The organism is Chryseobacterium shigense, assembly GCF_900156575.1.
Lineage (GTDB): Bacteria > Bacteroidota > Bacteroidia > Flavobacteriales > Weeksellaceae > Chryseobacterium > Chryseobacterium shigense.
This window is the reverse complement of sequence record NZ_FTNY01000004.1, coordinates 115343-173013: the sequence shown is the minus strand read 5'-3', so window position 1 is coordinate 173013 and position 57671 is coordinate 115343. Positions and strand designations below refer to the sequence as shown.

The window sequence follows — 57671 nt, the reverse complement described above, 5'->3', positions numbered from 1 at the left end:
GCAGATGCCAATGCAAATGTTCCAAATAATGCAATTCCTGCAATTAATTTTTTCATATTCTTGAATGTTAATATGTTTGTTAGATAAATTTTGAGAAACAAAGTTAAAAATTATTTTAATTCATACTTAAAATTTTTTTTCTTTAGACTATTTTTGCAAATTGTAAGCAAAAGAAATAGAATTTTATGCAGATTTCAGAAAAGTACAATCCACAGGAAACTGAACAGAAATGGTACAACTTCTGGATGGAAAACAAATATTTCCATTCAGAGCCTAATGAGAAACCACCATATACTGTGGTAATTCCTCCGCCTAATGTAACGGGGATATTACACATGGGACATATGCTGAACAATACCATTCAAGATGTTCTCGTCCGCCGTGCAAGAATGCAGGGCTTTAATGCCTGCTGGATTCCGGGCACAGATCACGCTTCAATTGCCACTGAAGCCAAAGTTGTTGCTAAACTGAAGTCAGAAGGGATCAGTAAATCTGATATTACCCGTGAAGAATTCTTAAAACATGCCTGGGACTGGACCGATAAATATGGAGGAACCATCCTTGAGCAGTTAAAAAAGTTGGGCTGCTCTTGTGATTGGGACAGAACCCGTTTTACGCTGGAAGATAAAATGTCTCAGCAGGTAATCAAAAGCTTTGTAGATTTATACAATAAAGGATTGATCTACAGAGGCTACAGAATGGTTAACTGGGATCCTGAAGCAAAAACCAATATCTCCGATGAAGAGGTAATATTTAAAGAGCAAAACGGAAAATTATACTTCCTGAAATATAAAATAGAAGGAACAGAAGAGTTCTTATCCGTTGCAACTACCCGTCCCGAGACCATTTTCGGGGATACTGCGGTATGTATCAATCCCAATGACGAAAGATATGCTCACCTGAAAGGGAAGAATGTAATCGTACCGATCGTTGGCAGAGTAATTCCTATCATCGAAGACGAATATGTAGATATTGAATTCGGAACCGGAGCATTGAAAATTACCCCTGCTCATGACACTAATGACTACGAGATCGGGCAGAAACATCAGTTGAAAATGATTGATGCTTTGGATGACGACGGAAATCTTAACGAGCACGGTTTGCATTATGCAGGTAAGAATAGATTTGACGTAAGAAAGCAGATTGCAAAAGAATTAGAGGAAAATGATCTTTTGTTAAAAGCAGAAGATTACGTAAATAAAGTAGGGACATCAGAAAGAACAGGCGCGGTTATTGAGCCTAAAGTTTCAGTTCAGTGGTTTCTGAAAATGTCTGAAATTGCTAAACCCGCTTTGGATGTAGTAATGGATGATGAGGTTAAATTTTATCCTGAGAAGTTTAAAAATACCTACAAACACTGGATGGAAAACATCCGTGACTGGAATATTTCCCGTCAGCTTTGGTGGGGACAGCAGATTCCTGCATTCTACTATGGAGAGGGAGAAAATGATTTTGTAGTTGCAGAAAATATAGAGGATGCTCTAGCTTTAGCCACAGAAAAAACAGGAAACCCGGATCTCGGAACATCTGATCTAAAACAAGACGGAGATGCTCTTGACACCTGGTTCTCATCATGGTTGTGGCCTATGTCTGTTTTCGATGGATTGATTGATCCTGAAAATAAAGATATCAACTATTATTATCCTACATCAGACTTGGTCACAGGTCCGGATATTATTTTCTTCTGGGTAGCCAGAATGATCATGGCCGGATTGGAATACAGAAAAGAAGTTCCCTTTAAAAATGTTTATTTTACAGGTATTGTAAGAGATAAGCAAAGAAGAAAGATGTCTAAGCAATTAGGCAACTCACCTGATCCTTTAGATCTGATTTCTAAATATGGGGCAGATGGTGTTCGTGTAGGAAGTCTTTTAAGTGCCCCTGCAGGAAATGATTTATTATTTGATGAAGACCTGATGGTTCAGGGAAGAAATTTCATGACGAAAATCTGGAGTGCTTTCCGTTTGATCAACATGTGGAATCATGAAGACAAACCATTGAATGATGCAGACCAACAAGCTATTGAATGGTTTGATCATAAACTAAATAAGACGATTGCGGAAATTGACCAGCAGTTTGAGAAATTCAGAATCTCTGATGCCCTTCATTTAATTTATAAACTGATTTGGGATGATTTTTGTGGTTGGTACCTTGAAGCCATCAAGCCTAACTATGGAGAAGGAATTTCTAAACAAGTTTATAACAGAACCGTTATTTTCTTTGAAGATCTGATGAAACTTCTGCATCCGTTTATGCCTTTCCAATCCGAAGAAATCTGGCAATTGATTTCTGAAAGAAGTACTGATGAAGCTTTGGTCATTGCTCAGCAGAAAAAAGCCGGAGAATTTAATGAAGAGATTATTAAAAACTTCGAAACCGCTGAAGAGATTATTTCAGGAATAAGAAATTACCGCCAGACGAAAGGAATTTCTCCTAGAGAAGCAGTAGAGGTTTATACTGGTGCTTCAAATTTTGAAAACGAAGCGGTAATCAGAAAATTAGCCAATGTGGCAGACATTCATTTTGGTGAAAAAACAGACAAGCCAAGCTTTACGTTTCTGGTAGGGGCGACTGAAGTTTCTATTCCTCTGAGCGAGAATTTAGATTTAGGAGAAGAGAAAAAGAAAACGGAAGAAGAATTAACTTATTTAAAAGGATTCCTGATTTCTGTTGACAAGAAACTCTCCAATGAAAAATTTGTAGCCAATGCCAAACCTGAAATTGTAGAGGTTGAGCGCCAGAAGCAAAAAGATGCTCAGGATAAAATTATTATTTTAGAAGAGAAACTGAAAAGTTTGTAGTGAACTTTAAAGATAAAGTTGGGACTTTTAGGGTCATTCGTAGTTTTACAATCAGGAAAAAGAAAGAGTTTTACCTGATTGGAGAACTTCTGGAAGGAAGTTTAATAGAAAACAATTATATAAATATTGTTTTAAATTCAAGTTTGGCAATTTCTGCCAGGATTTCCTCCACGGAAGATATTGAAATGGCTAATGACCCTAAAATCTATCAACTTATAATAATCGAAAGCTCTGAAGAAGAAATGAATGATATTTTGTTTTGTCAGAATGTGGCCGACGAGAACGTATACATCACACTGAGTGGTGAAGATTAATTAAGAATAAATGACACACCTAGAAAACATAAAAAAACTATTCTCAAAAAACTTCGTAGAGAATCCTTTGCTGGAAAGCTTTGAAGTTGGGAAAATCTACCTTTCAAGTGGAAAGCTGGTAGCCTGTGATCCGGTGATCACCAATGATATGCAGCCTTTCACTACAGAATTTCCAAAAGGAGATTTTTCTGTTTTACTCCATAAAGAAAGAGAAAGTAACTGTGTAGCGTATGCAGAAATCATTTTCAGCAATACAGACATCACAGCATGGGAAATGGCGGTAACCGCAGGACAGAATGTGAAGGATCTTGCTGAAGAGGAAATTTTTGGATATCCTGTAGAAAGCGGAATGGGCTGTCTTATGGATGCAGATACCCAAAATAGTCTCAATGAACTTGAAAATAGACTCTATCACAGCAAGGGGGCAGATTTCATGGGAATCTATGAAGAGTTTTTCCATGAATATTTCTTTGATGAGAAAGGAGCGATCGATCAGTATGCATTCCTGAAGCCGGCAGATGAGCATCCGGGAACTATTTTCGCTTTTGAAACCGGATATGGCGAAGGTTTTTATGCCAGCTATATTGGCTATGATAAAGATCACAATCCTGTGAAGATAATTACTGAATTTATTGAGATAAGTTAATTAATTTAGTTATTTTTGAAACTTAGTTTTCTGAATTGATTATATTAAACTAACATAAAAACACCAATGAACTTCTCATCAGAACAACCCAAAATTATTGTTGTAGGCAGCTCTTCTATAGATCTGGTTTTAGAAACCGAAAAAATACCTCAGCCCAATGAAACGGTTTTAGCCGTGAATTCAGATAGCTACTTTGGCGGTAAAGGGGCCAATCAGGCGGTAGGAACGGCAAGATTGGGAGCTAGCGTTTATTTTATTGGCTGTGTAGGGATGGATCCTCTCGGACAGCAGATCATGCGAAATCTTGTCGGTGAAAATGTAAATGTGGGCTTTGTTCACGAGACCGATATGGAATCCACAGGAACAGCCTATGTTACCACCAGTCATGGCAGTGCAGCTATTGTCGTGGTTCCTGCAGCTAATAAATGTTTGAGTATACAGCACATCGAAGAAGCAGACCGGTATTTCCATACGGTAGATCTTATTTTAGTTCAGCTTGAAGTGGCCATGGAAGTGGTAGAATATACCATCAGAAAGGCAAAAAAATACGGTAAAAAAGTAGGACTTTATGCTTCACCAGCCATGAAAATAAGTGAAGGAATTATTGAAAACGTAGATTTTATTGTTGCAAAAAGCAGCGAACTTCATACTGTTTTCGGAGAAGAAAAGAGAGAAGAAATTCTTAAAAAATATGTCAATAAAGTTTTTGTAAGAGACGATACCAATTCGACGATCTATTTTGATGGAGCAGAAATGAAGTATTACAGAAATGACAAGGATGAAACCGTTTACAAAATGGGAATGGGTGATGCATTTATTTCAGGATTTGCCGTAGCACTCTGCCATGGAAATACCATCGAAAACTGTGTGAAATTCGGGAATGAGGTTTCTTCAAGGGTTTCCGGAGGGAAAGGTTCACAGACCGGGCTTCCCAGAATGTCGGATTTCTTCTCCTAAAGCTATTTGTCACATATCGAAACTTAGAGACTTAACATAAAAATATAAGTAAAATCTCCACTTTTATAGTGGATTTTTTCTTTTTACCTATGGAAAAACTGGAACTTATTACAAAAGACCATGTACCACTGGCGGTTCATCTTTTCAGGCCTGAACAAAGCAATGGAAAACTGCTTCTGATCAATTCGGCAACGGGGGTGAAGCAGCAGGTGTATTTCTCATTTGCCCGTTTTTTTTCTGAACATGGATTTACAGTGATTGCTTATGATTACAGGGGAATCGGGTTATCAAAACCGCGTAATATGAAAGGTTTTGAAGCTTCCATGAGGATTTGGGGGAGCGAAGATTATAAAACCCTTACCCAATATATTACAACAGAATTTTCAGGATATAGAAAATATTGTCTGGGACATTCGGTAGGAGCATTGATCCTGGGAATGAATGAAGACTCTGCCATGTTTGACGAATTTATTTTTGTAGGCACCCAAAATGCATTTGTGGGAAACCTTAAATTCAAGACAAAAATCGAAGCTTATCTTGGGTTTGGAATTGTTCAGCCTTTAACTACCGGATTATTAGGCTATTTTCCGGCCAATTGGTTTGGGCTGGGAGAAAGTCTTCCAAAAAATTGCGCATATGACTGGAGAACCTTAATTTTAAACAGGAAATCCACCAACAGATTGTTGGAAAAAATGATGGACTATTCTAAAAATTTGACTCAAAAAGTCTTTGTGATCCGGGCGGAAGATGATGCATGGCTAACTGAAAAAGGAGTATTAAGCCTTTTAAACAATACCTATCCCAACCTAAAACCTTCCTACAGACTGGTGAAAACTGCCGAATCTGATAAAAAAGAAATCGGACACATCAATTTTTTTAGAAGCTATAATAAAAAACTCTGGAATATTATTTTAAACGAATTGACAGATCAATGAAAAGTACGATTGAAAACACCGTAGAATTTGTAAAAGAAAAACTGGAAGGCGCTGAAGCAGGACATGACTGGTACCATATTGAAAGAGTATGGAAGCTTTCAAAAAAAATTGCCGTAACCGAAAATTGTAATCTGCAGGTTGTGGAACTATCTGCGCTGTTGCACGATATTGCAGATCCAAAATTTCATAATGGCGATGAAACAATAGCCCCCAAAATAGCAAGAGAATTTCTCGAGGGACAGCAGGTTCAGGAAGATGTAATAGAGCAGATTTTATTTATCATTAAAAATATTTCATTTAAGAACAGGGGAGAAGTTCCGGCTGAACTTCCTATCGAGCTTAAAATCGTACAGGATGCCGACCGTATCGATGCGATCGGTGCTATTGGAATAGGAAGAACGTTTAATTTCGGAGGCTTTAAAAACAATCCGATGTATGACCCGGAAATTCAGCCAAGCCTGAATATGTCTAAAGATCAGTATAAAAAATCGAACGGAACCACTATAAATCATTTCTATGAAAAACTTCTTCTTTTGAAAGATCTTATGAATACTGCAAAAGGAAAGGAGCTGGCTCAGGAAAGACATGATTATATGCTTGGATTCCTTGATCAGTTTTTCAAAGAGTGGAATGTTGATTAACACGCCCTCCGAAAAATCTTAAATCAGTATCTTTGCAGTATGGTATTTATCATTTTTGTTATCTTCTGGGCTTGTGTGCTTTCTCTGGTTTTGTCTAAAGTAAAATCAGGAAGAGTAGCAAAATGGGCAAAACTGTTTCGTATACTCACACTGGTTTTTTCAATCTCTACTTTTACGTACTGGTTTATCAAAAGAAGTGCAGTAAGTTTTGTGGATAATTCTGTAGGTCTTCAGGTCGTTAATAAACTTCCCCAGACGCTGGATTTTTATCTCATTAAAGTAGATAGTGCCAAAAACGGAAATCTTGAGCCCAAGCATATGGGAAAAATACGTCCGGAATATTACAGGGTAGAATATCTTAAAATGGACAAGTCTGATGAATACTGGATTATAGGATATCTGGGTAAGAAGAATATGGTGTATTTTTCTCAGCATGCGGTACCTAATAAGAATATCGATCAGATTGTAGAAGTTCAGAACTACATCAATCAAAGTGTAAAACTTTCTGAGGCTGCCAAAAAGGAGGTGGATGCTTATAATTACGAAAATGCAAAGCTTGGAATTTGGGTATCTCTGGACTTTTTATTGCTTTTCCTGAACCTTGTACTTCTTTTAAGGAAAAATAAACAATAGGTAATGAGCAGTAAGTAATACGGTTTAAGGAATTGCTTACTGCTCATTGCCCATCCTGTTAAGGATAATCCAGAATCTGCATTACCAGCTCTTTAAATTCTTCAGGACAGCTTTTAATCAACTTGTCTTTGTTTTGTTTACTGATCTGATGAGGTTCAAGCCATTCCGTACGGTTGGCACTGAGACTGTGGTTATCGTAGACTCTTTTTATTTTGTGGTCTTCGTAAAATGTATATTCGTCGCCGAGCCAGTTGCTCGCAATGCTGATCGTGCAAATTTCTTTTTCCATGACATTTTGTATTTTAGAAAGTAGGCGTCCATTAATATAGCAATGGCGTCCATTCTAAGTTACTACAATTTTTCCATTAAAACAGCTTTTAAGGCAGCTTTTTGGAAGTCAGGCTGAAAGATGCATTATTGTACATCCGTTAGAATAAAGTTCCATTATTATCAGAAGCCATTTGCGGAATATGAATATCTGTTTTCCACGCCTCATTCATCTTTTTTATAAAATAGGCAGACAAGAGCGGAGATGCTTTTTCCAGATTCTGATGCACAAAGAAATAGATATTCTGAATCCCTTCTTTTTTCCATTGCGTCAGATGTTTCAACCAGTCGTCCAGTCTTTCATAGTCACTTTCTGCATTGGCACCTACATACCGGATAAATGCATGGGGAGTTGTAAGACGCATATGAAGCATATCTCTTCTGCCAGCGGTATCTACAATGATGTTGGTGATGTCATGAGCTTCAAAAAGATCGCAGGTGGTATTGAAAATTTCTTCGTCAGTAAACCATTCCGTATTTCGGAGTTCAATGGCCAGAGGAACTTCTTTGGGCCAGTCTTTCACAAATTTCTCCAGCCTGTCATAATCTTTCGGTTTAAAATTATCATGGAGCTGCAGAAAAGCCATGCCCAGCTTTTCATCAAAATTCATAACGGCTGATGCAAATTGAGTCACGGGTTCTGTAACGTCAATCAGTCTTCTGAAATGGGAAACTGTATTGGTGATTTTAGGGAAAAATTTAAAATTTTCAGGAGTTTTATCTTTCCATACTGCTACCTGTTCAGGGGTAGGCATTCCATAGAAAGTGGCGTTCAGTTCAATAGAATTAAACTGGGTACCATAATAGGTCAGTTCATCTTTAGTTCCTTTGGGATAAAATCCTTTAAGATCAGTTTTATTCCATTTGGCACATCCTATTGAAATATTTTCCAGTCCTTTTTTATTCTGATTTAAAATTTCCTTAGTTCTGGAATGATCTTTAGGAAGTGTAAAATCTATTTTTGAAGGGTCTTCTACTTGTCCGAATTTCATATCTGATATTTTTAGGATTAAACTAGGATAACAAAGATAAAACAAAAACCATAGATGATTCTATGGTTTTTTGTTCAAAGTGGTATTTTAGAACAGGCTATTCTTTGATGATTTTCTTGGAAATTTCTGTCGTATCAGTTTTAATTTTCACCGTGTAAGTTCCGGTAGGATGAGCAGAGAGATTGATTCTGGTCATTTCATTATTCAAATTCTGATTGAAAATGATTCTTCCCTGTGCATCAAAAATAGTGACATTTTTAATATTTTCTTCTGAGCTTAACGTAACAAAATCTTTTACAGGATTCGGTGCTATTGTCATTGCATTCTTTTGGATTTTTGAGCTGGAAGTTGCTAAAAAGCTTCCACAGCTGGTCGTAAAAGTGATATCTGGATATAGATTTTGAAGATCATTGAGTTGGGCGTTATCTACACACATCGAGAGGCTACTGTTATAATTCATAAAATCAGGTCCTTCTTCAATAGAGCCGTTTCTGATATTGGCAGAAGTAAGGTTAGGCATATTCCACAGCGATATCAATTGAAGAGCTGAAGCGTTTGAAAAATTCAGTTCGGTAATTTGTGGGCAGTTATTAAAATTGACATTTTTTAAATTGATATTAGCCAAAGTGTTTAAGCTTGATAGCAAAGGTAAATTGCTCATCGACAGATCTTCCAGATTGATATGATTTGAAATATTGACCGTCGGAAGTAAATCATCTTGATTTAGTTCCAGTGACTTTAAAGCAATACAATCTGTAGTATTTAAAGCATTTATTTTCGTATTGTTTATAACCAGTTCCTTAAGCCCGGTACATTGATTTAAATTAATCGTGTGCAGTTCAGTGAATATTCCATTGCTGTCAGCTACATAGAAACCCATTGCCAACCTTTCGAGACTTACACAGTTTTGGAGGTCTAATTCTTGTAAATGGTTATTATTTCTAAAAATAAAGTTGGTTAAAGCAGTACAGTTTTTAGCCGTAATTTTTTGAAGGTCATCATTCCCCTGGGTAGCCAAAGTTTCAGATCGATCTGTTTTTAAAGTATGTAAATGAGAAAGATCATTCACATTCACCCAATTCATATAACCTGCAGAGCCTGTAATATCTATGTTTTCCAGATTCTGTGCGACATTGAATTTGACCGTATTGGTGATTTTTTGATTAAAAGCTTTTAAAATTTTAAGTTTTGGCAAGCCTGCAAGGTTCAGAGATGATACATTTCCAAAGTAAATTCCGGAGGTTGTATGATATCCATATCTGTTATAATAAGCACAATCCAGTTCCTCGAGGTTTACTAATCCTGCTGCTGAAAAATCAATGGTTGCCGTATTCAGCCCTTTAATTTTTTTAAGATTGCTTGATCCATTAAGATTAACAGAAGAAAAATAAGCCCCGTTGGTATCATAATGGTCTGTGTCGGCAATAATCTCCTGCAAACTGGTACAGTGATCAGCAATCAGTTCAATATTTTGGTTAATAGAGGCTGCTGCAGAATAAGGCGCTCCTACAACCGCTATTTTGGTTAAAGCAGTTGAATTTGGAACAGAAATTTTGCCCAGAAACTGACAAGAATCGAATGTCAGGCTCGTGATATTTGAATTCTCAAGATACAGTTCTTTAATGTTTTTAGAGTTGATGACTGTATTTCCGGCAAGTTGCGGACAGTTTTTAAACCTAAGGATTGTACTGATGCCTGTATTCAGGTTGATATCACTAACCAACTGATTGATATCCTGCACCGATACACAACTGTCAAAAGAAAAATCGATGGGAACGACGTGAGAGGTTCCGGAACCATCCGTAAAACTACCCGTGCCCGTGTAAAGTACTTTTTTAATTTGATCATGACCCGTAAAACTAATGACTGCCGACCTGGTATGATAAATATACAGTTCTTCCATGTTGGAGAACAATTTTGCATCATCAATGGAATTGGGAAGGTCGCTGTAAGTGACGGTCCCGCTTTTCTGAAGATTTAAAATTTTAACCTGCTGGGCTTCCGAAACCTGAATTTCACCATCACCATTCGTATCTACCGCAATAGAACTTCCGCTGATGTTTTTAGCAATGTCGTTGCTTGTACTGGAGCTAAGGATTAAAGCTTTAAACTGTGAATCGGTAAAGTTTAAATTTTGAGAGTAAGCCATAGGGAAACAGCCTACCAAGAAGGTAAAAATAATTTTTTTCATTGTTTTTGTGTGTATTATGTTTTGCAATTCTAATTGCTGTGAATTAAAATTATCCTTACAAAAATAACTTTTTTTTTGAATCTACACTCAAATTTTTATTTGTTGTGAATGTTTTTAAGGACAATCCTGATGTATAGAGAGCTTAAAACATAATACATATTGTCTGACAAGTCTTCTTTTGTGATCATTGTTGTTTTCCTGATAAAAAAACTGTCCGGAAAAATGGGGCTCAGAAAAAAGGCGGGGGTTTAGGATGCCTGTTCATATTTGGTTCATGTAAGCTGAAAATGCCGGATATAGATAGTATGCCTGTTTTCAAATAGATGATGTATGATTAAAAACAGATGATGTGGTGATCTCATTAAGTTTTTTTTAAGGAAATAGTAAACTTTGTGTTACATAATGTTAATTCTATGTTACCATCCTTCATGTTCAGGGAATCTAATTTTGTCCTGTCAACTAAGAAGAAAAAAATATGAAAAAAAAACTGATCTGTGCTTTTGCTTTATTGTCCTTTGGGTTTGCATTTTCACAGGAAACAACCTCTAAAATTTTTGGAAGGCTAAAAGGAGTCAATTCTGAACTCACGGTAAAAGTGGTTCATGTCCCTACCAATACCAGCTTTGAGACCAAAAGTAATACTAAGGGGCAGTTTAGTTTAGATAATCTTCAGCCCGGGGGGCCGTACCGTATAGAGATCTCCAATGGATCGCAAATCGTCTATACAAATACCAACCTTCAGCTGTCTCTGGGAAATAATGACCTTCCCATTGTAGAGATTGGAAATGGTGAAAAGACCCTTGATGAAGTAAAAATAACCTCCAGGCGAACCAGTGTGAAAAATGGGGTAGGCATCAGTCAGGCTCAGATTTCAGGACTTCCCAATATCAACAGAGGGATTCAGGATGTAACGAAATTGGTGCCGCAAAGTGCGAATAATTCTTTTAACGGAACAAACTTCAGATACAATAACGTTACCATAGACGGATCTATTAATAATGATGCGATAGGCTTCAGCCCTTCTCTGGGTGGCCAGACCGGAACCTCAGGAATGCCGGGAAGCAGTACCCGTTCCAATTCTATAAGTCTGGATGCTATCCAGGATGTACAGGTCTATATCGCTCCGTATGATGTGAAGCTTGGAAACTTTCTGGGAGGAAGTATTAATGCAGTGACCAGAAGTGGAAGCAATGATGTCACAGGGTCGATCTACGCTTACGGAAGAAATGCTGCCATTACCGGAAACAACAGAATCGGAGATAATTCAAAAATGCCGAAAGCTTTTGAAGATGTTATCTACGGCGGAAGGGTAGGTTTACCCGTTGTAAGAGACAAAGTGTTTTTATTTTCAAATCTTGAATATACGAAAAGAAGAGATCCTGTATTCTACAATGCGAATGATCCAAATGCATTGGTGAATGATGCCGTAGCTCAGCAGATTTCAGATTTTGTACGGAATAAATATGGCTTCAATGCAGGAAGCTTCGATGGCTATAATAATTTTTCAGAAAGTGCCAAGCTTTTTAATAAACTGGACTGGAAAATCAATGACAAACATACATTATCCATTAAAAACAATACCGTATTCTCACAGGCATCAAATCTTGAAAGAGATGGAGCGAATTTCAGGTTTGCCAGTATGGATTTTATTCAGAAAAATACGTCTTCCTCAACGACTTTGGAATTGAAGAGCCGTTTTAATGATCGATGGAATAATAATTTAGTATTAGGATATTCTTCGATTCATGATTACCGAGATCCTACCTCCAGCAATGCCATGTTCCCACAGGTGGAAATAGCTTACAACGGAGGAACCATCTTATTGGGAAATGACAGAGAAGCTACTGTTTTTAACATGAAACAGAAAACTTTTGAGATCACGGATAACCTGACCTATAAAACAGGAAATCATACATTCTTATTAGGAACTCACAATGAATTATACAATATTGACTATGGTTTTGTCAATGCGCTTAATGGAAGGATTTCCTATAAAAGTTTAGCCGATTTTTATAATTCTAACCCTTCGAGGATAAGAGGGACCTATCCGTTTAATGGTGAAAACAGGCAAACGATTTTTGATAATCCGTATGCTCAATATAAAGTGAATCTTCTCTCACTGTATTTTCAGGACGAGATCAATTTAGGAAGATTAAGACTATCTCCGGGTGTGAGAGTAGATTATACGGATCTTCCCAATAAACCCGTTTTAAGTCCGCAGGTACAAAGTTCTCCTATGGATCCTAATTATGGAAACACCTATACTTATACGCCCCTGAGCCAACTAAACAACGATTATCTTACCAAGCCTACACTTTCTCCAAGACTAGGATTTACCTGGGATCTCACAGAAGACCGATCTGTCGTAGTAAGAGGAGGTTCAGGAATATTTGTGGGCAGAATTCCTTTTGCATGGCTGGGATATGCTTATTATAACGATGGAGTAGGTTTCGGAAGCTATGACTATAATGCTCCTACCGCTGCACAGCTTGCAGCCAATGGAGATCCTCTGGTAAGCGGTAATTTTCCGAAATGGCAGAACTCTTCCAAAGTACAGGTAGATCTTATCGATAACAATTTTAAAATGCCTAGGGTGTGGAGAAGCTCATTGGCTTTCGATTATACATTCGCAGGATATAAACTTACCCTGGAAGGAATCTATACGAAAGTACTTTATGATCTGAAATTCCAGCAGGTGAACAAAACAGATAATGTAACGTATTACAGCTATGATGTGAATCACGAAATGCCGGTTTATACGACCAATATCAACAGTAATTTTTCCAATGCCTATCTTTTATCCAATACCAAGGAAGGGTACCGCTATAATCTGACGGCACAGATTTCGAAATCTTATAATTTCGGGTTCAATTTCTTCGTAGCGTATACTTACGGTGACGCAAAAGATATTACCAACGGAATCCGAAACTCAATGGAAAGTAACTGGCAGATGAACCAGTCTCTGACACCGAATGATCCTAAGCTTACGACTTCCAATTTTGCAATTAAAAACCGAGTGGTCGCCAATCTTGGATATGGTTTTGATATTTCCAAATCGAACAGACTATCCGCGAATGTGTATTTTAATGCTCAGTCTGGAAATCCTTTCTCATGGGGATTTGTCAATAGTACGATTGCCAATACAGGCCAGGCTGCAGGACTTTCTTATATTTTTAAAGATGCAGCAGAAGCCGCAAAATATATTGTTCCGATAAAAGATGCTTCCGGAAATATACTGGTGACTGCCCAACAGCAGATCGCAGATTATGAAAGCTTTGTGAGCGGTAATAAATATTTAAACACCAGAAGAGGTAAGTTTACGGAAAGAAACGGAGATTTTACACCATGGAATATTCAGGCTGATTTCAAAATAATGGATGAGATCAGGCTGAGCGAAAAGTCTAAGAATAACATCCAGATCTCATTAAGCATCATCAACCTTACCAATATGCTGAATAAAAACTGGGGTAAAGTTTATTTTGTTCCTAATACTTTTAATTCCACAGCAAGCGTTGGACTTACAAAGGTTGGAAATGTAGCGGCTGGTCAGCCATCTGCCGGAGATCCTACCTATAACTTTAAAACACCCGGGCTGCCTTATACGGTCGATCAGTTTGCATCCAGATTCCAGGCACAGCTCGGAGTGCGGTATAATTTTTAATCATTAGTCTTTCATTTTATTACTTATAATTTTTTCAGCAGCCCGGATTTTTTGTCCGGGCTGTTTTTAGGATGAGGTTCATTTAAATTAAATATGCCATTGAGCTCATTTTTTCTTTTATACAATAAAAACAAAAACCATAGAAAGCTCTATGGTTTTTTATAATTGAATTGGTTTCGTTATTTTACTTTACCCCTTGCGTTACCATTCTGTTGGAAATAACTGAATAGATACAGCCTGAAGTTTTTAAATTCACCGTGATTGTGGCAGGAACGGATCGGTAAGCGGTGTCGCCATACGGTTCAATGATTTTTCCGTTGGAGTCCTTTACCGTTCTTCCCTTTACCGTATATGTCATGGTTGCTATTCCTGTGAATCCACTTGAAGGATTAAACGTTACAATGCCTGTCGATTTATTGTAGGACCATGTCCCTTGTGGAGTCACTTTTTTACGATAGAGTGTAAGGTCTGTGTCACTGGTCTTTGTAAAACTGAAAGTTGAATAATCAATATTGGCACTGCTTGCGGTAGGGGGAGTGGTAATACTGATTGCCCCTTTGTACGCTGTATCATTAGTAAAAACAGGAATGCTAACCGGCTGGAATTTACAGGTAGAAGTCACATCATCCCTGGTAACTGCAGCATAAGGAAGGGTTAGTGTCACATTTCTGATGATATGTTGCTGATAGGCAGCTCCTGTTCCTGCTGCAAAGCCCAGTTTTAAAACAGATGGAACCGTAGCATTCAGTGTTTGGGAGGTAGCAGGACCTTCAACATCAGAGGCATCAAAGTCAGTAGTCTGTGGGTTGGCATTTTCTGAATAAGGCACTGAGGTCTTATAATGATAGTAATTGATAATATTAATCGGTGTACCGCCCTGTGTCGTCTGAATATCCACTTTGATATCAAATCCGTCCGTTACCGTGGGACTTGTAAAATGGGGAATCAGATCAAGATATACCTTTCTGAATTCTCCGGCATTATTCCTGAGATCAAATACTGAGGAAAGGGTGTTGGTGGTTGCCAGATAGCTTCTGTCTGTCTGAAGAATTTGCCCTACCGTTCCCGAATTCCCTAAAGTAGATCGGGTCGCTAAAACGGGATATCCCGTAAACCCCAATCCTAAACCATTGGAGTTAAGCGCAGCCCCTCTTGCCCCTCTTAGTGTGACATGGCTTGTCGCCTGGCTCCACGTTACTCCTGCAATACCGTTGACTCTCGCATCGCCCTGAAAACGCTTGGATTTGAAATTCCCAAATTCATCCAGAGCAATACCCAGGTATGCGCCTGACAGGCCAGCTTTTCTTTGGCTGGCATAGGTATCCCTTGTTCTGTTGTAGGCATATCCGATTCCCGCACCGGGTGATCCTATGGTAGGGTTTGTTACCGATCCGTCATAAAGAAAGAAAGATAATCCGTCTCCATATACTCCGGCTAATGTAGCTCCATTTTTCATATCATATTCAAATTCGACATGAAGCCCGTTGACTGATGTGAAAGTTCTTCCGTTGATAAACAATCCTCCAAATTGCCCTGAACTTGCGGGAGTAAGCTGCACCCCGGTAGGTGTATGTGATGCACTTCCCTGTATCGTAAGCTCTGGTGCTGAAGACGCATTCATCAGCGAACTTGAGTAGGCATAAAACCCGTAAATACTTGCCACTTCAGTACTGTCTGTCTGTGCATACATGAAATTAGTAAGCAGTGCGAAAACCAGGCTCATCAAAGACAGCCCTTTAAAATTCTTTTTCATGGCTGCTTATTTTACGACAAATACGATGTTGATGAAAGATGCTGAAGTAGCATTCGATAAAACATCATAGTTTAATACCCCCGTGGTACTGATGCTGTTTATTTTGAAAACAGAGGCATCATAGCCGGTTACGTAATAATAAAGATCTGTTGCATTGGGGAAAAACGGAATCGAAGCCGGTGCAGATGTACTTCTGGCATTTGCCGGGACATTCGAAAACTGATTTTTATACAAAGTATACAGATCTTTTGTCTGTCCTGTAGCTGTCGTGGTCGTATCAAAGACTACACTTGGCATGTAGAAGAATTTAGCGACATACGGAGAAAGGCATACCCAGTCCGGAGTGGCGGGAGTTCCTACGTTTTGGCTGATACATTTTTTATTGGTATCAAAAATAACAAGTCCTGTTGCAGGATTGGTAATCGATGAAAGATTGCTGATTCTTGGCAGTAAGACTCCTTTAGTAGTACTTGTAACGTCCAGTACAGAGCTCTGATCAGGTGAAGAGGTATTTATTCCCACCTGTGCAGTAATGGTACAGAAAGCCATTACCAAAATTAAGATAATAATTTTGTTCATTTCGAAATAATTTTTTTTGTGTTTGTAGTATTAACAAAAGTTTTGCTAATAGAAAAATGATTGTTTAATAAATGTGTTTTATGTATTTTGTATTAGAAATTATTTTTATTGAATTAAATTTTAATTTCTGAATACGGTATTGTGTTTAAATTCATCATGTAGTGGTTTTTACTTTGCTCTTTTTGTGTTTCTTAATTGATCATTGTGTTTTTCTGCCTATTCTTTTTTCTTAGATATGCTTTATTAAAAATGACAAATGTTTTTTTCTCTTAAATAAAAATTTAAACTTTATTTCTAATGTATTAATTTAATGTCACAGATATTCTGAGTGTTAATTAATATTTTCATTAAAAACTGATTTAAATAGTAAATTTTAAACAAATGTATATAAAATTCCTCAATAGTAATCGTCAAAAGCCTGTAGGAGAGCGACTTGATTCACTGTTTGGGGAGTGAATGGCTGATAGGTTCAATAGTAATGAACGATTAACGGAAAATAATTTTTTAAAACCTAAGTGTTAAATTTTTGTTAAAATTTAAATTTCTGGTTTTTGAGCCCTCATTTTAGTGCGGTAAGGCTATTTTTTTATTGAAAATTTGTGTTTTAATAAACAGAAACTATGGAAATTTCCATAGTTTCTGTATGAGTTTATAGGCTTAAAATGCTTACAATATCTCAGGTCAGATTACTGACCAAGATAAACAAACATATAGGCGGAAAGATATTTTGGCTGAAGGTTCAGAGCAGTATTTGTACCTCCCGTAGCAACGGAGAAAGTATGATTATGAGCTCCAGCGTTTGAAGTGGTAGAAGTGGTGGAGTCGTTATCAACTACCGTTTTGGTGCTTCCCGCTTCTATACTGTTCGTGGTGCCGCTAGCACGGTCGTTATAAGCATGAGTATGGGCTCCGTTTGTGGTAGTGGTGGCATTGTAGGTGATATTCGGAAGATTGGCCTGAGTTAGGGCTACCGAAGTGTTTCCACTTATTGCTCCCAATGTTTCCGACGCAGATTTAGACTTCAGGTATCGGTCGGCACTATTGGGTAGTACTGTAGCGAATCCCAGAGAAACAGCTCTGCTCTGTACAGTTGAAGGCAGACCAGAAATAGCTCTTCCGTCCAAAAGATACCACCCATCCTGATCGCCGGGGGTGCTGCTGTATTTTATGTCTCCCACGGTTGGAAGCTGTACTTCAAGTCTGTTCCACGAAGTTCCGTCATTATAATAAAACCCGGGAGTTACCCCTGTCAGTGCGGCTGCCGTTGTATTGGTATTGTAAACAGTCATTCCGGCCATGTGACTGGGGAATGGATTTGGGGCGTTTGTAGCCGCAAGGGATACCTTAGGCATCAGTAATCCTTTGTCTTTATTTTGAGCATACAATTCCAGAACTGCCTGACTATTTGCAGTAGGAGATAATGCATTTCCTGCTGTGATAAGTACTTGTGCACTTAAAGGATTGAAAGCGGCCAGAAAGAGTAGGGTATAATTAATTTTTTTCATTTCCGAATTTTTATTTTCCTAAATAGATGAAATATTGGACAACCATATGTTTGGGATACTGTGAAAAGGGAGCATTTGTTCCTCCACTGGGTACCGAAAAAGTATGACTGTGATCTCCCGATGAACCGGTAGTCCTTGTTTCCGTATTAACCGTTCTGGTGGTGGCTAAACTTCCTGCATTATAATTCCAGTAATTTACACCTCGGTTGGTATAGGTGTGGCTATGGGTACCGTCTGTACTGGTTGTTCCTGTAAAAGTCAGATTCGGAAGATTGGCCTGTAAAAGGCTGTAAGAGTTTGTTCCACCTGTCGCTGCCATAGCTTCAGAAGTATTTTTACCTTTAATGATCCTGTCGGCCATATTAGGAATAGCTGATGGATAGCCCAGTGATATTGCACTGGTCCTGGCATTTGCGGAAAGAGTGGAGGTGTTTCTTCCATTGAGCAGATACCATCCGTTATGGTCTGCATTGGTCATGCTGGATTTAATATCTCCGATTTTTGGCATATCATTGCTAATAGACATTAATACCCACTTTGTCCCATCGTTGTAATACAATCCGGGAATGACATTGTCGGGAGCTGTTCCGGCGGTAGCGGTATTGTAAACCCAAATCCCTTCAGTATGGCTGCCAAGAGGACTTGCAGATGATATGGAAATCAATGAAACGGTATTCATCAGAAAGCCTTTATTTGTACTGTTCAGTTCTAAGACTGCCGAAGGAGAAGGATTTGAAGTTCCAATGCCCACTTGTGCGTTTAAACCTGAAAAAAAAAGTAGTCCGGCTAGTGTGTTTAAAATATTTTTCATCATAATCAGCTTCCTAGATAAATAAATACGTTAGTAATAATATTATTGGGGACCAGATTTACAGGCTGGCTACTGCCACCCAGAGAAAAACTCAGGGTATGGGTGTGATCACCACTGCTGTTTGTATTGTCGTCAATACTGGCTGTGTTGGAGATTGGATTATTCGTTCCGCTTGCCACACCGTTGGCTGCCGTATTAAGCGGGTTATCGGTGTAGGTGTGGGTATGACTTCCGGTGGTATTCGTAGATCCTGCAAAACTAATGTTAGGCAGATTGGCCTGCGTAATCGTAAAAGAATTGACTCCCGCTGCAGTTCCTATGTTATCGGTTCCGCTTGTATTTTTTAAATACCGGTCCGAAGCATCAGGAAGGGTGGTCGTAAAGCCCATTGCTGTAGCTCTTGCTCTTGGATTGGTAGCCAATGTACTTACGGTTCTTCCATTCAGCAGGTACCATCCATTGTGATCTGCGCTTTGAAAACCGTTTTTAACGTCTCCTATCTGTGGTGATTTGGTCGTCAGCTTAATCCATTGTGTTCCATTATTGTAATATAACCCTGGAGTTTACGTCATTGGGAACGGTTCCAGCTGTTGCCGTATTGAAGACAATCATTCCTGCAATATGGGAAGTAAGGGGAGCTGCAGTATTGGTTGCTTGTAGGGCAATTCTGGTAAGCAAAAATCCTCTGTCGTTGGTTGAACTTTCAAGATGCAGCAAGCTCTCTGAATTGATAATTCCCGATGAATTGGAAATTTTGATCTGAGCATTTGTGTTTAAAGTGGGCAGGCACAACAGCAAGGTAAGCAGAGTGCTTCCGCCTAGAGTCTTTATCATAAGGTTTAGTTTGAAATAATTTTTTTACAAATATATCAAATTTGAAATTATAATATCAACTGGTAATCAATAGTTTATTGATTATTTTCACTGTTTTGGGAATAGGTTGAGAATATTTTTAGTATTAATGAATGGTTAACGAGATATTTTTTTTTCCATTTCTGATATTAATATTTTATTAAAATTGAAAATATAATAAAAAAGCACGCTTTTCGGCGTGCTTTACTGATATATTGATGTTTATTATTGATGATTTTTATGCTTCACAAGCAGAACAGCTAACAAAATTAACCATCATTTCTTTAGAGACAGAAGAACTTCTTTGATAGTACAATGTTTTAACACCTTTTTTCCAAGCTTCAATATAAAGGTAGTTGACATCTTTTACAGGCATCGTAGAAGGGATTTGTAGGTTCAGAGACTGAGCCTGGTCAATATATTGCTGTCTTTGAGCAGCCTGAGAGATAATTTCCATCGGAGAAATCTCCTTGAATGTTTTGAACACCGCCTTTTCTTCGTCAGTAAGCTCTTTTAAATGTTGTACAGAACCGTGGTTCAACATGATCGTTCTCCAGGTTTCCTCATTATCAAGACCTTTTTCTTCCAATAGCTTAGCCAAATACTTGTTCTTACGCATAAAGTTTCCTTTAGCAAGACCAGCTTTATAGTAGTTCGAAGCAAACGGCTCAATTCCTGGAGAGGTTTGCCCTAAGATTGCAGAACTTGAAGTTGTAGGGGCGATAGCCATCGTAGTGGTATTTCTCAATCCATAACCTTTCAATAATTCCGGCTCACCATAAATATTGGCTAATTCTCTTGAAGCAGTTTCTGCCTGTTCTTTGATATGTCTGAAAGCTCTTGCATTGAACTGAGTGGCCTCAAAACTTTCAAACGGAATCATATTTTTCTGTAAATAAGAGTGGTAGCCTAAAACCCCTAATCCAAGTGCTCTGTGACGCAATGCGAAGTTTCTTGCTCCCTGAAGGTAATAGTTGCCTTCTGTTTTTTCGATAAATTCAGTTAAAACAGCATCCAGGAAGTAAACCGCTAATTTTACAGCATCCGTATCTTTCCATTCGTCATACAGTTCTAAATTCATTGAAGACAGACAACAGATGAAAGATTCTTCTCTGGTAGAAGGAAGCATGATTTCAGAGCAAAGGTTACTTGCGTTTACAGTCATCCCTAAGTCCTTGTAAACCTGTGGTTTATTTCTGTTGACGTTATCGGTAAAGAAGATATAAGGAAGACCTTTCTGCTGGCGGCTTTCAAGAACTCTTGCCCATACTTTACGTTTGTCCATATCACCGTCAATCATATCCTGCATCCAGTAATCAGGAACGCAGATCCCTGTAAATAAGTTCTGAATAGGACTTCCGATGTCTTTGATGGATAAGAATTCTTCAATGTCACCATGGTCTACATCCAGATAAGCGGCAAAAGCCCCTCTTCTTACCCCTCCCTGAGAAACCACATCCATAGCAGTGTCGAATAATTTCATGAACGAAACCGCTCCTGAAGATTTTCCGTTGTCTGTAACGGCAGTCCCTCTGTTTCTAAGTTCTCCGAAATATCCTGAAGTTCCACCTCCGATCTTTGTCTGCATGATCACCTCACCCATTTTATGAGTAATGCCCTCAATGCTGTCCGGAATGTGAACGTTGAAACATGAGATAGGAAGACCTCTCTGTGTTCCCATATTCGCCCAAACCGGAGAAGAGAAGCTGATCCATCCTTTCACGATCATTTCCTTGAAAGCGGCTTGCAGCTCCGGCTTATATAATTTCTTTGCGGCGGCAGTGGTGATTCTGTCGATGGCTCCGTCTACCGTTTCCCCTTTTAACAGATATCCTCTGTTTAGCATCTGCTCAGACTCTTCATTGAGCCACCATATATTTGAATTTTGTTCTTCCATAGATGTTATATTTTCGAATTCCGGAGCAGTTTTTATACTCCGGAATTTTGTTGCTTTTTATATTGATTGTAAAATTTCCACTTTGTGCGTACCGTTCAGTCCGCTTTCATCTCTTAATCGTTGAAACTCTTTAAAAGACGGTACATTTAAAACCTCATGCTGAACCTCTTCATTGTTGTAATTTGAATAATGTACAAAAGTAACCCCGTCTTCTTTTACATACACCTTATACTCAAAGGTCTCCTGATCCAGATTTTTAAAATCATCCAGAAACTTTTGGATATGGGTTTTGTTTTCTGAAACGTATTCAGGGTTTACGGTATAGGTTACGATGACATTGATCATTTTTTGTGCTTTGAAATATTTTATTATTCTGAGGGACGAGGAATCTCTATTTTTTTAGATTTTAGTTTAATACAGTCTCTGGAGTTACCAATTCAGCTAATTTAGAGGCAATCTCTGCCATTGTTTCCTCCGAAGTACTTAAACCACTTCTTGAGCCTAACAATGGACTGACGTCACGTAAATCGTCATAAGTTGTATTGTGGACAATTGGAATTAATAAATCACGAGCTAATAAAGCAGATAATTCTTTGTCAGCAATTCCCGCATTGTTTATACGTTTAAGAAATGAAGGTGTAACTAAAACGATGCCCACTTTAGATTTTGCTAATCCTTTATCAATTTCACGCATTAAAGGTGAACCCAATAAAACATCCTTTTCGCTAAACCAGACAGAAATACCTTTCGACTCTAATAAATCGTGTAATTCTTTGGCTGACTCTTTACGATCATCCCAAGCATGACAAAGAAAAACATCACGCAAGTCGAGTAAATTAGAACGTTTTTCAATATTTTCACGTACAGGTGTTAGAGTTCGTATTTCTTCCGGAGTGTATAATATCGTTGAGCCAGATGAAGACCAACGAGCTTTTACGTTTCTTGATTTACCACCACTACTTCCTGAGCTACTTGAAGAAGAGGAATAGGAAGAAGCGGGAGATGAGTAAGAAGGGGAATAGTAACTACGACTATAGCGACTACTACATGCAGGGCAGTTTTCTGCTGCACTTGCTGAACGGTGTCCATAGCGTGGTGCTGTACATCTTGCCATTTTTATTAAATTTTTTTCGTTACAAATTAAAACAAATCGTTCGCTGTGATACTCTTATCGTGTTTCGTATAATCTACCGGTCTTTTGGCAAAGAAATCATCCATAGAATTGGCAAAAACTTCCTCTTCAAACCATTTCATTGGACGGTATTGTTCTGGAGAAACGTTGTAACGGGTTTCCATATCGATTTTCTTCAAACTGTCGTCTACACGGTATTTCATGAAGTTCAGAAGATCTTCTTTTGAGAAAACGGTTAATTCTCCCAGTTCAAAGATCCAGTCTAGGATCTCACCTTCCAGCTCGATAGACTGATCTACCAGGGTGTAGATATCTTCAATATCTGAATCTGTTAACAGGTCCGGCTGCTCTTCACGGATTTTGTTGATCAGGTAGATTCCTGCATTAGCGTGGATTTGCTCATCGATAGAAGTCCATGCGATAATGTTGGAAACGTTCTTCATGTATCCTTTGAATCTTGTGAAAGAAAGGATGATGGCAAATTGTGAGAAAAGAGATACGTTTTCTATCAGGATACTGAATAATAAAAGAGAAGATACGTATTCTTTTGGTGTTGTAGAATTGGCGTGTTTCAGAACATTGGAAAGGAAGTCAATTCTCTTTTTTACGGCAGGAATTTCTATAACATTCGTAAATTCTTCGTTGTACCCCAACACTTCTACCAAGCGGGAATAAGCTTCTGAGTGACGGAACTCGCATTCTGCGAAAGTAGCGCCCAGTCCATTGAATTCAGGTTTTGGTAAGTGGTTGTATAGGTTTCCCCAGAATGTCTTTACAGACACCTCGATCTGTGCAATGGCTAAAAGCGCATTTTTTACAGCGTGTTTTTCGTTCGGCTCTAACTGCGAATGAAAATCCTGAACATCTGCAGTAAAATCCACTTCCGAATGCACCCAGAACGATTTGTTGATCGCTTCTACAAACTGAAGAACCTCAGGGTATTCAAATGGCTTGTAACTTACTCTCTTATCGAAAATTCCCATATTAAAATAGCTTTAAAATTAAATAATCAGCATCACTGTGGATAAAGTGGAAGTAATGCTTAACTTCTTGTATGTTTGGCATTTACATTTGAAACATATTCACATTCATGAATGTCGGTTTCTTGTAAAGAACTAGTGACAAAGTTCGAAAAAAAGAACTGATTTTGAAAGGGGTAAATACTAATTGGCTGAGTTTTAACTGTAAAAGTTTTCCACATTTACATGAAACCAGCACGGGTAATGGCTTACAGGGGGTTCCGGGTAAAAAATAAATGGAAAATCATACTTACAGTTAAACAGATTGTTGTAATGTGCTTTAAATAAAGGTAAAATGAATTAAACAATAAAATATTCGAATATATTATGGTTCTTGTAACAAATTGAAAATATCATCTACTTATAGGGGTATAAAACAAGCATCACTTCATGTTAGTAATTCAGGATTTACATAAGTCATACGATACGGGGAAAAGCAAACTGCACGTTCTTAAGGGAATTAATCTTAATATTTCTGAGGGCGAGTTTGTTTCTATTATGGGAAGTTCCGGGTCCGGAAAGTCTACGCTTCTTAATATCATCGGTATTCTGGATGAAAAAGATTCGGGGACGTATGAACTGGATAATGTTCCCATTGAACATCTGTCTGAGGTGAAAGCTGCAGAATACAGAAGTAAGTTCTTAGGCTTTATATTTCAGTCTTTTAATCTGATTAGCTATAAAACGGCTCTGGAAAATGTAGCACTTCCTTTATACTATCAGAATGTTCCCAGAAAAGAGCGTAATAAGAAAGCGATGGAGTATCTGGAGAAAGTAGGTCTTGCTCAATGGGCGGATCACTTACCCAATGAGCTTTCCGGAGGACAAAAACAAAGAGTAGCGATCGCCAGAGCACTGATCACGGATCCAAAGGTGGTTCTTGCAGATGAGCCAACCGGTGCACTGGATTCAAAAACGACGCATGATATTATGAAACTTCTTCAGGATATCAATAATGAAGGAAGAACAATCATCGTGGTTACCCACGAACCTGACGTAGCTGCCCAAACCAAAAGAAACGTAATCCTGAAAGACGGAATCATCGAAAGTGATGAGTTTATCAAGCAGATTGTTTTATAAGAGAATGGTGAATTTTGCTTCGCAAGTCAATTGTGAATGTTGAATGATCATTTTTAATTAAGTAATAAAGAATAAACACAAACACAAATGAAAAAAAGTAACCATGTTTTTGAATCTGAACCATTATAAACTTGATGTTTATCAATCGGCCAGATAATTAAGAATTGAGTGCTATAAAATTTTATCTGTGATTCCGGATAGTGAGAGATTTAATCTTACAGATCAGATACGCAGAGCTTCCACTTCGGTTGTGTTGAATATAACGGAAGGGTGGTCCAGAAAATCGGAAATTGAAAGGAAAAGATATTTTGAAATAGCCAGAGGCTCGGTGATAGAACTGGATTCTTGTTTTTGATATAGTTATAGACTGTAATTATATCAAAAAAGAAGAATTAGTGAAATTGAAAACTTAATAAAAACAACATTTATCCTGTTAAGTGGGATGTTGAAAAAAAGAATAAAAAATAATTGTGAATTGTCAATAGAAACAACTTTACCATTGACAACAGGGTTAATTGACTTCGAAGAAAATTCACAACGCAGTTAATTGACTTTTTACAAAGTAAAAAATAAAACTATGTTTGACCTAGATCGGTGGCAGGAAATATTCAGTTCTATTCGCAGTAATGTATTGCGAACGGTGCTTTCGGGGTTTACAGTGGCTTTGGGGCTGTTTATTTTTGTAGTTCTTTTCGGGATAGGAAAAGGATTGCAAAATGCTTTTACCGCAGGATTTGCAAGAGATGCGCAAAATCTTATCACCATCTATACCGGTAAAACTACAATGGCTTATAAAGGACTTCAGTCCGATAGAACCGTGACCATGAATAATGACGACTACGATTTTCTGATCAATACAGATAAAGAAAAAGTAGGTGATGCGAGTCCAAGATACAGCACAAGCTTAATGATAAAATACGGTAAAGAAAGCGGTACTTATCAGGTAAACGGGGCAGAACCGGGAGAGCAGGTTATTGAGAACCGAAAGATGATTGATGGACGTTATCTTACTTCTATGGACCTTTCCAGAAAGCAAAACGTTGCGGTCATCGGAAGAATGGTTCAGCGTGACCTTATCAAGAATGGAAGCCCGGTAGGAAAGGATCTGAATATCAATGGAACCATGTTCAAAGTAGTGGGCGTTTTTTCTGATGATGGGGGAGACTGGGATGAAAGACATATTGTCGTTCCTATCACCACGCTTCAGCAAATGAAGAAAGGGTCAGATACCGTATCGACTGCCTATATCGCTTATAATCAAAAACTAACTCCTGAGGAAGCCATTAAATATGGGGATGAACTGAAGGACAGACTAAAAGCAAGAAAAAATGTAGCTCCTGACGATGAAAACGGAGTCCGCGTCTGGAACAATGCCAAAAATATGAATGAAACCTTCCAGTTTATGGCCGTGCTTACGATTATTGTAGGTTTTATTGGATTAGGAACTTTGCTGGCAGGAATTATCGGGATCAGTAACATCATGGTGTATATCGTCAAAGAAAGAACCAAAGAGATTGGTGTGCGTAAAGCCATCGGTGCCAAACCGAGAAGTATTGTAGCGCTGATTGTACAGGAAAGTGTCGTGATCACGGTAGTTTCAGGTATTGTGGGTGTTGGAGTAGGAGTACTGGTGCTTAGTTTAATAGGAGACAGTCTCGAAGAATATTTCATCAAAAGCCCGAGTGTAGGCTGGGTGACTATCTTTATGGCATTTATCGCATTGGTATTTTCAGGGCTTGTTGCAGGATTTGTTCCGGCGTACAGAGCTTCGAGAATCAAGCCGATAGAAGCATTGAGAACAGAATAAGAATCGGGTCAATGATCATTGATCAATTATATAGTATAAACTTATAACTCAAAGAAGTGAACATTTTATTTAAAAAAGATACTTGGCAGGAAATTTATTATTCACTGAGGAATAATAAGCTTCGTACGTTCCTTACCATGATTGGGGTAGGCTGGGGAATGTTTTTGTATGTGAGCCTTCTTGGAGCAGCCAAAGGGATGGAAAATGGTTTTGATAAATTGTTTTCCGGATTTGCGACCAATTCTATTTTTCTCTGGGCTCAGAAAACATCTATTCCTTATGATGGATTTCCTAAAGGAAGAGAAGTCCATCTGAAATTATCCGATATGGATATGCTGAAAAGAAAAGTGAATGCGATAGATTATATTTCACCACAAAACGCAAGAGGAAGCTTTACCGGAACACCTGGTGAGTCTATGTCAAGAAACGGAAAAAACGGCACTTATTCTCTTACGGGAGATTATTCGGTAGGAAATAAAATTTCAGAAAAGAAACTTATTTTCGGACGGTATATCAATGATGCCGATGTGATGGGAAATAAGAATGTGGTAGTGATTGGAGAAGAGATCTACAAGAACTTCTTTGATGCCAAGAAAAAAGAAAACCCGGTTGGAAAACAGGTGAATATAAAAGGAATATTCTTTAATGTCATTGGAGTCTTCAGAGTTAAAAAAGGAGGAGGCTTTGAAAATGATCAGACGGCATTTATTCCGCTGTCAACCTATACCAAAATGTACAATGCCGGAGAGCAGATCGATATGTTTGCGATTGTAAGTAAACCCAATGCCAATGTGAATGGAGTAGAAGAAGACGTCAAGCAGGTCCTGAAAACCAAGAATAAAGTATCCCCAGAAGATACCAATGCCTTCGGAAGTTTCAATTTGGGAAAAGAATTTAAAAAACTGACAGGATTCCTTACGGGGATGCAGCTTTTAACCATTATTGTAGGAACGCTGACCATTCTTGCCGGAGTCATTGCGATCTCCAATATCCTTTTGATTACGGTAAAAGAACGAACAAAGGAAATCGGGATCAGGAGAGCTTTAGGAGCAAAACCTGCGGAAGTACGAAACCAGATTCTATTGGAAAGCGTGGTGATTACACTCTCCTCGGGAATTCTCGGATTCATGTGTGGAATCTTTGTCCTCATCATTTTAAATGCACTGACACAGAATCAGGATCAATTTCCTTTCTATAATCCAACCGTAAATTATGGAAATGTATTCGGAGCCATGGCTGTCATGGTCGTTCTGGGTTTGATTATCGGAATGATTCCTGCGCAGAGAGCCGTGAAAATCCGGCCAATTGAAGCCTTAAGATCAGAGTAATAAATTGCTCAATTGAAAATAAAATAATTGAAAATAATGACTGATTTTTTTAATGTTTAAATTCTTGAATATTTTAAATCCTTTCATTCATTTCTACCTTAATCGTAAAAAATAAACTAGATATATGAAAAAGAAATTCACTTGGAAAAAAGCCATTTATATTGTACTCGGGCTTTTATTTGCAGTGGCATTGTTCTCCGGGATCGGGTATCTCGTGAAATCAAATTCTAAAGAAAGTGAGGCTTTCCTGACCAGAAAACCAAGTTACCAGAACATGGAAGATAAGGTAATGGCCACGGGAAAAATCGTTCCGAAAGAAGAAATTGAGATCAAGCCGAACATTGCGGGAATTATTGATAAAATTTTAGTAGATGAAGGAGATAAGGTGACAGCTGGACAGCTGATCGCTACAGTGAGAATCATCCCTAACATTGCTGACGTTAACAATGCTCAGCAGGAAGTAGTGAATTCCCAACTGCAGATCAGTAATGCCAAGATGAATGTTGATAATATGCAGAAGCAGTATTCAATGCAGGAAAAGCTGTACAAGCAGGGCGTCATTTCCAAGCAGGAGTATTTAAACTCACAGCAGCAGTTGTATACCCAACAGCAGACCCTTAAAAATGCTAATCAGCAGCTGGCTACGGCGCAAAAAAGATTACAGATTGTAAAAACAGGGGCTACTCCTGAACTTCAGGGGCTTGCTACAACACAAATTCGTTCCAAAGCAGCAGGTACGGTTCTTGAAGTTCCTGTAAAAGTGGGAAGTCAGGTGATCGAGGCCAACTCCTTCAACGCTGGGACAACGATCTGTTCCATTGCAGACCTTAATTCTTTGATTTTCCAGGGAGAAATTGACGAAGCTCAGGCAGGAAAGCTAAAACAGGGGATGGATATGAAAATCGTGATCGGTGCCCTTCAGAACAAAACGTTTCCGGGAAAACTGACCATGATTGCTCCTAAAGGAAAAGACAATTTAGGGACTATAAAATTCCCGGTAGAAGGGGATGTAAGAAATCCTAACAATGAATACATCAGAGCAGGGTTCTCTGCCAACGGAGAAATCGTACTGAAATCTGAGAAGAATGCTTTGCTATTGGACGAATCATTGGTTCAATATGAAAAGAAGAACGGCAAAGACACGCCTTTTGTAGAAGTAAAGCAGAAGGATGGAAAGTTCAAGAAAGTGTATGTGAAATTAGGAGCCAGTGACGGGATAAACGTACAAATCCTTTCAGGAATCACCAAAGACTCTGAAGTGAAAGTATGGAACCCTTCTGATAAAGATAAAGAAGAGCTTAAAGAAAAGAAAAAATAGTAAACCATCACTATATATTTAAACGGTAAGATCCTGAGGAATTTTTCTCAGGATCTTTTTATTAATGAGGTCTGTTCATCTCTAAAATGGAATTGTTAAATTTGAGATTAAAATAAAGACATGTGCAGGTATGCCAGGAAAACATATAAATCCCATTACACCTGTTTTAAATGCAGAAAATCATTTAAACAGACAGATACGGATGATATTCTTTTAAGAATCAAAAAAGATAAAATCTATCACCAGCGGGATGGAACCATAAAGAATGTGAGCGATGTTTTTACAAAAGCTAAAAAAGAAGAACTGGATGCATTGACAAAGGAGATCAACGCAAGGCAGATCAAATGTCCCGAATGCGGAACCCTGATGGCAGATCTTGGGAGGGATTTTAAAGCACCTAAGAAAACCGCTGTTAAAGAATGGAAAATTGTAGAAGGACTCTTTCAAATAGGAAGATGTTTTCATAGCTGTGGTTGTGATGGAATTGGATATATCCCCAAGAAACCTAAAGATTATGAACAGTATTTGAGAAATACTTTGCACGAGTACGAAAGCTATGTAGTGAGTGGACAAAATAAAACGCACGAAGAATTTCCTGAAAGAATGGAGTATATTAATTTTTGGACAGAAAGGGTTTCCGGTGTTAAAGCCGAAATGATCCGGCAAAAATTTGAAATCATTTAATATCAACCGTTATGAAGAAAAACTACCTGATTCTCTTTTTCTTTATCATTGCAAAATTCATCCTCCAGTATTCCCTGATCAGCCCAGAATATGAATTACACCGGGATGAATATCTGCATCTCGATCAGGGCAATCACCTTGCCTGGGGATATCTTTCTGTACCTCCCGTGAATTCATGGCTGGCCTGGCTTATTAAAACGGCGGGAAACTCTGTCTTTTGGGTTAAATTTTTTCCCGCACTCTTCGGAGCGCTGACGATTGTTGCTGTATGGAAAATCATTGAAGAACTTCAGGGGAGTTTATATGCTAAAATTCTGGCTTCAACAGGGATTCTTCTATCAGTTCTTCTGCGGATCAATATGCTTTTTCAGCCAACCTCCTTGGAAGTATTATTGTGGACACTGATGTATTATGTGCTGATCAGGTATTTCAATTCTGAAAGAGTAAAATGGCTGTATGCAGCGGCTGTCATCTTTGGAATAGGTTTTCTGAATAAATATAATATTGTCTTTTCAGTGTTGGGAATTATTCCCGCCATTCTATTGACAAAACAAAGGAAAATATTTCTCCAGCCCCATTTGTACGGAGCAGCAGTAGTTGCATTACTGATCATGCTGCCCAACTTATTATGGCAGTACAATCATCATTTTCCGGTTGTCTACCATATGAAAGAACTTGAAGACAATCAGCTTGTCCATGTCGATCGGATTGATTTCTTTAAATCCCAGATTCTGTTTTTTATAGGCTCTTTTTTAGTGATCATCGCTGGATGGTATGCGGTGCTGTTTTATCAACCGTTTGAAAAATTCAAGTCTTTCTTTTGGATGTATATTGCAACGATTGCCTTATTTGTGTTTTTTAAGGCTAAAGATTATTATGCCATTGGCCTGTATCCGGTTTTTATTGCATTTGGAGCTGTTTTTCTCGCTCCTGTTTTTGAAAAAGGCTGGAAGAAGTTTCTTAAACCGGTCTTTGTTTTAATTCCAGTTTTGCTGTTTCTGCCTTTGTATCAGGTCGCTTTTCCCAATAAAAGTCCGGACTATATTATAAATCATCCTGAATTCTATAAAAAAATGGGACTTCTTCGTTGGGAAGATGGTAAAGATCATGCACTGCCTCAGGATTTTGCTGATATGCAAGGCTGGAAAGAGCTTGCTCAAAAAGTAGATAAAGAATATTCTATACTATCAAAATCCGGAAATACACTGGTTCTCTGTGATAATTACGGACAGGCAGGCACTATCAATTATTATTCAAAAAAAGATATAAAAGCGGTTTCCTTTAATGCAGATTATATCAACTGGTTTGATCTTAATAAAAAATATGACCATCTGATTCGTGTCAAAGAATTTTCCAAAGAGGAGGATGAACTTAAAGAAACCGGTCCTTATTTTGAAAACTCAAAAGCAGCTGATTCCATTGTCAATAGGTTCGCCCGCGAAAAAGGAACGACCATCTTTAGTTTTGAAGGCGCGAAAATTGATATTAAAAAAAGAATTCAAAATGAAATCGATGAAAAGAAGTGGGGATATTAACAGTTAATTAACTCCATGGGATTATTTAGGAGCGTGAAATATTTTTTAATTTCGCTGCAATGTATTGAACCTATGAAATCACTATCTAAAATTTTATTTTTATCCTCAGCGCTATTGTTTTTTAGCTGTACCTCTCAGAAAAAAGCTCAGAAAGCTAAAGTAGTGTACAAGACGGATAACCTTTCCGTCATTCAGCTGTCTGACGATATCTATCAGCATGTATCTTATTTAAGTACAGATTCCTTTGGAAAAGTAGAATGCAACGGAATGATCGTAAAAGATGGAAATGAAACCGTGATTCTGGATACTCCAACCAATGACAAAAGCACAGAAGAATTGATTTCATGGATCAAAAATACCCTTCATTCAAAAGTGAATGCGGTAGTTGCGACACATTTCCACGATGATTGTCTGGGAGGATTGAAAGAATTCGACAAAAACAATATTCCTTCTTACGCCAATAATAAAACCATAGAATTGGCAAAAAAAGCCGGAGCCCATGTTCCGGGGCACGGTTTTAATGATACGATTACCCTCAATGCAGGAAAACATAAAATTTTAGTAAAATACTTTGGAGAAGGACATACAAAAGACAATGTCGTTGCGTATGTTCCAGACGAAAAAGCGATGTTCGGAGGCTGTCTTATTAAAGAAATAGATGCCACAAAAGGCTATCTTGGGGATGCCAATGTGCACACTTGGTCTCAAACCGTTGAGAAAGTCAAAGCTCAGTATCCGGACGCTAAAATAGTAATGCCGGGCCATGGAGAGGTAGGCGGAAAAGAACTTCTGGACTATACGATCAGGTTGTTTAAAAATAACTGATTCTACTAATCGATTCTCAAAATAGATGACTGACAGCTGATTTTAAATTTTAAAATCAGCTGTTTCTCTTTTATGCCCGTATTATAATTTAAGGTCATAGAAAATATTAATGCAACATTGTATCTTTAATTGATTTTTGTTTTAACTTTGCCTCAATAAAATAGTAGATGGCCTAGTGATATTGTTTACCGATTTATAACGAATCATTTCACCATCAGTTATCATTTACCATTCATCAATTATTTAAACCATCAGTTAAAATGAAAAACTACGACGTTATTATCATAGGAGGAAGTTATGCGGGATTATCAGCTGGAATGTCTTTAGGGAGATCACTAAGAAGCGTTCTGATCATTGACAGTGGGAAACCCTGCAATAGACAGACTCCATATTCACATAATTTCATTACCCATGACGGAAAAACACCAAAGGAAATTTCTGATCTTGCACGGCACCAGGTTCTAGCCTACAGCACCGTGAAATTTCATGATGGAATCGCCATTCAATTACAGAAAACGGATGAAGGATTTGAAACGGAAACTTCCACAGGCGAAAAGTTCTCTGCCAAAAAACTCATCCTTGCATCAGGAGTGAAAGACATCATGCCAGATATTCCCGGATTTGCAGAATGCTGGGGGATTTCCGTATTGCATTGTCCGTACTGTCATGGTTATGAAGTGAAAAATGAAGTGACCGGAATCCTTTCAGATGGTGATATGGCCTATGACTTTTCGAAGCTGGTGTATAATTTAACGAAAGATCTTTTTTTATTTACCAACGGAAAATCTGCTCTTTCCAAAGATCAGAAAGGGAAACTGGCTCAGAATAATATCATCTTGGTAGAAGACGAAGTTGAAAAAACAGAACATGAAAATGGGAAAATCCGGAAAATGATTTTTAAAACCGGAAAAGAAGTCTCATTGAAAGTGCTCTATGCCAAAGTACCTTTTAAACAGAATATCAATGCTTCTGAAAATCTTGGCTGTGAACTTACTGAACAGGGATTTATCAAAGTTGATTTTATGCAGAAAACAAATATTTCCGGAGTTTTTGCCTGCGGAGATAATGTAACGATGATGCGATCTGTTGCCAGTGCTGTTGCTCAGGGAAATTTCACCGGAGCGGTTGTCAATAAGGAACTTGCGGAGGAAGAATTTTAAAATTCTGATCAATTTTGGGTTTAAAATCATACTTTCCGATGCCGAAATCTAACGGGAAATTCCGTACATTTGGGGTGAAAAATTTCAAAAACTAAAAGTAAAATGGACATTATTTTCGACCTGATTGAAAAAGAAAGACAAAGACAAGCCCATGGATTAGAGCTTATTGCGTCAGAAAACTTTGTTTCTGAGAACGTGATGAAAGCAATGGGAAGTGTACTGACCAACAAATATGCTGAAGGATATCCCGGAAAAAGATATTACGGAGGCTGTGAAGTAGTAGATGAGGTTGAAACATTAGCCATCAACAGAGCAAAAGAACTTTTCGGTGTAGACTATGTCAACGTACAGCCGCATTCCGGATCTCAGGCTAATGCTGCCGTTTATCTTGCAGTTTTGAAAGCAGGAGATAAAATTATGGGTATGGACCTTTCCATGGGAGGACACCTTACTCACGGTTCCGGAGTAAACTTCTCAGGAATTCAATATCAAGTGGTTTCTTACGGGGTTCAGAAAGAAACCGGACTTATTGATTATGATCAAATGAGAGAAGTGGCTTTAAGAGAAAGACCTAAAATGCTTATTGCAGGATTCTCTGCTTACTCAAGAGATCTTGATTATGCTAAATTCAGAGAGGTTGCAGACGAAATCGGGGCAACACTTTGGGCAGATATTGCTCACCCGGCTGGTTTAGTAGCTAAAGGATTATTAAACTCACCATTCGAACACTGTCATGTAGTAACAACGACGACTCATAAGACTTTGAGAGGTCCAAGAGGAGGAATGATCATGATGGGGAAAGACTTCGAAAATACTTACGGTCACAAAACACCAAAAGGAGAAACGAAAATGATGAGCCAGGTACTGGACGGAGCTGTTTTTCCTGGAATCCAGGGAGGTCCGCTGGAACACGTTATTGCCGGTAAAGCAGTGGCGTTCGCAGAAGCCTTAGATACTCAGTTTGAAACGTACGCCAAACAGGTTAAATCCAATGCACAGGCGTTATCAACAGCGATGATCAGCAGAGGTTTTGATATCGTAAGCGGTGGGACAGATAATCACCTGATGTTGGTAGACCTTAGAAATAAAAACGTCAACGGAAAAGAAACAGAAAAAGCATTGGTATTGGCAGATATTACCTGCAACAAGAATATGGTTCCTTTTGATGATAAGTCGCCATTTACTACGTCGGGTATCAGACTGGGAACTGCAGCAATTACAACAAGAGGCCTTAAAGAAAATGATATGGATACCATAGCAGGATTCATTTCTGAAGTTGTTGACAATATCAAAAATGAAGAAGTAATCTCTTCTGTAAGAAAGAAGGTGAATGAACTGATGGAGGGAAGAGCCTTGTTCAACTATTAATTTAATTTAAACATTATAATAAAGAATGGGCATTTGTCCATTCTTTTTCATATCTATTATGGATAAAAAATCTTTCACTTTTGATGAAATAAAACTGAAACTGGTCAACTATTGCGTTTATCAGGACCGTTGCCATGCAGAAGTTGAACAGAAAATGCGTGAATTTCTGCTGATTGATGAAGCTAAAGATGAAATCATCTTATATCTTTTAAAAGAAAATTATCTCAATGAGGAACGGTTTACGAGGAGCTATATCAGAGGGAAATTTTATATCAAACACTGGGGCAGAAATAAAATAAAAATGCACCTGAAAATGAAACAAATCTCTGAAAAGCTGATCAGTAAGTGTTTTGATGAGATAGACGAGAGAGATTATGATCAAATGATCAGAAAAATATTTGAAGATTACTACTCCAGACAAAAAGGATTGCAAGAATATCAAAAAAAATCTAAAACGATAAAATATTTGATGAGTAGAGGTTTTGAATATGAGAAAATAAATGATACTTTTGACGAAACATAAGTAGATAATTGAAAGAAGAAAAAATTTGGCTGTCACCTCCGCATATGGGGGGAAATGAGCTAAAATATATAAAGGATGCATTTGATACCAACTGGATTTCCCAATACGGCTCGAATATAGATGAATTCGAGCGGAGTCTGGAACACTATTTAGGAAAGACTTCCTATGTCACGGCTTTATCTTCCGGAACTGCAGCTATTCACTTGGCATTACGGTTGTTAAATGTTGAAGACGGGGATTTTGTCATTTGTCAGTCTTTTACCTTTGTGGCTACCGCTAATCCTATTCTTTATCTCAACGCTGTTCCTGTATTTGTAGATAGCGAAAATCAGACATGGAATATGTGTCCCGATGCATTGGAAGAGTCAATAAAATACTGTATCCGCCAAGGAAAAAAGCCCAAAGCTATTATTACCGTCTCTCTCTATGGAATGCCTTTTAAAGTAGATGAAATCCTTCAGATTTCCAGAAAATATGAAATTCCTGTCATAGAGGATAGTGCAGAAGCATTAGGCAGTAAATATAAAGGGCAGCTATGCGGTACTTTTGGGGATCTATCTATTATAAGTTTCAACGGGAACAAAATTATTACCACTGCTGGTGGTGGGATTTTAATTTCAAGAAGCCCTGATGCTAAAAACAGAGCTCTTTTCCTTGCTACGCAAGCTAAAGATAATGAAGAATTTTACAGCCACTCAGAAGTAGGGTATAATTACAGAATGGATAATATTGCGGCCGGAATTGGAAGAGGTCAGCTGGAAACACTCGAAAAAAAAATAGAGCAACGTAGAAAAAACCATGATTTTTATCAACAGATAGTGAAGAATAATGATCATATTGAGCTGTTTTCTGCACCAGACAGTGACTTTTACTCCAACTATTGGCTTAGTACAATCATTCTCAAAAATAATCTTGTCAAAGAAAAACTAAAGGAAAAATTTTCACAGAATAATATAGAAACCAGATATCTATGGAAGCCTATGCATCTGCAGCCCCTCTATAAACGATACAAGTTTTTTGGAAATAACTTATCTGGTACACTTTTTGACGCAGGACTGTGCCTACCGTCGGGAACTAATTTAACAGATCATTGCCGAGCTAGAATTTCTGAAGTTTTACAAAATGAAATTCACTAAATTTGTTTTTTAAATTTAAGTGTAGATCAGATTTTATTTTAATTTTGTATCCACGTTTAGGAATTAGTATTAATAAAAGTAGGGTTTTGACCCAGTTAAATATGAACACAAATACAGACAATGTACAGCTCTCTTAGAAAAAAAATATTTGGAGGTGATAATGTTGTAAATCTCTCAGATGTAAGATATCTTCCCAGATGGATTATACTTGCAATAGATATTATCATTTTGGTAATGTCTTTATTTCTTTCTACCTATACTATTGAAAAAATTACTCAAAAAGAGTTTATTTATCACGAAGATAAAAGTGTTGTTTTTGCTTTTATTATTTTGATCAATACAATTTTTATGTATTTTTTCAAAACATATGCGGGAATCATAAGGCATTCTACCTTTATTGACCTTTTCAAGCTTTTGATATCATGTTTTTGTACGATGACAGTAGTAGGAGTCGTCAATCTTATCTATTTCTGGTCTACAGGTGGAAAATTTATACTTACTGCATTTCTCATATTATACTTTATTATTTCTTTCATGGGGCTGTTTCTATTCAGACTCTATGTGAAGGAATTTTTTCATATTGTCAGAGAATATAGAAGAAGTACTTTGAAAAAGAGAATTTTAGTATTGGGTATTGATGAGCAGTCCATTGCTATAGCACGTGCTATTTTAGATAACCCAAGTCTGCCTTATCAGGTTGTAGGTTTCCTGACTCAGCGAACAGATTCCAAAAGAGCTTCATTATTAGGAAAACCTATCTATGAGAAAAGAAGAATAGAAGAAGCTACAAAAGAAGATCTCATTATCGATGGGGTTATTATTGTTAAGGAAATGATGTCCAAAGACGAAATGAACTCTTGGGTGAATTTATTTCTGGAAAAAGACTTAAATATATTTAAAGCTCCATCCGTACAGAAGTTAAGAGACAGTGACTTAGGAGGAGCGATTAGAAATCTTCAGATTGAAGATCTTTTGAACAGAAAACCAATAAAAATTGAAAGTGAGGAAGTCAGAAGCAGACACTTCAATAAAAATATATTGGTAACGGGGGGAGCGGGTTCTATTGGGAGTGAAATCGTAAGACAGGTAGCTCAGTTTAATCCGGCATTGATTGTCGTTTTAGATCAGGCAGAAACCCCTCTCTATGATATTGAGCTTGAAGTAAAAGACAAATTTCCTCACATCAGATTTAAATTTGTTTTAGCAGACGTTTCCAATATTCATAGAGTTGAGCCCCTGTTTCAGACCTACAATTTCTCAATGGTATACCATGCGGCGGCATACAAACATGTTCCGTTGGTTGAAGAAAATCCCAATGAGGCAATTCGTGTCAATGTTTTAGGATCAAAGAATATTGCAGTTTTGTCAAGCCGTTATAAAGTAAACCGGTTTGTAATGATCTCTACAGATAAAGCGGTAAACCCTACCAACGTAATGGGGGCATCTAAAAGAGCAGCAGAGTTATTTGTTCAGTCTTTACAGGATGTTGAAGGCAATACCACAAAGTTTATTACTACAAGGTTTGGCAATGTGCTAGGATCAAATGGTTCTGTTATTCCACATTTTAAAAAACAGATTGAAGCCGGGGGACCTGTAACAATTACCCATCCCGATATCGTACGATACTTTATGACCATTCCAGAAGCTTGCGAACTTGTTCTTCATGCAGGAACTATGGGTAAGGGAGGGGAGATCTTTGTGTTCGATATGGGTGAGCCGGTAAAGATTCTTGATCTTGCCAGAAGAATGATTAAGTTATCAGGCTTTGAACCGAATATTGATATTAAAATCATATATACAGGTTTACGACCGGGTGAAAAACTATATGAAGAACTGTTAAGTGATAACGCTAAAACACTTCCTACTCATAACGAAAAGATCATGATTTCAAAGGACCCTGCAATGGCATTCCTGGAAATAGAAAGCCTGATCAATTTGATTACGGATGCTTCTGTAATGCAGGAAAAAGTAGATGTAGTGAAGATTTTAAAGGTCATTGTTCCGGAATTTAAGAGTAATAATTCGATCTACGAGGTATTAGATAAATAGAAAAAATATAAATGTATATTTGTACAATTTAAAAATATGAAAAGTAAGATATTGGCTGTATTGATGGCATTCTGGTTGGTTTCATGTAAAACTAATCAAAATGCAAAAAATGATCTGAATTATATGCAGAATATAGAGCAGGTAGCTGTAGATGCTTCTACTAAAAATTCTGTTTCTACTATACAAACAGGTGATCAGTTAGTAATTTTGGTTACAGCGAAGGATATGGACGTTGTAAGACCTTTTAATCAAAATTACTCTTCTTCAGAAATTATTCAGACAAATACCAATGCAGGTGGAAATACACCAAATCAAGGGGTCACAAGTATTTCGGGCCCTATGTATATTGTGGATGCGGAGGGGTATATAGACTTCCCTGTATTGGGTAAAATTAGCACTACTAATAAAACTTTAATTAGTTTTAAAGAAGAATTGCGAGATAAAATGTCTCAGTATGTGATTAATCCTACTGTGAATATTAGACTTGCCAATTTTAAGGTTACTGTATTAGGAGAGGTCAACAAGCAAGGTGATTATACAATATCCAATGGACAAGCTACTATTTTAAATGCACTTGGTCTTGCAGGCGACCTTACAATGTATGGTAAAAGAGAAGATGTTTTGGTTATAAGAACTGAAAATGGAGTAGTGACCCATGGAAAGATTAATCTGCAAGATGCTAATTTAATCAATTCTCCCTATTTTAACTTAAAGCAGGGAGATGCAATTATTGTGGCTGCCAATAATACAAAAGATCTTTCGTCTAAACAAAATCCAAATACAGGACTTTATTTGACTGCCTTTTCGATTGCAATTACGGCTGTTGCAGTTGTGGTGGGTTTAATCAAAAAATAAAACTCTTTAAGTTAAATTACTATACATACATACTACTATAATGAATGAAATCAAATCATATAGAATAGCAGTTATTGGACAAGGATATGTTGGGTTGCCACTATCATTAGAGTTTGCTGCACACTATCCTGTGCTTGGATTTGACATCAATGAAAATCGAATCAATGAGCTGAACAATGGTGAGGATATTACTCTTGAAGCTGATTCCGAAAAACTGAATACTTTTTTAAAAAAATACAAAGAAACTAAGAGTGAAAAAGGTTATAAAGCGACTAGTAAATTAGATGAAATCTTACAATGTAATGTTTTTATAGTAACCGTACCGACTCCGATTGATAAATATAATGCCCCAGATTTGAATCCTCTTATTTCTGCATCAAGAATGTTAGCTGGAATTATTAAAGATGGAGATATAATTATATATGAATCTACTGTATTTCCTGGATGTACTGAAGAAGAATGTGTACCGATACTAGAAGAACATTCGGGATTAAAGTTTAATGAAAATTTTTACGTAGGATACTCTCCTGAAAGAATAAATCCTGGAGATAAAGTAAATACACTTACGAGTGTAAAGAAAGTAACTTCAGGTTCCACTAAGGAAATTGCAGAGGAAATTGATAATTTATACAAAAAAATAATTACTGCCGGAACTCATAAAGCTCCAAGTATAAAGGTGGCTGAAGCTTCCAAGGCTATAGAAAATGCACAAAGAGATGTTAATATTTCTTTTGTAAATGAGTTGGCATTGATATTTGATAGGATGAATATTGATACGAATGATGTACTGGAAGCAGCCGGAACTAAATATAATTTTCTTAAATACAAACCAGGGTTGGTGGGTGGACATTGCATCTCTGTGGATCCTTATTATTTGGCACATAAAGCTGAACAACTAGGTTATCATCCGGATGTGATACTCTCTGGACGACGAGTGAATGATTCTATTGCAAAGTTTATAGCCTCTAAAGTCGTTAAACTACTTATTGGTAAAGGGGGGATTATTAAAAACTCTACGGCTTTGATTCTTGGAGTTACATTTAAAGAGAATTGTCCTGATGTTAGAAACACAAAAGTTTTAGATATTTATAAAGAATTAATTGACTATGGGATCAATGTAGAAGTTTATGATCCATGGGCAAGTAAAAAAGAAGTTAAACATGAATATGGAATAGATATTTTAGATCAACTTGAAGAAGGTAAAAAATATGACTCCATCATTATTGCAGTTTCTCACAAAGAATTTCTTACATTGGATATTGAAAAATTGAAAAAAGAGAATAGTGTAATTTTCGATACAAAAGCGTGTTTGGATAGGAATGTGGTAGACGCAAGATTGTAATTTTTAATTGAAACTAAACTTAAACTAAAATCATAATTTTAGAGCTTTAAATTCTAAATAATTTTAATATACCTAATGAATAATTCAACAACTGAGGATTCAATAAAAGAAATAAATATTCAAGACATAATCAAGCCTTATTTAAGAAATTGGAATTGGTTTGTAGTTGTTCCTATTATAACATTACTGTTATCTTATGTTCTCCTAAAATTTGCGACACCAATATACAACACTCAAGCTTCTGTACTCATTAAAGATTCTAAAAAAAATCCTAGTGTAAGAGGTGGTGAATATGGTGTTTTACAAGACCTGTCTGGTTTAGGCGGAATGGGTACAAATAGTATTGAAAATGAAATTGAAGTTTTTAGGTCTAAGAAACTAATGTATGATGTAGTTAAGAAATTAGAACTACAAACCTCTATTTATACTAAGAAAGGGATTTCTACAAGAGAGCTTTACAAAGATACTGCTCCTTTTACTATTAAAGTGGTCAATGAAAAACCATTTTCTCAAATCCCTAAACAGCCAGTTTTTATAAAAATTTCAGGGGATATCATTACTTTATCTTCCGAGGAGTTGTCTGGTGATATTAAAACTTCTTTTAATAAGATCATTAATCTTCCATATGCAAATCTTATCATCGTAAGAAATCTTAATTTCAACAAAATAAAAGCAAAAGATTTAGACGAACTATATTTTAAATATTCTACTATTGATGATGTGACAGATCACTTTCAGTCAGAGTTAAATGTAAGTTTAATAAATAAGGATGCCACTGTTATAGGTTTGTCTTTGAATTATCCAAATTCAGATAAGGCGAAAGACATTATTAATAGCTTGATCGATATTTATAATAAAGATGCCATCAATGATAAAAACTCCGAATCAGCCAGTACCAGAGATTTTATAGATGAAAGAATAAGAATTATAGCCAATGATTTAGGAGAAGTAGAGAACAGAAAAGAGAATTTTAAATCTTCAAATCAGATTACAGATCTAGCTACTGAAGTTAAAATAAACTTAGAAACTTCTGCGGAAGCAAGATCAAAACAAATGGAAATCGAAGCCCAGTTAGAATTAACTAATGCATTAATTGGGTATATGGCACGACAAAAAAATGGAGAGATTCTTCCTGCGAATGTTGGCTTACAGAATGGTGATGCAGTCAGTAGCATTTCTAATTATAACCAATTGGTTTTAGAAAGAAATCGAATGTTAGAAAATGCAACCCCTCAAAACCCGCTTGTAATAGATTTAAATAAACAAATCAGTTCACTTCGTACGGGGGTGATGGAAAGCTTAAATAAAAACAAAACAGGTTTACAATTAACCAAAGATCAGTATTTGGCAGAGCAAGGAAAGGTTGCATCTAGAATATCAAAAATTCCGGCTCAGGAAAAACTATTTAGAGATATAGAGAGACAGCAACAAATTAAAGAGAGTCTTTATTTATTATTGCTTCAGAAAAGAGAAGAAACAGCAATTTCCTTGGCTGTTACAGCTAACAAAGCAAGAGTTGTAGACTATGCCAATACATCTCTTAAACCGGTATCACCAAAGAAAATAACTTTTTTTGCAGGGGCTTTATTTGTTGGACTTCTTTTACCATTTATTTTTATCTATGTTAAAGAATTACTTAATAATAAGGTGAAAACTAAACATGATTTGGAAGATTTATCCCATGGAAAATCAGTGATTGGTGAAATTCCAAGTTTATTAAAAGGAGAAGAGGAACTTGTAAAAATTAATGACCTTTCACCACTTGCAGAATCATTCAGGATTCTTATAACAAATATGAATTTCATGTTACCTAAAAAAAAGGAAGCACGAATCATTTTTGTTACATCTACAGTAAAAGGTGAAGGGAAAACTTTTGTATCGGTCAATCTTTCACTTACTTTAGCAACCCCTAGCAAAAGAGTAATCATCATTGGTTCCGATATAAGAAATCCGCAATTACAACGATACAATCCTGCTAGAAAAGGATTATTGGGACTTACAGAGTATTTGTACGATCCAAAAACTATTTTGAAAGATATAATCCATGTTTCAACATTTAACCCTTATTTGGATGTGATTTACTCCGGAAGTATTCCGCCAAACCCTACTGAGCTTTTAACCAATGGACGGTATGAAGTTTTACTCGAAGAGTTGAAAGATAAATATGACTATATTATTTTGGATACTGCACCTTTAATGTTGGTGACTGATACTTTCCTTTTTGCAGAAGCTGCTGACGTTACTTTGTATGTTACAAGATCTGGATATACAGAAAAAGGACTGGTAGAATTTGCTAGTAACAACATAGATTCCGGAAAAATTAGAAATGTAGGATTTGTTTTAAACGATGTTAGCAAAGATAACTTAGGGTACGGAAATAAATATGGATACGGATATCATGCTGAAGAAAAAAAATGGTGGCAAAAAATATTAAAAAAGTAATTAAGTATAGTACTTAATGTTTGTAAACTTGATATACTGAAAGTAGTATATTGCCCCGATTTGGTAAGCTAATTATGAATATAATGCTTATGTAAAGAAGGATAAAATAAAAAACAATATTTCTAAAAATGATGTTACAAGATAAAATATTATTAATTACAGGAGGGACAGGCTCTTTTGGAAATGCTATGTTAAGAGGCTTTCTTAATTCTGGTCTTAAAGAAATTAGAATTTTTTCTCGTGATGAGAAAAAGCAAGAAGACATGCGTATTGAATACAAAAATGACAAATTAAATTTTGTTGTTGGTGATATTCGTGATTTTGCCAGTATTAATAGTGCTATGCGTGGTGTAAATTTTGTTTTTCACGCTGCGGCATTAAAGCAAGTGCCGTCTTGTGAATTTTACCCTATGCAAGCTGTCCAGACCAATATTTTAGGGGCAGAAAACGTTCTTGAGGCTGCTGCGCAGAATAATGTAGAAAGAGTAGTCGTTTTAAGTACTGATAAAGCGGTTTATCCCATCAATACTATGGGAATGTCAAAAGCAATCATGGAAAAACTAGCTGTCTCCAAAGCTAGAGATCCAAGGGTAAAAGCTATAGAAGCGGTTTATACTTCAACGCGTTATGGAAATGTAATGTGTTCGAGAGGATCTATTATACCATTGTTCATCAAACAGATAAAAGAAGGAAAACCTCTTACCATTACAAATCCTAAGATGACCAGATTCATGATGTCACTTAATGATTCTGTAGATCTTGTGATGTTTGCTTTTGAAAATGGAAATCCAGGCGATATTTTTGTTCAAAAATCTCCAGCAGCAACCATTGAAACTTTGGCAATAGCGTTGAAAGAACTTTTTTCCGCAGATAATGAAATTCAGATTATAGGAGAAAGACATGCTGAAAAAATGTATGAAACTCTCTGTGCGAAGGAAGAAATGGCTAAGTCTGAAGATATGGGTGATTTTTATAGAATACCAGCTGATTTCAGAGATTTAAATTATACAAAGTACGTACAAACGGACGGACCAAAACTATTAACAGGTGAATATAATTCTGATAATACGCATCAGTTGAATGTGGAAGAACTGAAAGAACTTCTATTAACTCTTGATGAAGTTAAGGATGAATTAAAATCACACAAATCTGATAGCTAGTACAGTATGAAAAATATAATAATATTAGGTGCTTCCGGAATGGCCGGGCATATAGTGTATACTGTATTAAAGGAAAAATTAGATAAACAAAATTATAGTGTTTTTGGTACAACCAATAGCAATGATTTTTTAGATATTACTCAAAAATTAGATATTTTTAATACAGATGCAGTTGAAAAGTATTTATCTGAAGTAGAGCCTTATATGGTAATTAACTGTATTGGAGTTCTCATAAAGGGATCAAAAGAATTTCCAGATAAGACAATTTTTGCAAATTCTTATTTTCCGCACTTTTTAGCCAAGCTGGCATTTAAAAATTCGTTTAAACTAGTTCATATTTCTACAGATTGTGTATTTTCCGGTAAAGAGGGAGGATATACAGAAACTTCTGTTAGAGATGCGTCTGATATTTATGGCATGTCAAAAGCACTTGGAGAAATTATTGATGAGAAAAATCTTACCATTAGAACATCAATAATCGGTCCTGAAATAAAAGAAAGTGGAGAGGGACTATTTGATTGGTTTATGAAAACTAATGATAAAGATATTAGTGGTTATGAAAGCAATTTTTGGTCGGGAGTTACTACGTTAGAATTGGCTAATTTTATAACGTGGTTAATTGATCATAATGATTTTAATCAATTAATCCATCTGACAAATAATGAAGCTATTTCTAAATATTCTCTATTGAAAATATTTAATGAAGTATTTGAACAGCATAAAACTATAAATAATAATAGAGACTATGTATGTAACAAATCATTTGTAAATACAAATAAGAAGCTCGACTATCATGTTCCTTCTTACCATCAGATGCTTGAAGAACAAAAAGAATTTATGAAAAATCATTCTGATTTATACAAACATTATAAAATATAAGAATTGAAAAATTCAAATATTGCCAAACTTATATCAAACTATGGAAGCCGTCTGTGGTCGCTACTTTCTATTTTCATTTTTGTTCCTTTTTATATTCAAATTTTAGGAGTTGAAAATTATGCTGTCATTGGATTTTATGCACTGATACTTGGTATCATCAGTTTTGCTGATTCGGGAATGTCTTCCGCTGTTATAAAAGAATTTTCTCAAAACCATTCACCATCCTATAAATATAGTATTTTTAGAAGTATTGAGAATATTTATTTATTAGTATGTCTTATTACTATGATCGTTATAGTATTAGGTTCGGATTTTATTGCAGAGAAGTGGCTAAACTCCAATACAATTTCGATAGGGACGCTTTCTTATTACATATCTTTAATAGGCATAGGAGCTACGCTTCAATTATTAACATCATTATACTTTGGAGCTCTTTTTGGATTAGGGGAGCAGGTAAAGGCCAATTTTTATCAGATCATTTGGAATATTTTTCGTGCAGGTATGATTATACCTATTTTGATTTTTTATAAACCGGAGCTTGAGGTGTATTTTATCTGGCAGATTGTATGCAATCTCATTTATTTGGTTATTCTCAGAATACAGTCAATCAATATTCTGAGAAAATTAGATTCCAATCTCAAAAGATCTTTTAAAAAAATTCCGTCGAGTATTTTAAATTATATAGGAGGTATGCTTTTTATTGCAGTAATTTCAGCAATAAATATACAGGCAGATAAGATTATTACGAGCAGTATCTTTACTCTAAAAATATTTGGATATTATAATTTAGCTTCCATCATTGCGCAAATTCCTGTTATTTTTGGTACTCCGTTGGTAATGTTTGTATTTCCATTATTTTCAAAGTTTACATCTGATGACAAAAATATCAGTATTATTTTCGATAAAATTAGTTATTTGTTAAGTATTATTATTTTTCCAATTTCATTCCTGATTATTTTTTTTCCTGTAGAAATATTAAAATTATGGAATGGGAAAAATATTGAATCTGGAATGTTTGAGCCTTTAGCGCATGTAATCCGATTACTGATCACCGGATCTATTTTTTTAGCTTTACAACTTCCCTTATTTTACTTACTCTTATCTAAGGGAAAGACAAAATATACAATTTACCAGGGAGTTATTCAAGTTATTGTTGGAATTCCACTTTTATATTTTTGTGCCAAATATTATGGTATAGAAGCGGTGCCCTTTCCTTGGATTATAATTAATCTTGGATCTTTAATATTTTTACTGATCATAGGTTTTAAGTATTTTATAGACCTACATTTTTTTCATTATTTAAAGAGAATAATTGCTATTCCTATTTTTATCAGCTTCTCTATTTCTTTTTTATTTTATTTATTACATAAGCTAATTGATATCAATATAGTTTTGTATTTAGCATGTACAGGTATTTTATCAGTACTAATCAATATTGTGATTGATAATGTAATAAATAAAAGATATATCAAAGAATATAAACATTTATATAACTTTCCTAAGTAAAAATCATGAACAAGACACCACTTTTAAGTATATTAATAGCAACAAAGGATAGAGAGTTTTATTGTATAGAATCTATCAAATCTATTCTCAATTTCAATAGTGAAATTATTGAAATATGTATTTCAGATAATAGCGGCAGCACAAAAGTTAGGGACTTTGTACACCATACTAATTCAGATTTAATTAAATATATTCATACAGACGAGAAAATTTCATTTATTGAAAACTTTAACAGATGTATGGAGCTTGCAGAGGGTAAGTATGTAACTTTGATTGGTGACGACGATACCATTCTTAAAACATCAATAGAATATGCGATATACGCAGACAAAAATAATATAGAGAGCATTTCTTCCGCGAATAATATTTCATATTATTGGCCAGGCGCGCTAAATGGGTACCCGGAAGGTCTGGAAGAAATTTCATTACAATCAGATACAATTAGAACATTTTATCCCAAAAAATATTTATCTGAGTTATTAGAAAATGGATTACAGCACTATCTCCTTTATCCGCTTCCCAGAACATATCATGGGATTGTAAAGAGAGAAAAATTAATAGAAGTAAAAAATAAAACAGGAAAGTTTTTCGGTGGCCTGAGTCCGGATATCTACTCTTCAATATCATTGTCATGTATTATTGAAAAGCACTATATTACAGAGACACCATTGTCAATAGCTGGAGTATGTGCGAAAAGTGCATCGGCCAGTAATATACGAGGTGAGCATGCCGGAGAAATGTCACAATCTCCACTTTTAAATAATATTAAAGATTATAAGTGGAGTACCTACGTTCCTTATTTTTATAGCGTTAATACAATTTGGGCTGAATCTGCGATGAAAGCCTTAGAAGATATGGGAGAACTTTCTTTGATAGAAAAGTTTAATAAATTTAGATTAATGGCCCATGCTACGATCAATAATAGAAAATCGATTCCCAAAATTATCAAACGTGAAAACCAATTGTTAAGAATTGAGAGCAAAAAAAATGAGGTCACTTTCTTTGGAATGATGCTTAAAGAATACACAGTGATAGTGAAAAATAAATTAGTTTTAGTACTGAAGTCTAAATTTTCAAAAAAAAGAAAATTTTCTTATACACAAGTTAATACTATTTCCGATGCAATATCTAATTTCGATAATCTAAACAATAAATAATGCTATTTTATTTATTCCCATACATATATATAACTTTTGTTTCTCTGAACTTGTATTTCCGTAAGATAAAAGTTAATTTTTGGACCCTTGTTTTCTTGTTCATGCCAGCACTTTTAGTCGTAGTATTAAGAGGAAATGTAGGGACTGATAGTTTCTTCTATCTAGCTCTGCTCCAAGATTATAAAATGTATGGAGAAAGTCCTATGAGGTATGAACCTGGGTTTGAATTCTTAGGTAAAGCACTTGTCTTTCTTGGTGCTTCTCCAAGAGCAGGTGTTGCATTAATAGCGCTCATATCATCAGGTATTCTATTTAAAGTATATTCTCGTTCGAGAAATGAAATGATTTTGCTGGCTTTACTTGTATTTCCCTTGTTTTTTTATGATTTTACCATGAATGGTATCCGTTATGGATTGAGTTTTTGTGTAGCAACATTAGCTGTAGACAAATTATATCAAAAAAAATATAGACAATTTGCAGTTTGGGGAATAGTAGCATTTTTGATACAATACTCTTCATTACTGATACTGCTTCTCTTTGTAAGTGTACTTATTAAAAAGAAGTACCAGATCTTTTTTGTTGCTATATTATCATTATTTATTATTGTTTCTCCTAGTATGTTCTCTTTTTTTATGGAGCGTGTCTCCAATAAAAGTGAAGATTATAGTCAGTTATATGCTCCGAGCTTTGTGTCCGGTTTGGGACCACTTTTTGTAGTTCTATTAATGTATGTCAACTTTTTATGGTTTAATCGCGGTGAAAAATATTCTAAATTAGTTCATACCATATTTATATGCGAGTTATTATCATTTATTTTTGCCAAATTTAGTTATGCAGGGCTTAGATTTCAAGGAGCATTTATGTATTGTATGATTATATATTTAAAGAATAATTCAAAAAAAATAGACCTTCCCTGGAAATACACGGTTAATTTGGCTATAGTAAGTGTTTTCTCAATCCTATTATTTGCCAAAAATATTACAACAGTTGTACAAGACGAACTAACTCCATTTTTACCCTATCACTTTTTCTGGGAAGAGAAATATCCTGACAGATTATGAAAATTTCAGTTATAATACCAATGTTCAATGCAGAAAAGACCATCATCAAATGTTTGAATTCTGTAGTAAATCAGCTGCCGCCAGATGACCTGGAAATAGTGATAGTCAATGACGGTTCAACAGATAAGTCCCATGACATTGTTGAAAAATTTATTAATGAAAATACGAATTTTAATATCAAATTAATTGATCAGGAAAACAAAGGAGTTTCTGCAGCAAGAAATTTGGCAATTCGTGAATCAAAGCATGATTTTTTAGCTTTAATTGATTCTGATGATGTCTGGCTACCTGGAAAATTAAAGCATCAGTCAGAAATTTTGTTAAAATATGATGCTGATTTTATTGGAGCACTGCACAACAATATGCCTTTAGGCTTTCCATACAAGTTGGAAGGTGATATATTTAGAGTGAGTTTTGAAAAGTTAATGATTAAAATGGCACCTTCTACCATTACTTCACTCTTTAAGAAAGATCTTATTGAAAGAGCAGGATTTTATGACGAGAAACAAAAGTATACAGAAGATGGTAATTTATGGCTGAGATTTAGTAAATGTGGTAAAATGATCATCCTGAATAAAAATTATGCAATAGCGGGCGATTTCAAACCATTGTTTGGGCAAAGTGGATTATCAGGTAATTTAAAAGGAATGTATAAAGGCGAAATAAAGAATATTAAAGATATGCTAGGTCTGAAATATATCAACAGTTTTCAATACTTATTATATTTTTCTTACATTACATTAAAATATTATCGTCGTATCATCATTGTAAAACTAAGAAAGTAAAAATATGGTGTTTAAAATTTTCTGGATTATTAGATACTCGTTATATTCTATTTTCTTCAAAAAAGCTGGATTTCCAGGATATTTAGGATCTCCAATCATTATTTTGGGGATGAATAAAATAAGTATTGGGAAAAGAGTTAGAATATATCCTAATGTCCGATTGGAAGTTCATGGAAAAGATTCGGCAATGATTATTGAAGATAATGTCGGGATTTCTCAAAATGTACATATTACAGCAGGGGGAAATTTAGTTATTAAGAAATCTGCAACAATTTTAGCAAACACTTATATTACGGATATCGATCATGAATATGAAGATATTGATATACCTGTACTTCAGCAGAAAATGAAGGTGAAAAAAACGGAAATAGGTGAGAATTGTTTTATAGGAATGGGAGTCGCTATTCAGGCAGGAACGATATTGGGTAAGCAATGTATAGTTGGATCAAATTCAGTAGTTCGGGGGATATTTCCTGATTATTGCGTTATTGCTGGTACACCCGCAAAAATTATAAAGAAGTATAATTTTGAAACAAAAACTTGGGAAAGAGTTTTATATTAAACAAAAAAACTTATATTAATTTGAATTCCATTAAAGTTCTTTTTTTTATTTTTCTTTTGGCTGTGAATTGTAATTTGAATTCACAAACATTGGTATTGGCAGATGATGGGCAGTCAAAATATAAAATTATTGTTGCTTTAAACGCTGATAAAAATGAAATTTTTGCAGCGTCTGAATTCCAGAGATACTTTGAAAACATTACGGGCATCAAGTTGGCTGTTGAAAAAAATAAAGGGTTTGAAAACAAATATTCTATCTTTGTTGGAAATAGAAATAGATTTGAAAATATACCAAGTGTAGAAGATGACGGAGTTATTTTACAAACTAAGGAATCTAATCTAATAATTTCTGGTGGAAAAAATCGAGGTGTTTTATATAGCGTTTATTCTTTTTTTGAGAATTATTTGGACTGTGAATTTTTTGCACTAGATGAAATAAAAATTCCAAAAAAAAGAAGTGTTTCTATTCCACAGCTTAACTACATCTATTCCCCAGTATTTAATTTCAGATCTTATTATTCTCTTGAAAACTCTAATAAAGCATATGCAGATTTTCATAAACAAAATTACTTTTTTGAGAATAGATTGTATCCTGCTCATTCATTAGCCTGGCTGTTGCCTGCCGAAAAATATTTCAAAACACATCCAGAGTATTTCGCGCTTATTGATGGAAAAAGAAATCCATCTCAAATATGTTTCAGCAGTGAGGGAGCATTAAATGAGTTGTTGAAAGTACTGAAACATGAAATGGAGGTTACTCCAAATGAAGTATGGTCTGTCAGTCATTTAGATTCGCCCAATTATTGTCATTGTAATATATGTGAAAATAAATATAAAAGAGGAAACGGTTTTAGCGAGACATTAATTCCTTTTGTGAATAAAGTAGCAAAGGCATTTCCAGATAAAACAATCAGTACTTTAGCCTATAATCAGTCACTTCTTCCTTCTAAATTTGAGCTGCCTGCAAAAAATGTGGAGATCATGTTTTGTTTTACTAATGTTGATAGAAGGTATGCTATTAATTCTGATAAGAATAAAGAAGCCAAAAGATTTATAGATGCTTTACAGGATTGGAAAAAACAGACAAGCAATATCTTTATATGGGATTATAATGTCAATTATTTTCATTCCCTGTTCCCCTTTCCGAACTTAAACACGTTAAAGCAAAATATTACATATTTTAAAAATACTGGTGCAAAAAAAGTATTTATAGAGGGTATTGGACCTCAACAGGGGGAATTTTCCGAACTTAAATCATATGTGGCATCAAAGCTTTTATGGAATCCAAATGCTGATTATGATCTGCTAATGAATGAATTTTTAATGAATTATTATGGAGAGGCATGGAAAGATATTAAACAATATATTCAAACTCTTGAAGTGAATGTACAGAAATATAATAACCCTCTTGATGTATATGCAAATCCTGTACAATATAAAAATGGTTATTTAAGTGAGCAGAACATTCTGATTTATAAAAATATTTTAGAGAAAGCACTTGATAAAGTTAAAACAAAGCCTCAATATATTAATAGAATAAAAAAAGAAATGCTATCTATTGAATATGCAGAACTTGAAATTTATAGTAATGCAGTGAATGCGCGTAGTGATAAATCAAGTAATGAAAAATTCAATAGAAAATTGAATTCTTTTAAACAGGAAGCAAAGAAATTAAATATAACATATTTAAGAAATGCTGAATTTACAGTTGATGAGTTTATAAAAACAAAAAGTAGATAAATAGCGAATAATGAAAAATATACTTATTACCGGAGGAGCCGGTTTTATCGGAAGTAGCTTAGCAATTAAATTGATCGAAAAGGGTTACAAAATTACAATTCTTGATAATCTTTCAACCCAGATTCATGGGGAAGATCCTGAAACTACATCGCCTTTATACAATAAAATAAAAGATAAAGTCAATTTTATCAAAGGAACTGTAACTTCAAGGGAAGATTGGGAGCAAGCTTTAAAAGGACAACATGTAATTGTGCATTTAGCTGCAGAAACGGGCACTGGACAGTCTATGTATTGTATAGAGAAGTACACAGAGGTAAATATACAGGGAACCGCTATTATGCTGGATTTGCTGGCTAATAATGAAAATAATATAGAAAAAATCGTGATTGCATCGTCCAGATCAATTTATGGTGAAGGAAGATATCGTCATCCGGAACTTGGCATTGTTTACCCTTCCCACAGAAAGGAAAATGATATGTTGAATGGAGATTTTGAAGTGAAATATAAAGACGGACAAAATTTAGAATTACTTGCAACTGACGAAGATTCAAAAATTCATCCATCTTCAGTTTATGGGATTACAAAGCAAAATCAGGAACAGATGATTATGACGGTTTGCCCTACCATAGGGATTGCTCCTGTAGCTTTCAGATATCAAAATGTATACGGACCTGGCCAGTCGCTGTCTAATCCATATACGGGAATCTTGTCTATATTTTCTACGCAAATAAGAAATGGAAATGGGATAAAGATTTTTGAAGACGGTAAAGAAACTAGAGACTTTGTGTATATAGATGACGTAGTTAATGCCACAATTCTTGGAATAGAAAAAGAAGAAGCCAATGGTGAGGTTTTCAATGTTGGTACTGGGGTTCCTGTAGACGTTTCTACCGTAGCTAATACATTAATTAGTTCATATAACATCGAAGTTCCTGTCACTATTACTGGGAATTTCAGATTAGGAGATATCCGTCATAATTTTGCAGATCTGTCAAAAATAAAATCTAAATTGGGATTTGAACCAACGGTCTATTTTGAAGAAGGAATAAAAAATTTCTCAAACTGGGTATTGCAACAGGAAATTCAGGAAGATAAACTTAGTGACTCTTTAGCGGAAATGAAAGCTAAGGGTTTATATAAATAACAAATTAATTGTATAGATGCTTCAAGGAAAGAATGTTTTATTAATTTCCATCCAATTTTTTAATTATGAAAATCTGATTAAAAAACAGTTAGAAAATATGGGGGCTCAAGTTGATTTATTTGACGAAAGACCTTCTAACTCATTTTTTAGTAAAGCTATTATTCGTTTTAAAAAAGAAATGTACGCCGTTAAAATAAACCAATATTTTAAAGGAATTATTGAGAAAATTAAAGACGTAAAATATGATTATTTCCTTTTGATAAAAGGAGAGGCTACCCCTAAATTCTTTCTTGATTTTTTAAAGTCTAATAATCCGGGTATTCAATTTATTTTTTATACTTATGATTCATTTAAAAACAACTCAAATGGCTTAGAAATTTTAAACTATTTTGAAAGCCAATTCACTTTTGACAGTGAGGATGCCCTACAATATAAAATGAATTTCAGACCTTTGTTCTTTGCTCAGGATTATGGAAATTTAAACGGAAAGAATAAAGAGTTTCAAAATGATCTGGCGTTTATCGGAACTGCCCATTCAGACAGATATTCAATCAGTGAAAAAGCTAAACTTTGGTGTAATCAGCATCATTTAAAAATGTTTACTTTTTATTTTTCACCAAGTAAACTTCTTTTTAAATATAGAAGGCTCACAGATAAAGAGTTTAAGAATTTCGATTATAAAAAAATTTCATTTAGAAGTCTTTCACATCATGAAATAGTTGATATTTATAATAATACAAAGGTGATTCTGGATATTAATCATCCTGGTCAAAATGGATTGACAATGAGGACTTTTGAGACCTTAGGTTCTGGAAGAAAACTCATAACAACCAATCCTATCATAAAAAGATATCCTTTTTATGATCCACAAAATGTTTACATAATAGAAAGAAAAGATATTCAATTTGAAGAAGATTTTTTTAGATCAGATTTTAAGCAAATTGATCCGGAAATTAGAGAAAGTATGTCCTTAAAAGGATGGGTAAATGAAGTATTTGGAATTTCTTCCATACAACATTGGAAACAGGTTTTAAAACAATAATATGAAGATTGCTATTTTTGGAGGCTCAGGTTTCGTAGGAAAAAACCTGATAAAAACCTTACAGTCAAAGTTTGATATTCAGGAGATTTCGTTGAGAAATAGTTTTTGGCAGAAAACTATTGACAAAGAGACAGACATAATGATTAATTTAGTAGGTAAAGCTCATGATCATAAGGGTACTGCTACTGAAAAGGATTATTATTTTGCCAATGTAGAGCTCGCCAGACAAATAGTAGAAGAGTTCAAAAAATCTGATGCTTCCTTATTGATTCATGTGAGTTCAATTGCAGCTTTAGAGGAGCTTGGGTCTGATAAGCCTCTGGAAGAAATTGATCATTGCCGCCCCCTATCTTTATACGGCAAGACTAAAAGAGAGGCAGAGAAATTACTTCTTGATGAAGATCTTCCAAAGAATAAGAAAATAATAATTATTAGGCCGCCAATGATTCATGGACCTGGAGATAAGGGAAATCTTGGATTGCTATATAAAATGATTTCTAAGGGAATACCTTATCCATTAGCTTCTTTTGAAAATAATAGATCTTTTTTATCTATAGAAAATTTTTGTTATTATGTGGAAGAAATAATAAAAAAGAAGAGTGAAATAAGTTCGGGAATTTACCATATCTGTGATGATGAATCTGTTTCTACAAAAGATATTATTGAAATTATAGGAGAAGTTACCCGAAAAAAAACGGTTAATTTATCTCTACCTAAAGTAATAGTACAAAAGATGGCGAAGATAGGAGATTATATCCCTTTTCCTCTCAATACCAAAAGATTAAAAAAAATGACAAGTAATTTATTGGTTTCAAATGAAAAAATTAAAATGTCATTAGGAGTAGAAAAACTTTCTGTTTCCGCTAAAGACGGACTTATAAAAACAATTAAAAGCTTTCAAACAAAGTAATGGAATATATTTTTGTCACAGTAATATTATTTATTTCAATTTTGATATATTTCAGAATAGCCGATAAATACAATATTATAGATAAACCCAATCATAGAAGTGCACATACGCAAATTACCTTAAGAGGAGGTGGAATTATTTTTCCTGTTTCATTTATTGTTTTTTGTTTATTCAATTTCAATGAGGTAATTCAAAATTATTGGTCTTTTGGATTAGGACTTTTGGCTATATGTACCATTAGTTTTATTGACGATATTAAAACTTTATCAAATAAAATCAGGCTTTCAGTTCACCTGATTTCAGTGATTTTGCTTCTATACTTTACAGGAGCTTTTACCTTGATGCCGTTTTGGGTATGGCCTATACTGTTTGTGATTATAATCGGAACACTGAATGCTTATAATTTTATGGATGGTATCAATGGAATGACGGGGCTTTATAGTATTGTAACTCTAACTTCCTTAGCGTATATCAATAAGGAAATCATTCAATTTACAGACGAAAACTTTATACTGTATCCTATCATGGCATGTATAGTTTTTCTTTTTTTTAATTTTAGAAAAAAAGCGAAATGTTTTGCAGGCGATGTAGGAAGCATGGGAATAGGTTTTTGGGTAATTGCACTGATTACATTACTCGTTATGAGAACAGGAGATTACAAATACATTTTGTTACTATCCATTTACGGAATGGAAGTAGTCCTTACCATCATTGAAAGAATTGTTTTAAAAGAAAATATTTTTGAAGCACACAGAAGACATCTTTATCAGCTTTTTGCTAATGAAAAGAAAATATCACATTTATTGGTAAGTTCTGCTTATGCTGCTTGTCAATTAATAATTAACTTATTTTTAATTAACTCACAATTTCCTGTTTGGGCTGTTATTTTGATTATATTTATTCCCACAGGAGGAATTTATTTAGGGTTGAAATGGAGTTTAAAAAAGGAATATAATTTATAGATACCAAAAATGAAAATAAAAGAAACACCCTTAAAAGATTGTTACATCATTGAACCGACAATTTTTGAAGATGAAAGAGGATACTTCTTTGAAAAATTCAATGAAAAGAAATTTGAAGAACTTACTGGAATGAATGGACATTTTGTACAAGACAATATATCCAAATCTTCCTACGGCGTTCTTCGTGGTGTTCACCTGCAGAAAGGTGAACATGCCCAGGCAAAATTAGTTTCATGTTTGGAAGGGAAAGTTTGGGATGTCGCAGTAGATCTTAGAGAAGACTCGCCAACATTTGGAAAATGGTTTGGGATTGAGCTTACCCCTGAAAACAAATTTCAATTGTATGTTCCAAGAGGATTTGGACACGGTTTTTCTGTTTTGAGCGAAACAGCCATTTTTTCGTATAAATGCGACAACTTTTATCATAAAGATTCTGAAGGAAGTGTGATCTGGAACGATACGGATCTTAATATTGATTGGAAATTACCAGTTGAAGCCATCATACTTTCCGAAAAAGACCAGTCTCTGCCTGCATTCTCTGAACGCAATTTTTAAATAAAACATTGAAAACCACTTTATAAAAGTGGTTTTCTTTTTTTGAGTCTTACTCTTTATAATTTTGTATCTTTGCACACTCAAAATCAAAACGATGCGCACAAAATCTGTAGGGAAGAAGAAAATCAATGTGGTTACACTTGGATGTTCCAAGAATGTATACGATTCTGAAGTATTAATGAGCCAGCTGAAAGCTAATGGTAAAGAAGTGGTTCATGAAGACCGTGGAGATATTGTGGTGATCAATACATGTGGGTTTATTGATAATGCAAAAGAAGAATCTATCAACACAATTCTTGATTATGTAGAAGCAAAAAACAGAGGCGAAGTCGAAAAAGTTTTTGTTACAGGATGTCTTTCAGAAAGGTATAAGCCGGATCTTATTAGAGAAATACCGGATGTAGATCAGTATTTTGGTACAAGAGATCTTCCTATCCTGTTGAAACATCTTGGAGCAGATTATAAACACGAGTTGGTAGGAGAGAGATTAACGACAACTCCCAAGCACTATGCTTACCTCAAAATTTCAGAAGGCTGTGACAGACCGTGCTCTTTCTGTGCAATTCCCTTAATGAGAGGAGGACACGTTTCCACACCTATTGAAAAATTGGTTTTGGAAACTCAAAAGCTGGCGAAAAAAGGAACTAAAGAGATTATTCTTATTGCGCAGGATCTTACGTATTACGGTCTTGATATTTATAAAAAACGCGCCCTTGGAGAGCTTTTAAAAGAATTGGTGAAAGTTGACGGTATCGAGTGGATTCGTCTTCACTATGCTTTCCCAAGTGGTTTTCCGGAAGATGTTCTCGATATCATCCGTGAAGAACCAAAAGTATGTAACTACATAGACATTCCTCTTCAACATATCAATTCTGATCTTCTGAAATCCATGAAAAGAGGAACAACTCATGAAAAAACGGACGCATTATTGGCGAAGTTTAGAGAGAAAGTTCCAGATATGGCTATCAGGACTACTTTGATTGTAGGATATCCGGGAGAAACTCAGGAAAGATTTCAGGAATTAAAAGAGTGGGTAAAAGAACAGAAGTTCGACAGACTGGGATGTTTTACCTATTCTCACGAAGAAAACACCGGCGCTTACGTATTGGAA

Annotated in this window: 52 protein-coding genes (2 of these 52 running past the window's edge); 38 read left to right on the top strand and 14 right to left on the bottom strand. The window is 35.7% G+C overall.

Annotation, left to right across the window (positions count from 1 at the left end; genetic code table 11):
- Positions 1-56, bottom strand: the beginning of a protein-coding gene (locus BW964_RS14235) for a DUF1573 domain-containing protein (protein ID WP_034729320.1). Its footprint begins 409 nt before the window's first position; only the first 56 of its 465 coding nucleotides appear in the window; the start codon lies at positions 54-56; the stop codon falls past the left edge of the window.
- 129 nt (positions 57-185) lie between these two features.
- Between BW964_RS14235 and BW964_RS14230 the strand changes: the two genes are divergently transcribed.
- From BW964_RS14230 to BW964_RS14200, 7 genes are all read left to right on the top strand, one after another.
- Positions 186-2801 (top strand): valine--tRNA ligase, encoded by a 2616-nt coding sequence (locus BW964_RS14230; protein WP_076508172.1) that lies wholly within the window; start codon positions 186-188, stop codon positions 2799-2801.
- A complete protein-coding gene (locus tag BW964_RS14225) occupies positions 2801-3115 on the top strand; it encodes a hypothetical protein (RefSeq protein ID WP_076508171.1) in 315 nt (104 codons plus the stop codon). Before BW964_RS14230 ends, BW964_RS14225 begins: the two co-directional genes overlap by 1 nt.
- A 10-nt stretch (positions 3116-3125) precedes the next feature.
- Entirely contained in the window at positions 3126-3761 is a 636-nt protein-coding gene (locus BW964_RS14220) for a DUF4241 domain-containing protein (protein ID WP_076508169.1), read from the top strand.
- A 66-nt stretch (positions 3762-3827) separates the two neighbouring features.
- Complete coding sequence (locus BW964_RS14215; protein ID WP_076508168.1) at positions 3828-4718, top strand: ribokinase; 891 nt, start codon at positions 3828-3830, stop codon at positions 4716-4718.
- A gap of 89 nt (positions 4719-4807) precedes the next feature.
- Positions 4808-5653, top strand: coding sequence for an alpha/beta hydrolase family protein (locus BW964_RS14210; RefSeq protein ID WP_076508166.1), 846 nt, complete (start codon positions 4808-4810; stop codon positions 5651-5653).
- Entirely contained in the window at positions 5650-6294 is a 645-nt protein-coding gene (locus tag BW964_RS14205; protein WP_076508165.1) for an HD domain-containing protein, read from the top strand. The genes BW964_RS14210 and BW964_RS14205 overlap by 4 nt, the downstream gene beginning before the upstream one ends.
- Positions 6295-6333: 39 nt before the next feature.
- Complete coding sequence (locus BW964_RS14200) at positions 6334-6927, top strand: hypothetical protein (protein ID WP_084175888.1); 594 nt, start codon at positions 6334-6336, stop codon at positions 6925-6927.
- 58 nt (positions 6928-6985) lie between these two features.
- Here the strand turns inward: BW964_RS14200 and BW964_RS14195 are convergent, their stop codons facing one another.
- The 3 genes from BW964_RS14195 to BW964_RS14185 form a co-directional block, all read right to left on the bottom strand.
- On the bottom strand, positions 6986-7216 hold the full coding sequence (locus BW964_RS14195) for a hypothetical protein (protein WP_076508163.1): 231 nt from the start codon (positions 7214-7216) through the stop codon (positions 6986-6988).
- A gap of 139 nt (positions 7217-7355) precedes the next feature.
- Positions 7356-8246 carry a DUF72 domain-containing protein gene (locus tag BW964_RS14190; protein WP_076508161.1) on the bottom strand — a complete coding sequence of 297 codons (891 nt, stop codon included), beginning with the start codon at positions 8244-8246 and terminating at the stop codon, positions 7356-7358.
- A 97-nt stretch (positions 8247-8343) separates the two neighbouring features.
- Positions 8344-10437, bottom strand: a complete 2094-nt coding sequence (locus BW964_RS14185; RefSeq protein ID WP_076508160.1) for a T9SS type A sorting domain-containing protein — start codon at positions 10435-10437, stop codon at positions 8344-8346.
- Positions 10438-10912: 475 nt separating this feature from the next.
- Between BW964_RS14185 and BW964_RS14180 the strand changes: the two genes are divergently transcribed.
- Positions 10913-14098: a TonB-dependent receptor gene (locus BW964_RS14180; protein WP_076508158.1), complete on the top strand. Its 3186-nt coding sequence runs from the start codon at positions 10913-10915 to the stop codon at positions 14096-14098.
- A gap of 184 nt (positions 14099-14282) precedes the next feature.
- On the opposite strand, the gene BW964_RS14175 is transcribed toward BW964_RS14180, so the two are convergent.
- From BW964_RS14175 to BW964_RS14130, 10 genes are all read right to left on the bottom strand, one after another.
- A complete protein-coding gene (locus BW964_RS14175; protein ID WP_076508156.1) occupies positions 14283-15851 on the bottom strand; it encodes a hypothetical protein in 1569 nt (522 codons plus the stop codon).
- Positions 15852-15857: 6 nt separating this feature from the next.
- Positions 15858-16430: a hypothetical protein gene (locus BW964_RS14170; RefSeq protein ID WP_076508154.1), complete on the bottom strand. Its 573-nt coding sequence runs from the start codon at positions 16428-16430 to the stop codon at positions 15858-15860.
- Between the two features lie 686 nt (positions 16431-17116).
- Positions 17117-17935 (bottom strand): hypothetical protein, encoded by an 819-nt coding sequence (locus tag BW964_RS14165; protein WP_076508152.1) that lies wholly within the window; start codon positions 17933-17935, stop codon positions 17117-17119.
- Positions 17936-17945: 10 nt separating this feature from the next.
- Positions 17946-18746 (bottom strand): hypothetical protein, encoded by an 801-nt coding sequence (locus BW964_RS14160; RefSeq protein ID WP_139325911.1) that lies wholly within the window; start codon positions 18744-18746, stop codon positions 17946-17948.
- A 5-nt stretch (positions 18747-18751) separates the two neighbouring features.
- Complete coding sequence (locus BW964_RS14155) at positions 18752-19168, bottom strand: hypothetical protein (protein WP_123911938.1); 417 nt, start codon at positions 19166-19168, stop codon at positions 18752-18754.
- A 118-nt stretch (positions 19169-19286) separates the two neighbouring features.
- A complete protein-coding gene (locus BW964_RS14150; protein WP_076508147.1) occupies positions 19287-19580 on the bottom strand; it encodes a hypothetical protein in 294 nt (97 codons plus the stop codon).
- A 256-nt stretch (positions 19581-19836) separates the two neighbouring features.
- Positions 19837-21504: a ribonucleoside-diphosphate reductase subunit alpha gene (locus BW964_RS14145; protein WP_262484384.1), complete on the bottom strand. Its 1668-nt coding sequence runs from the start codon at positions 21502-21504 to the stop codon at positions 19837-19839.
- Positions 21505-21552: 48 nt separating this feature from the next.
- Positions 21553-21840, bottom strand: a complete 288-nt coding sequence (locus tag BW964_RS14140) for a hypothetical protein (RefSeq protein ID WP_076508145.1) — start codon at positions 21838-21840, stop codon at positions 21553-21555.
- A 61-nt stretch (positions 21841-21901) separates the two neighbouring features.
- Complete coding sequence (locus tag BW964_RS14135) at positions 21902-22609, bottom strand: toll/interleukin-1 receptor domain-containing protein (protein WP_076508144.1); 708 nt, start codon at positions 22607-22609, stop codon at positions 21902-21904.
- Positions 22610-22635: 26 nt separating this feature from the next.
- Entirely contained in the window at positions 22636-23610 is a 975-nt protein-coding gene (locus tag BW964_RS14130) for a ribonucleotide-diphosphate reductase subunit beta (RefSeq protein ID WP_073335112.1), read from the bottom strand.
- 426 nt (positions 23611-24036) lie between these two features.
- On the opposite strand from BW964_RS14130, the gene BW964_RS14125 reads away from it, so the two are divergent.
- The 30 genes from BW964_RS14125 to rimO all read left to right on the top strand — a co-directional run.
- Positions 24037-24726, top strand: a complete 690-nt coding sequence (locus BW964_RS14125) for an ABC transporter ATP-binding protein (protein WP_047449905.1) — start codon at positions 24037-24039, stop codon at positions 24724-24726.
- A 163-nt stretch (positions 24727-24889) separates the two neighbouring features.
- Positions 24890-25081 (top strand): four helix bundle protein, encoded by a 192-nt coding sequence (locus BW964_RS22740; protein WP_228437937.1) that lies wholly within the window; start codon positions 24890-24892, stop codon positions 25079-25081.
- A 222-nt stretch (positions 25082-25303) separates the two neighbouring features.
- The gene (locus BW964_RS14115) at positions 25304-26533 is read left to right on the top strand and encodes an ABC transporter permease (RefSeq protein ID WP_076508142.1); all 1230 of its coding nucleotides are present in this window, start codon (positions 25304-25306) and stop codon (positions 26531-26533) included.
- Between the two features lie 56 nt (positions 26534-26589).
- Positions 26590-27861, top strand: coding sequence for an ABC transporter permease (locus BW964_RS14110; protein WP_076508141.1), 1272 nt, complete (start codon positions 26590-26592; stop codon positions 27859-27861).
- A 124-nt stretch (positions 27862-27985) separates the two neighbouring features.
- On the top strand, positions 27986-29179 hold the full coding sequence (locus BW964_RS14105; RefSeq protein ID WP_076508139.1) for an efflux RND transporter periplasmic adaptor subunit: 1194 nt from the start codon (positions 27986-27988) through the stop codon (positions 29177-29179).
- 120 nt (positions 29180-29299) lie between these two features.
- Positions 29300-29863, top strand: coding sequence for a hypothetical protein (locus BW964_RS14100; protein WP_076508138.1), 564 nt, complete (start codon positions 29300-29302; stop codon positions 29861-29863).
- An 11-nt stretch (positions 29864-29874) separates the two neighbouring features.
- The gene (locus BW964_RS14095) at positions 29875-31398 is read left to right on the top strand and encodes a glycosyltransferase family 39 protein (protein WP_076508136.1); all 1524 of its coding nucleotides are present in this window, start codon (positions 29875-29877) and stop codon (positions 31396-31398) included.
- Between the two features lie 72 nt (positions 31399-31470).
- Complete coding sequence (gene bla, locus BW964_RS14090; RefSeq protein WP_076508134.1) at positions 31471-32223, top strand: subclass B1 metallo-beta-lactamase; 753 nt, start codon at positions 31471-31473, stop codon at positions 32221-32223.
- 260 nt (positions 32224-32483) lie between these two features.
- Positions 32484-33383 (top strand): NAD(P)/FAD-dependent oxidoreductase, encoded by a 900-nt coding sequence (locus tag BW964_RS14085; RefSeq protein ID WP_076508133.1) that lies wholly within the window; start codon positions 32484-32486, stop codon positions 33381-33383.
- A 102-nt stretch (positions 33384-33485) separates the two neighbouring features.
- Positions 33486-34751, top strand: a complete 1266-nt coding sequence (gene glyA / locus BW964_RS14080) for a serine hydroxymethyltransferase (protein WP_076508131.1) — start codon at positions 33486-33488, stop codon at positions 34749-34751.
- Positions 34752-34809: 58 nt separating this feature from the next.
- The gene (locus tag BW964_RS14075; protein ID WP_076508130.1) at positions 34810-35274 is read left to right on the top strand and encodes a regulatory protein RecX; all 465 of its coding nucleotides are present in this window, start codon (positions 34810-34812) and stop codon (positions 35272-35274) included.
- An 8-nt stretch (positions 35275-35282) separates the two neighbouring features.
- Positions 35283-36410 carry an aminotransferase class I/II-fold pyridoxal phosphate-dependent enzyme gene (locus BW964_RS14070; protein ID WP_228431976.1) on the top strand — a complete coding sequence of 376 codons (1128 nt, stop codon included), beginning with the start codon at positions 35283-35285 and terminating at the stop codon, positions 36408-36410.
- Between the two features lie 120 nt (positions 36411-36530).
- Complete coding sequence (locus BW964_RS14065; RefSeq protein ID WP_076508128.1) at positions 36531-38459, top strand: polysaccharide biosynthesis protein; 1929 nt, start codon at positions 36531-36533, stop codon at positions 38457-38459.
- Between the two features lie 36 nt (positions 38460-38495).
- Positions 38496-39314, top strand: coding sequence for a polysaccharide biosynthesis/export family protein (locus tag BW964_RS14060; RefSeq protein WP_076508127.1), 819 nt, complete (start codon positions 38496-38498; stop codon positions 39312-39314).
- A 40-nt stretch (positions 39315-39354) separates the two neighbouring features.
- On the top strand, positions 39355-40656 hold the full coding sequence (locus BW964_RS14055; RefSeq protein ID WP_076508125.1) for a nucleotide sugar dehydrogenase: 1302 nt from the start codon (positions 39355-39357) through the stop codon (positions 40654-40656).
- Between the two features lie 75 nt (positions 40657-40731).
- Positions 40732-43098: a GumC family protein gene (locus BW964_RS14050; RefSeq protein ID WP_076508124.1), complete on the top strand. Its 2367-nt coding sequence runs from the start codon at positions 40732-40734 to the stop codon at positions 43096-43098.
- Between the two features lie 128 nt (positions 43099-43226).
- Positions 43227-44258: a polysaccharide biosynthesis protein gene (locus BW964_RS14045; protein ID WP_317044346.1), complete on the top strand. Its 1032-nt coding sequence runs from the start codon at positions 43227-43229 to the stop codon at positions 44256-44258.
- A 6-nt stretch (positions 44259-44264) separates the two neighbouring features.
- On the top strand, positions 44265-45137 hold the full coding sequence (locus BW964_RS14040) for a dTDP-4-dehydrorhamnose reductase family protein (protein WP_076508122.1): 873 nt from the start codon (positions 44265-44267) through the stop codon (positions 45135-45137).
- 3 nt (positions 45138-45140) lie between these two features.
- Positions 45141-46643: an oligosaccharide flippase family protein gene (locus tag BW964_RS14035; protein WP_076508121.1), complete on the top strand. Its 1503-nt coding sequence runs from the start codon at positions 45141-45143 to the stop codon at positions 46641-46643.
- Positions 46644-46648: 5 nt separating this feature from the next.
- Positions 46649-47800, top strand: coding sequence for a glycosyltransferase family 2 protein (locus BW964_RS14030; RefSeq protein WP_076508119.1), 1152 nt, complete (start codon positions 46649-46651; stop codon positions 47798-47800).
- Positions 47800-48861, top strand: coding sequence for an EpsG family protein (locus BW964_RS14025; protein WP_084175885.1), 1062 nt, complete (start codon positions 47800-47802; stop codon positions 48859-48861). Before BW964_RS14030 ends, BW964_RS14025 begins: the two co-directional genes overlap by 1 nt.
- Positions 48858-49646, top strand: coding sequence for a glycosyltransferase family 2 protein (locus BW964_RS14020; protein ID WP_076508116.1), 789 nt, complete (start codon positions 48858-48860; stop codon positions 49644-49646). Before BW964_RS14025 ends, BW964_RS14020 begins: the two co-directional genes overlap by 4 nt.
- Before the next feature lie 4 nt (positions 49647-49650).
- Positions 49651-50208: an acyltransferase gene (locus BW964_RS14015; protein ID WP_076508114.1), complete on the top strand. Its 558-nt coding sequence runs from the start codon at positions 49651-49653 to the stop codon at positions 50206-50208.
- A 20-nt stretch (positions 50209-50228) separates the two neighbouring features.
- Positions 50229-51947, top strand: a complete 1719-nt coding sequence (locus BW964_RS14010) for a DUF4838 domain-containing protein (protein ID WP_165789176.1) — start codon at positions 50229-50231, stop codon at positions 51945-51947.
- A 10-nt stretch (positions 51948-51957) separates the two neighbouring features.
- Positions 51958-53091, top strand: a complete 1134-nt coding sequence (locus BW964_RS14005; protein WP_076508111.1) for an NAD-dependent epimerase/dehydratase family protein — start codon at positions 51958-51960, stop codon at positions 53089-53091.
- A 16-nt stretch (positions 53092-53107) separates the two neighbouring features.
- Positions 53108-54133 carry a WaaS/CpsH family glycosyltransferase gene (locus tag BW964_RS14000; protein ID WP_076508109.1) on the top strand — a complete coding sequence of 342 codons (1026 nt, stop codon included), beginning with the start codon at positions 53108-53110 and terminating at the stop codon, positions 54131-54133.
- 1 nt (position 54134) lies between these two features.
- Positions 54135-55043: an NAD-dependent epimerase/dehydratase family protein gene (locus BW964_RS13995; RefSeq protein ID WP_076508108.1), complete on the top strand. Its 909-nt coding sequence runs from the start codon at positions 54135-54137 to the stop codon at positions 55041-55043.
- On the top strand, positions 55043-56005 hold the full coding sequence (locus BW964_RS13990) for an MraY family glycosyltransferase (protein ID WP_076508106.1): 963 nt from the start codon (positions 55043-55045) through the stop codon (positions 56003-56005). The genes BW964_RS13995 and BW964_RS13990 overlap by 1 nt, the downstream gene beginning before the upstream one ends.
- A gap of 9 nt (positions 56006-56014) precedes the next feature.
- Positions 56015-56560 carry a dTDP-4-dehydrorhamnose 3,5-epimerase gene (gene rfbC, locus BW964_RS13985; protein WP_076508105.1) on the top strand — a complete coding sequence of 182 codons (546 nt, stop codon included), beginning with the start codon at positions 56015-56017 and terminating at the stop codon, positions 56558-56560.
- A 94-nt stretch (positions 56561-56654) separates the two neighbouring features.
- Positions 56655-57671: the 5' portion of a 30S ribosomal protein S12 methylthiotransferase RimO gene (gene rimO, locus BW964_RS13980; RefSeq protein ID WP_076508103.1), read on the top strand. 285 nt of this gene lie beyond the right edge of the window; the window shows 1017 of its 1302 coding nt (coding positions 1-1017); the start codon lies at positions 56655-56657; the stop codon falls past the right edge of the window.

What these genes read in the sequence shown, in the direction of transcription:
- BW964_RS14230 (WP_076508172.1), top strand. Translation starts at nt 186, where the DNA reads ATGCAGATTTCAGAAAAGTACAATCCACAGGAAACTGAACAGAAATGG.
- BW964_RS14220 (WP_076508169.1), top strand. Translation starts at nt 3,126, where the DNA reads ATGACACACCTAGAAAACATAAAAAAACTATTCTCAAAAAACTTCGTA.
- BW964_RS14215 (WP_076508168.1), top strand. Translation starts at nt 3,828, where the DNA reads ATGAACTTCTCATCAGAACAACCCAAAATTATTGTTGTAGGCAGCTCT.
- BW964_RS14210 (WP_076508166.1), top strand. Translation starts at nt 4,808, where the DNA reads ATGGAAAAACTGGAACTTATTACAAAAGACCATGTACCACTGGCGGTT.
- BW964_RS14205 (WP_076508165.1), top strand. Translation starts at nt 5,650, where the DNA reads ATGAAAAGTACGATTGAAAACACCGTAGAATTTGTAAAAGAAAAACTG.
- BW964_RS14200 (WP_084175888.1), top strand. Translation starts at nt 6,334, where the DNA reads ATGGTATTTATCATTTTTGTTATCTTCTGGGCTTGTGTGCTTTCTCTG.
- BW964_RS14195 (WP_076508163.1), bottom strand. Translation starts at nt 7,216, where the DNA reads ATGGAAAAAGAAATTTGCACGATCAGCATTGCGAGCAACTGGCTCGGC.
- BW964_RS14190 (WP_076508161.1), bottom strand. Translation starts at nt 8,246, where the DNA reads ATGAAATTCGGACAAGTAGAAGACCCTTCAAAAATAGATTTTACACTT.
- BW964_RS14185 (WP_076508160.1), bottom strand. Translation starts at nt 10,437, where the DNA reads ATGAAAAAAATTATTTTTACCTTCTTGGTAGGCTGTTTCCCTATGGCT.
- BW964_RS14180 (WP_076508158.1), top strand. Translation starts at nt 10,913, where the DNA reads ATGAAAAAAAAACTGATCTGTGCTTTTGCTTTATTGTCCTTTGGGTTT.
- BW964_RS14175 (WP_076508156.1), bottom strand. Translation starts at nt 15,851, where the DNA reads ATGAAAAAGAATTTTAAAGGGCTGTCTTTGATGAGCCTGGTTTTCGCA.
- BW964_RS14170 (WP_076508154.1), bottom strand. Translation starts at nt 16,430, where the DNA reads ATGAACAAAATTATTATCTTAATTTTGGTAATGGCTTTCTGTACCATT.
- BW964_RS14165 (WP_076508152.1), bottom strand. Translation starts at nt 17,935, where the DNA reads ATGAAAAAAATTAATTATACCCTACTCTTTCTGGCCGCTTTCAATCCT.
- BW964_RS14160 (WP_139325911.1), bottom strand. Translation starts at nt 18,746, where the DNA reads ATGAAAAATATTTTAAACACACTAGCCGGACTACTTTTTTTTTCAGGT.
- BW964_RS14150 (WP_076508147.1), bottom strand. Translation starts at nt 19,580, where the DNA reads ATGATAAAGACTCTAGGCGGAAGCACTCTGCTTACCTTGCTGTTGTGC.
- BW964_RS14140 (WP_076508145.1), bottom strand. Translation starts at nt 21,840, where the DNA reads ATGATCAATGTCATCGTAACCTATACCGTAAACCCTGAATACGTTTCA.
- BW964_RS14135 (WP_076508144.1), bottom strand. Translation starts at nt 22,609, where the DNA reads ATGGCAAGATGTACAGCACCACGCTATGGACACCGTTCAGCAAGTGCA.
- BW964_RS14130 (WP_073335112.1), bottom strand. Translation starts at nt 23,610, where the DNA reads ATGGGAATTTTCGATAAGAGAGTAAGTTACAAGCCATTTGAATACCCT.
- BW964_RS14125 (WP_047449905.1), top strand. Translation starts at nt 24,037, where the DNA reads ATGTTAGTAATTCAGGATTTACATAAGTCATACGATACGGGGAAAAGC.
- BW964_RS14115 (WP_076508142.1), top strand. Translation starts at nt 25,304, where the DNA reads ATGTTTGACCTAGATCGGTGGCAGGAAATATTCAGTTCTATTCGCAGT.
- BW964_RS14105 (WP_076508139.1), top strand. Translation starts at nt 27,986, where the DNA reads ATGAAAAAGAAATTCACTTGGAAAAAAGCCATTTATATTGTACTCGGG.
- BW964_RS14100 (WP_076508138.1), top strand. Translation starts at nt 29,300, where the DNA reads ATGTGCAGGTATGCCAGGAAAACATATAAATCCCATTACACCTGTTTT.
- BW964_RS14095 (WP_076508136.1), top strand. Translation starts at nt 29,875, where the DNA reads ATGAAGAAAAACTACCTGATTCTCTTTTTCTTTATCATTGCAAAATTC.
- bla (WP_076508134.1), top strand. Translation starts at nt 31,471, where the DNA reads ATGAAATCACTATCTAAAATTTTATTTTTATCCTCAGCGCTATTGTTT.
- BW964_RS14085 (WP_076508133.1), top strand. Translation starts at nt 32,484, where the DNA reads ATGAAAAACTACGACGTTATTATCATAGGAGGAAGTTATGCGGGATTA.
- glyA (WP_076508131.1), top strand. Translation starts at nt 33,486, where the DNA reads ATGGACATTATTTTCGACCTGATTGAAAAAGAAAGACAAAGACAAGCC.
- BW964_RS14075 (WP_076508130.1), top strand. Translation starts at nt 34,810, where the DNA reads ATGGATAAAAAATCTTTCACTTTTGATGAAATAAAACTGAAACTGGTC.
- BW964_RS14065 (WP_076508128.1), top strand. Translation starts at nt 36,531, where the DNA reads ATGTACAGCTCTCTTAGAAAAAAAATATTTGGAGGTGATAATGTTGTA.
- BW964_RS14060 (WP_076508127.1), top strand. Translation starts at nt 38,496, where the DNA reads ATGAAAAGTAAGATATTGGCTGTATTGATGGCATTCTGGTTGGTTTCA.
- BW964_RS14055 (WP_076508125.1), top strand. Translation starts at nt 39,355, where the DNA reads ATGAATGAAATCAAATCATATAGAATAGCAGTTATTGGACAAGGATAT.
- BW964_RS14050 (WP_076508124.1), top strand. Translation starts at nt 40,732, where the DNA reads ATGAATAATTCAACAACTGAGGATTCAATAAAAGAAATAAATATTCAA.
- BW964_RS14045 (WP_317044346.1), top strand. Translation starts at nt 43,227, where the DNA reads ATGATGTTACAAGATAAAATATTATTAATTACAGGAGGGACAGGCTCT.
- BW964_RS14040 (WP_076508122.1), top strand. Translation starts at nt 44,265, where the DNA reads ATGAAAAATATAATAATATTAGGTGCTTCCGGAATGGCCGGGCATATA.
- BW964_RS14030 (WP_076508119.1), top strand. Translation starts at nt 46,649, where the DNA reads ATGAACAAGACACCACTTTTAAGTATATTAATAGCAACAAAGGATAGA.
- BW964_RS14025 (WP_084175885.1), top strand. Translation starts at nt 47,800, where the DNA reads ATGCTATTTTATTTATTCCCATACATATATATAACTTTTGTTTCTCTG.
- BW964_RS14020 (WP_076508116.1), top strand. Translation starts at nt 48,858, where the DNA reads ATGAAAATTTCAGTTATAATACCAATGTTCAATGCAGAAAAGACCATC.
- BW964_RS14015 (WP_076508114.1), top strand. Translation starts at nt 49,651, where the DNA reads ATGGTGTTTAAAATTTTCTGGATTATTAGATACTCGTTATATTCTATT.
- BW964_RS14005 (WP_076508111.1), top strand. Translation starts at nt 51,958, where the DNA reads ATGAAAAATATACTTATTACCGGAGGAGCCGGTTTTATCGGAAGTAGC.
- BW964_RS14000 (WP_076508109.1), top strand. Translation starts at nt 53,108, where the DNA reads ATGCTTCAAGGAAAGAATGTTTTATTAATTTCCATCCAATTTTTTAAT.
- BW964_RS13995 (WP_076508108.1), top strand. Translation starts at nt 54,135, where the DNA reads ATGAAGATTGCTATTTTTGGAGGCTCAGGTTTCGTAGGAAAAAACCTG.
- BW964_RS13990 (WP_076508106.1), top strand. Translation starts at nt 55,043, where the DNA reads ATGGAATATATTTTTGTCACAGTAATATTATTTATTTCAATTTTGATA.
- rfbC (WP_076508105.1), top strand. Translation starts at nt 56,015, where the DNA reads ATGAAAATAAAAGAAACACCCTTAAAAGATTGTTACATCATTGAACCG.